The organism is Caulobacter sp. FV2ps19, assembly GCF_058681035.1.
Genome location: NZ_CM178729.1, coordinates 1,908,080 through 1,961,217 on the forward strand (window position 1 = coordinate 1,908,080; position 53,138 = coordinate 1,961,217).

The 53,138-nt window shown below is 65.7% G+C and carries 62 protein-coding genes and 1 pseudogene (2 of these 63 running past the window's edge); 32 read left to right on the forward strand and 31 right to left on the reverse strand.

The genetic code is table 11. The features are described 5' to 3' along the window. The 14 genes from map to ACW18B_RS09110 all read left to right on the forward strand — a co-directional run. Positions 1-26, forward strand: the final stretch of a protein-coding gene (gene map, locus ACW18B_RS09045) for a type I methionyl aminopeptidase (protein ID WP_492051255.1). It extends 721 nt beyond the left edge of the window; only the last 26 of its 747 coding nucleotides appear in the window; its start codon lies beyond the left edge, outside the window; the stop codon is at positions 24-26. A 250-nt stretch (positions 27-276) separates the two neighbouring features. Next, entirely contained in the window at positions 277-1,554 is a 1,278-nt protein-coding gene (locus ACW18B_RS09050; RefSeq protein WP_492051256.1) for a DUF1254 domain-containing protein, read from the forward strand. A gap of 69 nt (positions 1,555-1,623) precedes the next feature. Further along, positions 1,624-2,733 carry an S-(hydroxymethyl)glutathione dehydrogenase/class III alcohol dehydrogenase gene (locus ACW18B_RS09055; protein WP_492051257.1) on the forward strand — a complete coding sequence of 370 codons (1,110 nt, stop codon included), beginning with the start codon at positions 1,624-1,626 and terminating at the stop codon, positions 2,731-2,733. A 153-nt stretch (positions 2,734-2,886) separates the two neighbouring features. Further along, complete coding sequence (fghA, locus tag ACW18B_RS09060) at positions 2,887-3,720, forward strand: S-formylglutathione hydrolase (RefSeq protein WP_492051258.1); 834 nt, start codon at positions 2,887-2,889, stop codon at positions 3,718-3,720. A gap of 51 nt (positions 3,721-3,771) precedes the next feature. Next, complete coding sequence (locus ACW18B_RS09065) at positions 3,772-3,951, forward strand: antitoxin (RefSeq protein WP_492051259.1); 180 nt, start codon at positions 3,772-3,774, stop codon at positions 3,949-3,951. Between the two features lie 79 nt (positions 3,952-4,030). Next, complete coding sequence (locus ACW18B_RS09070; RefSeq protein WP_492051260.1) at positions 4,031-4,204, forward strand: type II toxin-antitoxin system RelE/ParE family toxin; 174 nt, start codon at positions 4,031-4,033, stop codon at positions 4,202-4,204. 84 nt (positions 4,205-4,288) lie between these two features. Further along, positions 4,289-4,663 carry a hypothetical protein gene (locus ACW18B_RS09075; protein WP_492051261.1) on the forward strand — a complete coding sequence of 125 codons (375 nt, stop codon included), beginning with the start codon at positions 4,289-4,291 and terminating at the stop codon, positions 4,661-4,663. Positions 4,664-4,766: 103 nt separating this feature from the next. Then, positions 4,767-5,009 carry a hypothetical protein gene (locus tag ACW18B_RS09080; RefSeq protein ID WP_492051262.1) on the forward strand — a complete coding sequence of 81 codons (243 nt, stop codon included), beginning with the start codon at positions 4,767-4,769 and terminating at the stop codon, positions 5,007-5,009. Continuing rightward, positions 5,002-5,307, forward strand: coding sequence for a hypothetical protein (locus ACW18B_RS09085; RefSeq protein ID WP_492051263.1), 306 nt, complete (start codon positions 5,002-5,004; stop codon positions 5,305-5,307). The genes ACW18B_RS09080 and ACW18B_RS09085 overlap by 8 nt, the downstream gene beginning before the upstream one ends. A gap of 151 nt (positions 5,308-5,458) precedes the next feature. Beyond that, positions 5,459-6,076 (forward strand): 30S ribosomal protein S4, encoded by a 618-nt coding sequence (gene rpsD, locus ACW18B_RS09090; protein WP_492051264.1) that lies wholly within the window; start codon positions 5,459-5,461, stop codon positions 6,074-6,076. A 531-nt stretch (positions 6,077-6,607) separates the two neighbouring features. Further along, on the forward strand, positions 6,608-6,913 hold the full coding sequence (locus ACW18B_RS09095; RefSeq protein WP_492051265.1) for a TFIIB-type zinc ribbon-containing protein: 306 nt from the start codon (positions 6,608-6,610) through the stop codon (positions 6,911-6,913). Between the two features lie 10 nt (positions 6,914-6,923). Continuing rightward, complete coding sequence (gene htpX / locus ACW18B_RS09100; protein WP_492051266.1) at positions 6,924-7,853, forward strand: zinc metalloprotease HtpX; 930 nt, start codon at positions 6,924-6,926, stop codon at positions 7,851-7,853. Positions 7,854-7,935: 82 nt separating this feature from the next. After that, positions 7,936-8,292 (forward strand): hypothetical protein, encoded by a 357-nt coding sequence (locus tag ACW18B_RS09105; RefSeq protein ID WP_492051267.1) that lies wholly within the window; start codon positions 7,936-7,938, stop codon positions 8,290-8,292. Positions 8,293-8,307: 15 nt separating this feature from the next. Beyond that, complete coding sequence (locus tag ACW18B_RS09110) at positions 8,308-8,547, forward strand: hypothetical protein (protein WP_492051268.1); 240 nt, start codon at positions 8,308-8,310, stop codon at positions 8,545-8,547. On the opposite strand, the gene ACW18B_RS09115 is transcribed toward ACW18B_RS09110, so the two are convergent. The 4 genes from ACW18B_RS09115 to ACW18B_RS09130 form a co-directional block, all read right to left on the reverse strand. Then, positions 8,531-8,950 carry an acyl-CoA thioesterase gene (locus ACW18B_RS09115; RefSeq protein WP_492051269.1) on the reverse strand — a complete coding sequence of 140 codons (420 nt, stop codon included), beginning with the start codon at positions 8,948-8,950 and terminating at the stop codon, positions 8,531-8,533. The genes ACW18B_RS09110 and ACW18B_RS09115 overlap by 17 nt on opposite strands. Beyond that, a complete protein-coding gene (grxD, locus tag ACW18B_RS09120) occupies positions 8,947-9,288 on the reverse strand; it encodes a Grx4 family monothiol glutaredoxin (RefSeq protein ID WP_492051270.1) in 342 nt (113 codons plus the stop codon). The genes ACW18B_RS09115 and grxD overlap by 4 nt, the downstream gene beginning before the upstream one ends. Positions 9,289-9,359: 71 nt before the next feature. Continuing rightward, complete coding sequence (locus tag ACW18B_RS09125; RefSeq protein ID WP_492051271.1) at positions 9,360-10,253, reverse strand: hypothetical protein; 894 nt, start codon at positions 10,251-10,253, stop codon at positions 9,360-9,362. Positions 10,254-10,256: 3 nt separating this feature from the next. Then, positions 10,257-10,505, reverse strand: a complete 249-nt coding sequence (locus tag ACW18B_RS09130) for a BolA family protein (RefSeq protein WP_492051272.1) — start codon at positions 10,503-10,505, stop codon at positions 10,257-10,259. 149 nt (positions 10,506-10,654) lie between these two features. Here ACW18B_RS09130 and ACW18B_RS09135 point away from each other — a divergent pair, with 149 nt between their 5' ends. The 3 genes from ACW18B_RS09135 to ACW18B_RS09145 all read left to right on the forward strand — a co-directional run bounded on the left by ACW18B_RS09135 (position 10,655) and on the right by ACW18B_RS09145 (position 14,271). Then, positions 10,655-11,596, forward strand: coding sequence for a M20/M25/M40 family metallo-hydrolase (locus tag ACW18B_RS09135; protein ID WP_492051273.1), 942 nt, complete (start codon positions 10,655-10,657; stop codon positions 11,594-11,596). A 131-nt stretch (positions 11,597-11,727) separates the two neighbouring features. Next, the gene (locus ACW18B_RS09140) at positions 11,728-13,560 is read left to right on the forward strand and encodes a hybrid sensor histidine kinase/response regulator (RefSeq protein WP_492051274.1); all 1,833 of its coding nucleotides are present in this window, start codon (positions 11,728-11,730) and stop codon (positions 13,558-13,560) included. 132 nt (positions 13,561-13,692) lie between these two features. Continuing rightward, positions 13,693-14,271, forward strand: coding sequence for a fasciclin domain-containing protein (locus ACW18B_RS09145; RefSeq protein ID WP_492051275.1), 579 nt, complete (start codon positions 13,693-13,695; stop codon positions 14,269-14,271). A gap of 49 nt (positions 14,272-14,320) precedes the next feature. Here the strand turns inward: ACW18B_RS09145 and ACW18B_RS09150 are convergent, their stop codons facing one another. The 4 genes from ACW18B_RS09150 to ACW18B_RS09165 all read right to left on the reverse strand — a co-directional run bounded on the left by ACW18B_RS09150 (position 14,321) and on the right by ACW18B_RS09165 (position 18,248). Continuing rightward, positions 14,321-15,124, reverse strand: a complete 804-nt coding sequence (locus tag ACW18B_RS09150) for a DUF3313 family protein (protein ID WP_492051276.1) — start codon at positions 15,122-15,124, stop codon at positions 14,321-14,323. A gap of 143 nt (positions 15,125-15,267) precedes the next feature. Further along, on the reverse strand, positions 15,268-15,624 hold the full coding sequence (locus tag ACW18B_RS09155; protein ID WP_492051277.1) for a hypothetical protein: 357 nt from the start codon (positions 15,622-15,624) through the stop codon (positions 15,268-15,270). Between the two features lie 9 nt (positions 15,625-15,633). Beyond that, entirely contained in the window at positions 15,634-17,850 is a 2,217-nt protein-coding gene (gene purL, locus ACW18B_RS09160) for a phosphoribosylformylglycinamidine synthase subunit PurL (protein WP_492051278.1), read from the reverse strand. A gap of 50 nt (positions 17,851-17,900) precedes the next feature. After that, positions 17,901-18,248 (reverse strand): hypothetical protein, encoded by a 348-nt coding sequence (locus tag ACW18B_RS09165; protein WP_492051279.1) that lies wholly within the window; start codon positions 18,246-18,248, stop codon positions 17,901-17,903. Between the two features lie 256 nt (positions 18,249-18,504). On the opposite strand from ACW18B_RS09165, the gene ACW18B_RS09170 reads away from it, so the two are divergent. Together ACW18B_RS09170 and ACW18B_RS09175 are read left to right on the forward strand one after the other, a co-directional pair. Further along, on the forward strand, positions 18,505-19,131 hold the full coding sequence (locus ACW18B_RS09170; RefSeq protein WP_492051280.1) for a peptidylprolyl isomerase: 627 nt from the start codon (positions 18,505-18,507) through the stop codon (positions 19,129-19,131). Positions 19,132-19,216: 85 nt separating this feature from the next. Then, positions 19,217-19,420, forward strand: coding sequence for a hypothetical protein (locus ACW18B_RS09175; protein ID WP_492051281.1), 204 nt, complete (start codon positions 19,217-19,219; stop codon positions 19,418-19,420). A 57-nt stretch (positions 19,421-19,477) separates the two neighbouring features. Here ACW18B_RS09175 and ACW18B_RS09180 read toward each other — a convergent pair whose 3' ends face one another. The 5 genes from ACW18B_RS09180 to ACW18B_RS09200 all read right to left on the reverse strand — a co-directional run bounded on the left by ACW18B_RS09180 (position 19,478) and on the right by ACW18B_RS09200 (position 24,641). Next, the gene (locus ACW18B_RS09180; RefSeq protein WP_492051282.1) at positions 19,478-21,421 is read right to left on the reverse strand and encodes a CocE/NonD family hydrolase; all 1,944 of its coding nucleotides are present in this window, start codon (positions 21,419-21,421) and stop codon (positions 19,478-19,480) included. Positions 21,422-21,587: 166 nt separating this feature from the next. Further along, the gene (gene purQ / locus ACW18B_RS09185) at positions 21,588-22,250 is read right to left on the reverse strand and encodes a phosphoribosylformylglycinamidine synthase subunit PurQ (protein ID WP_492051283.1); all 663 of its coding nucleotides are present in this window, start codon (positions 22,248-22,250) and stop codon (positions 21,588-21,590) included. A gap of 375 nt (positions 22,251-22,625) precedes the next feature. Continuing rightward, positions 22,626-23,117 (reverse strand): DUF3291 domain-containing protein, encoded by a 492-nt coding sequence (locus ACW18B_RS09190; protein ID WP_492051284.1) that lies wholly within the window; start codon positions 23,115-23,117, stop codon positions 22,626-22,628. Between the two features lie 65 nt (positions 23,118-23,182). Further along, positions 23,183-23,359, reverse strand: a complete 177-nt coding sequence (locus ACW18B_RS09195) for a rubredoxin (RefSeq protein WP_492051285.1) — start codon at positions 23,357-23,359, stop codon at positions 23,183-23,185. Between the two features lie 7 nt (positions 23,360-23,366). Beyond that, positions 23,367-24,641, reverse strand: coding sequence for a cytochrome P450 (locus ACW18B_RS09200; protein WP_492051286.1), 1,275 nt, complete (start codon positions 24,639-24,641; stop codon positions 23,367-23,369). An 85-nt stretch (positions 24,642-24,726) separates the two neighbouring features. Here ACW18B_RS09200 and ACW18B_RS09205 point away from each other — a divergent pair, with 85 nt between their 5' ends. Beyond that, positions 24,727-25,353, forward strand: a complete 627-nt coding sequence (locus ACW18B_RS09205; RefSeq protein WP_492051287.1) for a TetR/AcrR family transcriptional regulator — start codon at positions 24,727-24,729, stop codon at positions 25,351-25,353. A gap of 9 nt (positions 25,354-25,362) precedes the next feature. On the opposite strand, the gene ACW18B_RS09210 is transcribed toward ACW18B_RS09205, so the two are convergent. After that, the gene (locus ACW18B_RS09210) at positions 25,363-25,593 is read right to left on the reverse strand and encodes a hypothetical protein (protein WP_492051288.1); all 231 of its coding nucleotides are present in this window, start codon (positions 25,591-25,593) and stop codon (positions 25,363-25,365) included. A gap of 12 nt (positions 25,594-25,605) precedes the next feature. Continuing rightward, complete coding sequence (purS, locus tag ACW18B_RS09215) at positions 25,606-25,845, reverse strand: phosphoribosylformylglycinamidine synthase subunit PurS (protein ID WP_492051289.1); 240 nt, start codon at positions 25,843-25,845, stop codon at positions 25,606-25,608. Between purS and ACW18B_RS09220 the strand changes: the two are divergent. After that, positions 25,828-26,002, forward strand: a pseudogene (locus ACW18B_RS09220) (hypothetical protein). The gene purS and the pseudogene ACW18B_RS09220 sit on opposite strands and share 18 nt — an antisense overlap. On the opposite strand, the gene purC reads toward ACW18B_RS09220, so the two are convergent. Next, positions 25,999-26,757: a phosphoribosylaminoimidazolesuccinocarboxamide synthase gene (gene purC, locus ACW18B_RS09225; protein ID WP_492051290.1), complete on the reverse strand. Its 759-nt coding sequence runs from the start codon at positions 26,755-26,757 to the stop codon at positions 25,999-26,001. The pseudogene ACW18B_RS09220 and the gene purC overlap by 4 nt on opposite strands. A 370-nt stretch (positions 26,758-27,127) precedes the next feature. Here purC and ACW18B_RS09230 point away from each other — a divergent pair, with 370 nt between their 5' ends. After that, entirely contained in the window at positions 27,128-27,445 is a 318-nt protein-coding gene (locus tag ACW18B_RS09230) for a DUF1476 domain-containing protein (RefSeq protein WP_492051291.1), read from the forward strand. 69 nt (positions 27,446-27,514) lie between these two features. Here ACW18B_RS09230 and ACW18B_RS09235 read toward each other — a convergent pair whose 3' ends face one another. The 4 genes from ACW18B_RS09235 to ACW18B_RS09250 all read right to left on the reverse strand — a co-directional run bounded on the left by ACW18B_RS09235 (position 27,515) and on the right by ACW18B_RS09250 (position 32,089). Further along, positions 27,515-27,637, reverse strand: coding sequence for a hypothetical protein (locus ACW18B_RS09235; protein WP_492051292.1), 123 nt, complete (start codon positions 27,635-27,637; stop codon positions 27,515-27,517). Positions 27,638-27,816: 179 nt separating this feature from the next. Further along, positions 27,817-28,614: an ethanolamine ammonia-lyase subunit EutC gene (gene eutC / locus ACW18B_RS09240; protein WP_492051293.1), complete on the reverse strand. Its 798-nt coding sequence runs from the start codon at positions 28,612-28,614 to the stop codon at positions 27,817-27,819. Further along, on the reverse strand, positions 28,611-30,047 hold the full coding sequence (locus ACW18B_RS09245; RefSeq protein WP_492051294.1) for an ethanolamine ammonia-lyase subunit EutB: 1,437 nt from the start codon (positions 30,045-30,047) through the stop codon (positions 28,611-28,613). Before ACW18B_RS09245 ends, eutC begins: the two co-directional genes overlap by 4 nt. A gap of 35 nt (positions 30,048-30,082) precedes the next feature. After that, entirely contained in the window at positions 30,083-32,089 is a 2,007-nt protein-coding gene (locus ACW18B_RS09250) for a M13 family metallopeptidase (protein ID WP_492051295.1), read from the reverse strand. Positions 32,090-32,233: 144 nt separating this feature from the next. Between ACW18B_RS09250 and ACW18B_RS09255 the strand changes: the two genes are divergently transcribed. Further along, the gene (locus tag ACW18B_RS09255) at positions 32,234-32,476 is read left to right on the forward strand and encodes a type II toxin-antitoxin system Phd/YefM family antitoxin (protein ID WP_492051296.1); all 243 of its coding nucleotides are present in this window, start codon (positions 32,234-32,236) and stop codon (positions 32,474-32,476) included. Continuing rightward, entirely contained in the window at positions 32,473-32,859 is a 387-nt protein-coding gene (locus ACW18B_RS09260) for a type II toxin-antitoxin system VapC family toxin (RefSeq protein WP_492051297.1), read from the forward strand. The genes ACW18B_RS09255 and ACW18B_RS09260 overlap by 4 nt, the downstream gene beginning before the upstream one ends. Positions 32,860-32,865: 6 nt before the next feature. On the opposite strand, the gene ACW18B_RS09265 is transcribed toward ACW18B_RS09260, so the two are convergent. The 6 genes from ACW18B_RS09265 to ACW18B_RS09290 form a co-directional block, all read right to left on the reverse strand. Further along, complete coding sequence (locus ACW18B_RS09265; protein ID WP_492051298.1) at positions 32,866-33,369, reverse strand: DNA-deoxyinosine glycosylase; 504 nt, start codon at positions 33,367-33,369, stop codon at positions 32,866-32,868. Beyond that, complete coding sequence (locus ACW18B_RS09270; RefSeq protein WP_492051299.1) at positions 33,359-34,099, reverse strand: 2OG-Fe(II) oxygenase family protein; 741 nt, start codon at positions 34,097-34,099, stop codon at positions 33,359-33,361. The genes ACW18B_RS09265 and ACW18B_RS09270 overlap by 11 nt, the downstream gene beginning before the upstream one ends. A gap of 2 nt (positions 34,100-34,101) precedes the next feature. Then, a complete protein-coding gene (gene purB, locus ACW18B_RS09275) occupies positions 34,102-35,412 on the reverse strand; it encodes an adenylosuccinate lyase (RefSeq protein WP_492051300.1) in 1,311 nt (436 codons plus the stop codon). 283 nt (positions 35,413-35,695) lie between these two features. Continuing rightward, positions 35,696-36,190, reverse strand: coding sequence for a RidA family protein (locus ACW18B_RS09280; RefSeq protein WP_492051301.1), 495 nt, complete (start codon positions 36,188-36,190; stop codon positions 35,696-35,698). Between the two features lie 23 nt (positions 36,191-36,213). Continuing rightward, positions 36,214-36,603 carry a c-type cytochrome gene (locus ACW18B_RS09285; protein ID WP_492051302.1) on the reverse strand — a complete coding sequence of 130 codons (390 nt, stop codon included), beginning with the start codon at positions 36,601-36,603 and terminating at the stop codon, positions 36,214-36,216. Between the two features lie 14 nt (positions 36,604-36,617). After that, positions 36,618-38,222 carry a flavin monoamine oxidase family protein gene (locus ACW18B_RS09290; protein ID WP_492051303.1) on the reverse strand — a complete coding sequence of 535 codons (1,605 nt, stop codon included), beginning with the start codon at positions 38,220-38,222 and terminating at the stop codon, positions 36,618-36,620. Between the two features lie 317 nt (positions 38,223-38,539). Between ACW18B_RS09290 and ACW18B_RS09295 the strand changes: the two genes are divergently transcribed. Next, entirely contained in the window at positions 38,540-39,085 is a 546-nt protein-coding gene (locus ACW18B_RS09295) for a GNAT family N-acetyltransferase (RefSeq protein WP_492051304.1), read from the forward strand. Between the two features lie 98 nt (positions 39,086-39,183). Here the strand turns inward: ACW18B_RS09295 and ACW18B_RS09300 are convergent, their stop codons facing one another. Further along, positions 39,184-41,835 carry a TonB-dependent receptor plug domain-containing protein gene (locus ACW18B_RS09300; RefSeq protein ID WP_492051661.1) on the reverse strand — a complete coding sequence of 884 codons (2,652 nt, stop codon included), beginning with the start codon at positions 41,833-41,835 and terminating at the stop codon, positions 39,184-39,186. Positions 41,836-42,120: 285 nt separating this feature from the next. Further along, positions 42,121-42,465, reverse strand: coding sequence for a hypothetical protein (locus ACW18B_RS09305; RefSeq protein WP_492051305.1), 345 nt, complete (start codon positions 42,463-42,465; stop codon positions 42,121-42,123). Positions 42,466-42,536: 71 nt separating this feature from the next. Between ACW18B_RS09305 and ACW18B_RS09310 the strand changes: the two genes are divergently transcribed. From ACW18B_RS09310 to phaH, 3 genes are all read left to right on the forward strand, one after another. After that, on the forward strand, positions 42,537-43,550 hold the full coding sequence (locus ACW18B_RS09310; RefSeq protein ID WP_492051306.1) for a helix-turn-helix transcriptional regulator: 1,014 nt from the start codon (positions 42,537-42,539) through the stop codon (positions 43,548-43,550). Beyond that, positions 43,547-44,374 (forward strand): 23S rRNA (adenine(2030)-N(6))-methyltransferase RlmJ, encoded by an 828-nt coding sequence (gene rlmJ, locus ACW18B_RS09315; protein ID WP_492051307.1) that lies wholly within the window; start codon positions 43,547-43,549, stop codon positions 44,372-44,374. Before ACW18B_RS09310 ends, rlmJ begins: the two co-directional genes overlap by 4 nt. Before the next feature lie 129 nt (positions 44,375-44,503). Continuing rightward, positions 44,504-45,265, forward strand: a complete 762-nt coding sequence (phaH, locus tag ACW18B_RS09320) for a phasin PhaH (RefSeq protein ID WP_492051308.1) — start codon at positions 44,504-44,506, stop codon at positions 45,263-45,265. 153 nt (positions 45,266-45,418) lie between these two features. Here phaH and ACW18B_RS09325 read toward each other — a convergent pair whose 3' ends face one another. Beyond that, the gene (locus ACW18B_RS09325) at positions 45,419-47,458 is read right to left on the reverse strand and encodes an alpha/beta hydrolase family protein (protein WP_492051309.1); all 2,040 of its coding nucleotides are present in this window, start codon (positions 47,456-47,458) and stop codon (positions 45,419-45,421) included. Between the two features lie 322 nt (positions 47,459-47,780). Between ACW18B_RS09325 and ACW18B_RS09330 the strand changes: the two genes are divergently transcribed. Both ACW18B_RS09330 and ACW18B_RS09335 read left to right on the forward strand, forming a co-directional pair. Continuing rightward, on the forward strand, positions 47,781-50,747 hold the full coding sequence (locus tag ACW18B_RS09330) for a TonB-dependent receptor plug domain-containing protein (RefSeq protein WP_492051310.1): 2,967 nt from the start codon (positions 47,781-47,783) through the stop codon (positions 50,745-50,747). 86 nt (positions 50,748-50,833) lie between these two features. Further along, positions 50,834-51,622 (forward strand): hypothetical protein, encoded by a 789-nt coding sequence (locus tag ACW18B_RS09335; RefSeq protein WP_492051311.1) that lies wholly within the window; start codon positions 50,834-50,836, stop codon positions 51,620-51,622. Here the strand turns inward: ACW18B_RS09335 and ACW18B_RS09340 are convergent. Further along, positions 51,619-51,936, reverse strand: coding sequence for a heavy metal-binding domain-containing protein (locus ACW18B_RS09340; RefSeq protein WP_492051312.1), 318 nt, complete (start codon positions 51,934-51,936; stop codon positions 51,619-51,621). The genes ACW18B_RS09335 and ACW18B_RS09340 overlap by 4 nt on opposite strands. Positions 51,937-52,128: 192 nt before the next feature. Between ACW18B_RS09340 and ACW18B_RS09345 the strand changes: the two genes are divergently transcribed. Together ACW18B_RS09345 and ACW18B_RS09350 are read left to right on the forward strand one after the other, a co-directional pair. Then, a complete protein-coding gene (locus ACW18B_RS09345; RefSeq protein WP_492051663.1) occupies positions 52,129-52,593 on the forward strand; it encodes a DUF4112 domain-containing protein in 465 nt (154 codons plus the stop codon). A gap of 45 nt (positions 52,594-52,638) precedes the next feature. Next, complete coding sequence (locus tag ACW18B_RS09350; protein ID WP_492051313.1) at positions 52,639-53,082, forward strand: DUF4112 domain-containing protein; 444 nt, start codon at positions 52,639-52,641, stop codon at positions 53,080-53,082. 6 nt (positions 53,083-53,088) lie between these two features. Here ACW18B_RS09350 and ACW18B_RS09355 read toward each other — a convergent pair whose 3' ends face one another. Next, on the reverse strand, positions 53,089-53,138 hold the 3' end of the coding sequence (locus ACW18B_RS09355) for a Uma2 family endonuclease (RefSeq protein ID WP_492051314.1). It continues 640 nt past the right edge of the window; only the last 50 of its 690 coding nucleotides appear in the window; the start codon falls outside the window, past its right edge; its stop codon occupies positions 53,089-53,091.

Genomic DNA, 53,138 nt, shown 5'->3' on the forward strand with positions numbered 1-53,138 from the left:
GGCCGCTGATCCTGACGCTGGCTTAGGAGCATCGTGCGGAAAAGTGGACGCCGGTTTTCCGCAAAAACGATGCGAAACCAAAAACCTGGAGCAAGGCGCGTGAATCCGATTTCACGCGTCTTGCTCTAGGAGCATCGTGCGAACAGGTTGGCGGCGTCAGCCGGCGACGACATCCGGCGTTGCTCTAAACAGGTGGCACTCTTCGTGTCGCAAATTGCGAGACAGGGCGGGCTCGCGAGGTTAGTCTTTCTCAAACGAGCGTTTGGGAGACACGCCATGAACCGTCGCGAACTGCTGGCCCTGGCCGGCGTCCTGGGCCTGGCCCCCGGCCTGGCGCACGCTGAGGGCGGCGACGCCGCCGCGGCGCGCGACGCCTGGCTCTACGCCCTGCCGATGATCGAGATGGCGACCGCGCGGACCCGGATGCTCAAGGCGCCGGGCGCGGCGATCAATCGGCTGGATCACAACCGGGTGCTGGCGGATCACACCAGCCGCCGGGTGACGACGCCCAACAATGACACCCTCTATTCGATCGCCTTCCTCGACCTGACCCAGGGCCCGGCCACCCTGACCATCCCCCCCATCGGGACGCGTTACTACTCGGTGGCGGTGATGGACATGTTCACCAACAACAGCGTGGTTCTGGGCACGCGGACGATCGGCGGGCAGGGCGGAACCTTCACCCTGGTCGGGCCCGGCCAGGCCGCGACGGGTCCCAATCCGACGCGGATCGCCACCGCCCACGCCTGGCTGCTGATCCGGGTTCTTGTGGCCGATGAGGCGGACCTGCCGGCCGTGCACAAGGTGCAGGACGGCTTTGGGCTGAAGGGCCCGGCCGCGCCGCCGCCGGCGGTCTATGCCGGCCGGGACGCCGCCCCGGCGGAATACTTCGCCGCCGCCCGTCAGCTGCTCGCCGCTGATCCGGCCCCGCCCACCGACCAGCGAATCCTGCGCCGCACCTCGGCCTTCCTGGGTGCGGGGCCGTTCGACGCCGCCGCCGCCGCCGACGGCGTCGACACCGCCAGGATGATCACGACCTTCGCCAAGGGCCAGCAGACCTTCACCGACGGCTGGGCCTATCCGCGCGCCAATCTGGGCGACTTTGGCCAGGACTATATCTATCGCGCCATCGTGGCCCTGATGGGCCTGGGCGCCCTGCCGGTGGCCGAGGCCATGTACATGAAGGCGGCGGGCGATGACGGGGCGGGGACGTTCACCGGCGATGGCCTGTATCGGCTGACCTTGCCGGCCGAGATGCCGCTGGATGGGTTCTGGTCGCTGTCGATGTACGAGGCCATGCCGGACGGGCAGTTTTTCTTCACCGAAAACCCGCTGGGCCGCTATGCGATCGGCGACCGTACGGCGGGGTTGAAGCGCAAGGGCGACGGCTCGGTGGACCTGTGGATCGGCCGCACCGATCCCGGCGGCGAGCGCAGCGCCAACTGGCTGCCCGCGCCCAAGAGCGGTCCGTTCGCGATGTATCTGCGGACCTACCTGCCCAAGTCGGAGCTGATCAACGGCCCGTTCCGCTTCGCGCCGATCGAGAAGGTCTAGAGGGGGGCTCGACCCGGACGGCGGTCGGCGGCAGATTGGCCGCCGACTCAAGAACCGGAGAACCCCCCGATGAAAACCCGCGCCGCCGTCGCCTTCGCCGCCAAGCAGCCGCTGGAGATCGTCGAGGTCGATCTGGAAGGCCCCAAGGCCGGCGAGGTGATGATCGAGATCAAGGCCACCGGCGTCTGCCATACCGACGCCTATACGCTGGACGGTCTGGACTCAGAGGGCCTGTTCCCCTCGATCCTGGGTCATGAGGGCGCGGGCGTAGTGGTCGAGGTCGGACCCGGCGTCACCAGCCTGGCCGTGGGCGATCACGTGATCCCGCTCTACACGCCCGAATGTCGCCAGTGCAAAAGCTGCCTCAGCGGCAAGACCAACCTGTGCACGGCCATTCGCGCCACCCAGGGCAAGGGTCTGATGCCCGATGGCACCAGCCGCTTCTCCTACAAGGGCCAGACCATCCACCACTATATGGGCTGCTCGACCTTCTCGAACTACACCGTGCTGCCCGAGATCGCGGTGGCCCGGATCCGCAAGGACGCGCCGTTCAAGTCGGCTTGCTACTGCGGCTGCGGCGTCACCACCGGGGTCGGGGCGGTGGTCAATACGGCCAAGGTGAAGCCCGGCGACAATGTCATCGTCTTTGGCCTGGGCGGCATTGGCCTGAACGTGCTGCAGGGCGCTCGCCTGGCCGGCGCCAACATGATCGTCGGCGTCGACATCAATCCCGACCGTGAAGCGTGGGGCCGGCAGTTCGGCATGACCCATTTCGTCAATCCCAAGACCCTCGACGGCGACATCGTGGCCCATCTGGTGGCCCTGACCGACGGCGGCGCCGACTACACCTTCGACGCCACCGGCAACACCACGGTCATGCGCCAGGCGCTGGAAGCCTGCCATCGCGGCTGGGGGACAAGCATCATCATCGGCGTGGCCGAGGCGGGGAAAGAGATCTCGACCCGTCCGTTCCAGCTGGTCACCGGCCGGGTCTGGAAAGGCACGGCCTTCGGCGGCGCCCGCGGTCGCACCGACACGCCCAAGATCGTCGACTGGTACATGGACGGCAAGATCCAGATCGACCCGATGATCACCCACGTCCTGCCGCTGGAAGACATCAACAAGGCGTTCGACCTGATGCATGCCGGGGAGAGCATCCGGACGGTGGTGACGTTCTAGTCTACCTTCTCCCTCCCCCTTTGATGGGGGAGGGGTAGGGGTGGGGGGGACCCCCGCTTCAGGATAGAGCGCTGCCGCGGTGACGCCCGCCAACGCTGTTCACCCCCATCCCCGACCCTTCCCCCATCCAGGGGGAAGGGAGGAGAGCAAGCCATGACCGTCGAAATCACCGCCACCCACCGCCTGCACGACGGCGCCCTGCGCTACTGCAGGCACGCCAGCGCCAGCACCGGCACGCCGATGAAGTTCACGGTGTGGACGCCGGACGGGGAGGGGCCGTTTCCCTATCTGGTCTGGCTGTCGGGCCTGACCTGCACGGAAGACAACTTCACCACCAAGTCGGGCGTCTATGAGCACGCCGCCCGGTTCGGGATCGCCATCGTCGCGCCCGACACCTCGCCGCGCGGTGAAGGCGTGGCCGACGATCCGGCCTATGATCTGGGGCAGGGGGCGGGCTTCTATGTCGACGCCACTGAAGCGCCCTGGGTTCCGCACTTCCAGATGTATTCCTACGTGACGAAAGACCTGCTGGAGGCCGTCGACGGCGCCTTCCCGCTCGACGCAGGCCGGCGCGGGATTTTTGGCCACTCGATGGGCGGGCATGGCGCCCTGACGATCGCCCTGCGCAACCCCGACCTTTTCAGGTCGGTCAGCGCCTTTTCGCCCATCGTCTCGCCGCTGAACTGCCCGTGGGGCGACAAGGCGATGACCGCCTATCTCGGCGAGGATCGCGGTCTGTGGCGGGCGCACGACGCCTGCGCCTTGATCGAGGACGGGGCAGGGGACGCCTTCGACGATATCCTGATCGAACAGGGCCTCGCCGACAGCTTCCTGGAGAACCAGCTGAAGCCGCAACTGATCGAAGCCGCCGCCGCGAAAGCCGGCCGCAAGGTCACGGTGCGGCGGCAGGAGGGTTACGACCACAGCTACTTCTTCATCACTTCGTTCATCGGCGAGCACCTCGCCTGGCACGCGCAAAAATTGTAATTTTTTGCGGCGTCCGTTGTCACTGACGTGGATTGTGTTAGCCATGACACCATGGTTCCCGAGCCTTCCATCTTCGATGAAATAGATATCGCGTCCGAAGATGCCGCGGACGCCGAAGGTTTGGCGGACATCGCTGCAGGCCGGGTCGTACCCCATGCCGAGGTCTCGGCCTGGCTTGAGACCTGGGGTACGCCAGACGAAAAGCCCATGCCCGCGTCGTGGCTGAAGTAGTCTGGTCGCGCCGGGCGCTTTCCGACTTTTTGCGATCCGGGCCTATATCGGCCAGTTCAGCCCTCTCGCCGCGCAGCGCATGGCTCGCAGGCTTCGGGTGGCCGGGGACAGTCTTGTGACCCCCCCTGATCGGAGTCGTCTGGTCACAGCGACGATACGGGAGCTGGTGATTATTTCGCCCTACATCATCCGCTATCAGGTCATGGGCGATAGGGTGACCATCATCCGTATCCGGCACGCGGCCCAGTTGTGAACTTTCGGTAATTCATCCACGGTTCAGGCGGCGACCGCTCATCTGGCTCCACGGTCAAGTTTCGACCGGTGGGGACTTATCACCATGAAATTCGCACCACTCGCCGCCGTCATCGCGCTGGCTTTCACCACCTCGGCCTGCGTGATCATCGACGCCGACGACCATCCCGACATGTCGGTCAATGTCAGCAAGTCCGATCTGGAGCCGATTCACGGCGCGATGATCGACAAGGACGCCCTGGTGATCCGGGTCTCCTCCAATGGCTGCACCAACGCCGCCGACTTCGCGGTCGACAGCAGCCACCGCGACGGCGCGGCCACCTTCACCTTCACCCGCAAACGTCCCGACAATTGCCGCGCCCTGATCGCCGAGGGCGTCGACCTGCGCTTCCCGCTAGACGCCTACGGCGTCGAACGCGGCGCCAAGGTGCGGGTGCGCAACCCGCTGGTGCGGCCTTAGGGGCTGTCGTCGAACGCGGCGACTCGGGGCGCCCTCCGAAAGGCGGTTCGCGTTGATCTCGCGTGGCCTTTCAGTGTTTCATGGCCAAGAGGCAAGACAGGTCATGTCCGTGTTGCAAAACGATATCGTCGCGTTCGACGCCATGAAGGCCGATCTGGAAGCCGAGCATTTCGGCGAATGGGTCGTCTTTCATTCCGGCGCGCTTGCCGCTGTCTGCAAGACGTTCGAGGACGCCGCGACCCAGGCCGTGGAGCGGTTCGAGCGCGGGCCGTATCTGATCCGCCAGGTGGGGGCCGCGATGGTCAATCTGCCGGCTTCGGTGATGTACCGCCCGGCCCATGGCTGAGACGCAGGCGGGCTTCAAGGACGGGAAGAGCGAACTCGCGCAGGATCTGCTGGTTCGTTTCGGCCCGACTGCCGGTCATCGACCAGCGAATCGCAAGTGGCATCGGCGGGGCGACGCGCGTGAACATCCATATGGCGCGGCTCTCTTGAAGCAGATGCTGTTTCAGCCGTTCGCTGGCGTCGAACTGGAAATAGGCGGCCAATGGCATCAGGCTCTGTTGGGGCGAACCTTTCTGCGTCCCTACACGCTGCGTTATGTCGGTCCCACTGGAGAGGTCGTGATCTCTCACGCCGATTGACTCCCCGCCGCCCCTCCGTCATAAACCGCGCCTTCCCGTCGCCGGCTCGCCGTGTGGCGCGGAAATATATGACGGACTGATGCGACGCCGCCGTTGAGATCGCGCCTCTACTTCTTGAGGCGCCGGCCCGGATCGAACTGAAGAGCTACACATGTCCAAGCGCCATAGCGCCAAGTACAAGATCGATCGCCGTATGGGCGAAAACCTCTGGGGTCGGCCCAAGTCGCCGGTCAACCAGCGGTCCTACGGCCCCGGCCAGCACGGCCAGCGCCGCAAGCAAAAGGTTTCCGACTTCGGTCTGCAGCTGCGCGCCAAGCAAAAGCTGAAGGGCTACTACGGTAACCTGACCGAGAAGCAATTCTCGCGCACCTACGAAGAAGCCGCCCGTCGCAAGGGCAACACCGCCGAGAACCTGATCTCGCTGCTCGAGTCGCGCCTGGACGCCATCGTCTATCGCGCCAAGTTCGTGCCGACCGTGTTCGCCGCCCGCCAGTTCGTGAACCACGGCCACGTGACCGTGAACGGCAAGCGCGTCAACATCGCCTCCTACCGCTGCAAGGCCGGCGACGTCATCGCCGTCCGTGAGCGTTCGCGCAACATGGCCCTGGTGCTGGAAGCCGTTGTCTCGGCCGAACGCGACTTCGCCGAATATGTCACCGTCGACGTCAAGGGCCTGTCGGCCACCTTCGTGCGCGCTCCGGAACTGTCGGAAGTGCCGTACCCGGTGAAGATGGAACCCAACCTGGTTATCGAATTCTACGCTTCGTAAGCGTCGAACCTCGAACGACTTTCGGAAAGGCCCCGGGGAAACCCGGGGCCTTTTTCGTTGGGATGCTCCCCATGGGGGGCTATCGCAAATGGATTAGGCGCCAGAAAGATTTAGCCTTCCTGGGCCTTGCGCCCAGGACCCATGGCGCCGCTAACGCGAGTTTGAGTCTGTGTTCTGGGCTGTTCAGCCGCGCATGCGCCCCAATTCACGACCTGCCTCAAACATGGATCCTGGGCACAAGGCCCAGGAAGGCAAGATTTTTTGAGCCCCATCCCAGCTTGAAGCGGCCAATCTCCCATGTGCGATGGCCGCTGCCCAGCGGCGCCATCTTTTTTCAACGCCTCCCCTTGAACCCCCATGCCGCCTGCCTAGCTTTAGGGAGCGGGCCGGGCCCCTCTGGCGAGTGATGCAAGCACTCGTGATGTCGGACCGCATCGGGTGTTCTCGATGTCTGGGTCCGGTTGTTCTCCCCCCCCCCCCGGTCTGGATCTAGAGTCGAGAGCACCCGTCCCAACGGACAGGAGCCCGAACATGCCGCTATTGATGTGCCCTAACTGCGATGGATCCATGCAGGCCGTGCAACGCGCCGGCGTCGAGTTCGACATGTGCCCCAAGTGCCGGGGTGTCTGGCTGGATCGCGGCGAGCTGGAAAAGCTGATGGCTCTCGAACATGCGGACGGCGCACAGGCCCAGCGTTCCCAGGAGCGCGCGCCCCAGCCGCAATACGCCCAGCAGCGCTACGACGAGCCGCGCCGCTACAAGGACGACCCAGGCCGCTATGGCCACCCGGGTCACCACAAGAAAAAACGCTTTGACCTGTTCGACATCTTCGATTGACGTGAAAGCCATGAACCATCTCAAGACCTACATCCTGCTGGCCGGCCTGACCGCCCTGTTCATGGGCGCGGGCTTCATGATCGGCGGACCCACCGGCATGCTGATCGCCCTGGTCTTCGCCGTGGGTCTGAACGCCTTTTCGTACTGGAACGCCGACAAGATCGTGCTCAAGACCTATGGCGCGGTCGAGGTCGATCCCAGCCATGCCGACCGCCGCATCCGCGACTATGTGATCGACGTACACGCCATGGCCGACAAGGCCGGCCTGCCGCGGCCGCGCGTCTGCGTGATGGAGAACGATCAGCCCAACGCCTTCGCCACCGGGCGCGACCCGCAGCACGCCGCCGTGGCCGCTACGACGGGCCTGCTGGCCATGCTGGACCGCGACGAGATCGCCGGGGTCATGGCCCACGAGCTGGCCCATGTGAAGAACCGCGACACCCTGACCATGACCGTGACGGCCACCATCGCCGGCGCGATCTCGGCCCTGGCCAATTTCGCCTTCTTCTTCGGCGGCCGCGATGACGAGGATCGTCCCGGCGGCATGATCGGCGCGATCGCCATCGCCATCCTGGCCCCGATCGCGGCGATGCTGGTGCAGATGGCCATCAGCCGTTCGCGCGAATATGAGGCCGACCGTATCGGCGCGCAGATCGGTGGCGATCCGGCCGCCCTGGCCCGGGCGCTGTCGAAGATCGAGGCCTATGCCCGCGGCGGCTATGAGAACCATCAGGCCGAGCGCAATCCGGCCACGGCCCACATGTTCATCATCAACCCGCTGAACGGCCACGGCGCCGACAACCTGTTCTCGACCCACCCGGCCACCCATAATCGCATCGAGGCGCTCATGGCCCTGGGCGTGGGGCAGGGCGTGCGCGGTCGCCGCGCCGGCACGGCCGTGCCGGTCAGCGGTGGCAAGCCGGCGGGGCCGTGGAGCTGATCGGCTCGGAGTAAGAACGCCATTGCGCGCGGGCGGTCTGTCGCCAAGGATCACCCTGCACCAGGGGATCCTTCAGCCGTCCATGCCGTTCTCGCGTCGAACCTTTCTGGTCTCTGGCCTGGCCCTGATGGCGGCCGGCTGCGCCACGCGGCCCAGTCTTGTGGCGGCAGAAGATATCTGGCCGGAGCTTGAAGCCGTCGGGGTGACGTCGGGGCGTCAGGGGCTGATCGTGCGGCTGGCCTCGCGGGGCTGCACCGACAGGGCCGATATCGTGTTCTACCTCGACCGGACCCCGGGGCGGGCAGTGCTGGCCTTCGCGCGCCGACGGCTGGAGACCTGTCGATCTGGCGCGGTCGGGACGACGGATGTGGCGTTCACCTATCGGGAGCTGGGCCTGAGGCGCGGCGAGCGGTTCGCAGTGGCCAATCCGGCGCTGTAATAGCATCCTCGAGCCATGTTCAAGGCGATCAAGCGAGCCGTCCAGAATCTGTGTACCGACATCGCGCGCGAGTCTGCTGAATGGAAGATTCGCTGCACCACCTGCGGCCGCCAAAAGTCGTTATTGGCGGCGGGCGGCATTCGCTACAAGGCGTTCGGCGAGACGCACACGCTGGGCTTCTGTTCGAAGTGCAACGGCTTGCGGCGATTGAAGATCTACCGGCCGTCGAAGTCGCCGACTACCCCTTCGGCGTGAACCGCTCGACCATCCAGTCCAGCACCCGGGCCGGGCGTTTGGCGGCGACGTCGATCAGCACCCAGTCGGTGCGGCTCTGGGCGCACATTTCGCCGTCGGGGCCGTCGATGCGGACATAGCGCTCGAAGCGCGGGCCCTTCAGTTCGCCCACCCAGGTATAGCCGGTGGCGATCTCGTCCTGGCGCAGCTCGCGGCGATAGTCGATCTCGTGCCGACGGGCGACCCAGCTCCACGGCGCCCGCTGCTCAGGTGCGGTCCAGGCTTCCCAGTGGGCGATCGCCAGGTCCTGGGCCCAGGCCAGATAGACCACGTTATTGACGTGATCATTGCCATCGATGTTCGCCGCCGTGGGCGTGAAGGTCATGGAGAAGGCGTCGCCCGGCGGGACGAACAGGCGGCTCAAGACGCGATCAGGCCCTGTTCGGTCATCAGGGTCTTCAGTTCGCCCGACTGGAACATCTCGCGGATGATGTCGCTGCCGCCGATGAATTCGCCCTTCACATACAGCTGGGGGATGGTGGGCCAGTCGGTGAAGGTCTTGATCCCCTGGCGCAGGTCGTCGTCCTGCAGCACGTCGACGCCGATGAACTCGACGCCCAGATGGTCGAGGATCTGGACGCTGACCGCCGAGAAGCCGCAGCGCGGCTGATCGGGAACGCCCTTCATGAACAGCACCACGGCGTGATCGGCCACGGTCTTGGCGATGAAGTCGAGGGCGGGGGAAGAGGCGACGTCGGTCATGGCGGGCGGATCCTTGCAAGTCCCTTCAGCTAGGCGCCGCGTGGGGCCCGGTCAAGGGTTCGGGGCGTCGTTCAGGCCCGGCGGCCCGCCTTCTGGGCTTCCTGGGCCGAGAAACGCGCCATTTCGATCTGGGCGCTGGCGCCGGTGGGCAGGTCGCGCTCTGCGACCTGGGCCAGGCGTTCGACCTCGGCGCGGCTGTGCGGCGCGATCTGAACCGTCGCCAGGGACGGCTCGGTCAGGGCGTAGGCCAAACAGATCTCGTCGGCCTTCCAGCCGGGGGTGTCGGTCAGAAACTCGTAGCCGCCGGCCCCGGCCAGGGGGTCGGTGCGGCGCTTCCACAGCGAGGGCTTGGGCAGGAAGGCGCGCTTTTCCTCGCGCAGGGCTTCTGGCCAATAGTCTTCGCCGATCACCACCAGCTCGTTGCGGACCGCTGCGCGGACCCGGTTGCGCTCCACCCAGCCCGAGGAGAGGTTGAAGGCGGTGCTGATGGCGGCGAAGGCGCCGGTGGCGGCCATGGCGTCGAACTTCGAGCCTGAGCCGCGAACGCCCAGGCGATGGGTCAGGCCCTCGCCCTCGAACCGCTCCAGCTGCGCCACGACGGAGGCGTCGAACGGGTTGGCGTCGGGGTCGTCGAGCGTCAGCAGGTCCAGATGGTCCAGACCCAGCCGCTCCAGGGTCTGAACCAGGGTCAGGCGGGCGACCTCGGTGTTGAGCGCGCGCTCGCCATTGGCGCCCAGCCGCCAGCCGATAAACAGCAACCGTCGCTCGACCGCGGCGAAGGCCTCGGCCGCGCCATCCAGCAGGGCGGGCGAGCGGCCATTGATCTCGAAGCCGTTGACGCCGTTTTCCAGCGCCGCGAAGATCAGGTCGCGCCAGTCGCCGGCCTTCAGGCGCGGCTCATCTTCCAGCCGCAGCGAGATCGCCGAAACCGTCACACCCTTGGCTCCGAAGGGGCGGTAACGCATGGACTAGTCCGCCGCGTCCGAGGGCGGCGCCAGGGTCTCGAGGGCCAGGGCGTGCAGGGTTCCGCCCAGCACATCGGCCAGGGCGCGGTTGACCATCTGGTGCTGCTTGACCCGGTTCAGGCCGCGAAAGGCGGGCGAAACGATGCGGGCCTTGTAGTGGTCGCCGTCGCCGGCCAGATCGGTCAGGACGATCTCGGCGTCGGGAAAAGCCGCGTGCAGACGCGCTTCGAGGTCGGCGGGGGACATGGGCACGGGAAGCAGACTCCAATCCTTGAAGAGGTTGTATCGCCCTTAATCCTTAAGAACGGGCATACGGCGGTGACATCGGTCTGTCTTTCGCCGCTGTCCGGGCTTAAGTCGAGGGAACGCCACGTGTTGTCTCAAAGCGAACCAGGGCCTCCATGATCTCGCGCTGTATTCATCGTTTCGCCCCGATCCTTGCCGCCTTCGCGCTCGCCGCCACAGCCTCCGCCTGCGCCGCCGCACCGGGCGACAGGGCCCTGGAGGATGTCCGCATCCTGTCGGCCGACGCCATGCAAGGGCGGGCCCCGGGCACGCCGGGATCGGCCCTGGCCCGGGCCCATATCCTCAAGCGCTTCGGCGAGATCGGCCTGTCGCCCATCGGGGCCGGCTTCGAGCAGCCGTTCGTCTTCAAAAAGCGGGACGGAATCCAGGTCGACGGGATCAACCTGATCGCCCGCATTCCCGGAACCGTCCCGGGCGGCAAGGCCATGGTGGTCTCGGCCCATTACGACCACCTGGGTGTCCGGGGCGGCGAGATCTACAATGGCGCTGATGACAACGCCTCGGGCGTGGCGGGGCTGCTGGCCGTGGCCGAGGCCTTCAAGGCCCACCCGCCCAGGCACGACGTGATCCTGGCGGTGGTCGACGCCGAGGAGAGCGGCCTGCGCGGCGCCCGCGCCTTCGTCGCCAATCCGCCCGTGCCCCTGTCGAGCATCGCCCTGGACGTCAATTTCGACATGCTGAGCAAGAACCCCAGGAACGAGCTCTATGTCAGCGGCGCGGCGGCGTTTCCGGCGCTGAAGCCGATCCTCGACGCGGTGGCGGCCAGCGCCCCGGTCAGCCTCAAGCTGGGCCATGACACCGACGCCGACGGCAAACAGAACAACTGGACCGACCAGTCCGATCACTACGCCTTCGCGGAAAAGGGCGTGCCGTGGGTTTATTTCGGGGTCGAGGACCATCCGGAATATCACAAGCCCACCGACGACTTCGCCACGATCCCGCAGGACTTTTTCAGGCGTTCGGTGACGACCGTGATCCAGGCCAGTCTCGCCCTGGAGGATCATCTGGACCAGATCGTCGCGGAAGAGGGCCGCTAGGCGCCTTTAAACGCTGTCAGATCACCTGCGGCGGATCGTCGCGCGGGTTGGCGGCGCGGGCCAGCGAGCGTTATACCTCAGCTTGATCAAACCGCGTTCGATCAGTCAGGATACATCCGATCACCCGCGTCATGTTGCGAGACAAGATCATCAGATCCGCCCCCCTGGTCGGTTTGGTTGTCGCGATCGCCATGCTGTCGGACTATGTGCTCAACATCCTGATCCTGGATGCGCCGGCCGCCTATTCGCCGCTGGCCACCCTGGTGGTCTCAGGCGTGATCGTCTTGCCCCTGTCCTATTGGCTCGAGAGCCAGAAGATGGACCTGCAGCGCCTGCGCGATGACCTGTCGGGCAGCCTCGCGGCCAAGGACGCGGCGGTGTCCGAGGCGCAGTGTCGCCGCGCCGAGGCCGAGGACGCCCTGGCGAAGTTGGAGGAAAGCGATCGGCTGTACCGCCTTCTGGCCGAGAACCTGACGGACAATCTGAGCCTGTGGCAGAAGTCGGGGAAGCCCGTCTATCTCTCGCCTTCGATTGAGGCGATGACCGGCTACACGGTCGCGGAGTATCTGCAGATGCGGGGCGGCTCCAATGTCGAGCCTGCGGATTACGCCAAGGTCGTCGAGGTTGTGGCGGGGCTGGAGCCGGGAGGGCTGCCCGGCACGGCGGAATATCGGGTCACACGCAAGGACGGCTCTGTCTTCTGGATGGAGAGCAAATACGCCCTGGTCGATGACGAACCCGACATGCTGATCGTGGCGTCGCGCGACATTACCGAGCGCAAGATGCTGGCGCTGGAATTGACCGCTGCGCTCGAAGCCGCCCAGGCGGCGACGGCGGCCAAGTCCGAGTTTCTGGCCAACATGACGCACGAACTGCGCACGCCGCTGACGGCGATCATCGGCTTCGCCGAGGTGCTCAAGGACTCTAGGAGCCTCACGCGGCGAGACGCGCGGCAGGTCGGTTTCATTCGCGACGCCAGCGGCGCTTTGCTGAGCGTGATCAATGATGTTCTGGACTTTTCCCGGCTGGAGGCGGGGGCGCTGGAGATTGAGGCCCGCCCCTTCGATCCGGGCTTGATGGCCGAGACCTGCGCGACCCTGGTCGAGGCCCAGGCCCAGGCGCGAGGCCTGACCCTGACCGTCTGTGCGCCCAAGACCCTGGAGCCGATGAACGCCGACGCCAGCCGTCTCAGTCAGGTGCTGCTGAATTTTCTCTCCAACGCGGTCAAGTTCACGGACCAAGGGGAGATCACCCTGTCGCTGAAGCAGACGATCGAGGGCGATTCGGCGCGACTGCGGGTCGAGGTGGCCGATACCGGCATCGGCATCGCGCCGCACCAGCTGAATGGCGTGTTCGAGCGCTTCTCCCAGGCCGACGCTACGGTGTCGCGGCGGTATGGCGGCACTGGCCTGGGCCTGGCCATTTCGCGCCGCATCATCGACCGCATGGACGGCGGCATCGGCGTCGAGAGCAAGGTGGGCAAGGGCTCGCGCTTCTGGTTCGAGGTCGTCGCGCCCCTGAGCCGGCTGGACCCGGTCGCGTCGCGCCCGGCGCCCGAAACGCCGGAAGCGGGCGTGCGCCTGCTGATCGTCGAGGACAACGCGATCAATCGCGAACTGCTGCTGGCCATCCTCGAGCCCTTCGACATCGATATCCAGACCGCCAATGACGGCGAGGCCGGCGTCGAGGCGATCCGCAAGGCGCGCTATGATCTGGTGTTGATGGACGTGCAGATGCCGGTGATGGATGGCCTCACCGCGACCCGACAGATCCGCAGCTTCGACGCGTCGGCCGGCGGTCGCACTCCGATTGTGGCCCTGACCGCTAATGTCCTGCCCGAACAGATCGCGACGTGCCTGGCGGCGGGCATGGACGATCACCTTGGCAAGCCGATCAATCCGACCAAGCTGCTGGAGACCCTGGCGCGGTGGTCGGGGCGTGACCACGAAGCGGTGGCGACCTGAGGGCGCGGTCGCCACCACGTCTGAAAAACGGCGTTCTCCAATTTTTTTCCAGGTCGCGCATCCGGATGCGTCGGGCCGTCGTAGCTTCGACTGTCCCAGCAACGGACCAGTAAAAACCCCGGAGACAATCCCATGAAGAAGTCCCTGCTGCTCGCCAGCCTTGGCGTGCTGTCGATGTCGTGCGCCGGTACGGCCATGGCGCAAATGGATCACGCGACGATGAACCATGACAAGACTGTCATGGTCGGTGGCGCGGCCATGTATCCATCAAAGAATATTATTCAGAACGCGGTCAATTCAAAGGATCACACGACTCTGGTCGCCGCCGTGAAGGCCGCCGGCCTGGTCGAGACCTTGTCTGGGCCCGGGCCGTTCACGATGTTCGCCCCCACCAACGCCGCCTTCGCCAAGCTGCCCGCCGGCACGGTCGACACCCTGGTCAAGCCTGAGAACAAGGCCACCCTGACCAAGATCCTGACCTATCACGTGGTGGCGGGGCGCATGACAGCCGGCGATATCGCGGCCAAGGCCATGGCCAATGGCGGCAAGGCCGTGCTGACCACCGTGCAGGGCGAAACCCTGACCGTGTCGAAATCCGGCATGGGCTGGGCGATCACCGACGCCAAGGGCGGCAAGTCGATGATCACCATCGCCGACGTGATGCAGTCCAACGGCGTGATCCACGTCGTCGACACCGTCCTGATGCCCTGACCCCATAGCGGCGCTACTCCCGGGACGCGAGCGATCTCGTCCCGGGGAATTAGCGGTCGGGCTGCGCCGGGGGTGGGGCGGTCTCGCCGCGCGCGTCGGGAATATAGAGGTTGGTGATCATTCCGGCCGCCCGGACGCCAAGCTGAAAGCGGTCGCCATAGGCGCGGCAAGGATCGGTCTTGGCGTCGATCTTGCGCGACTTGAGCCCCTTGGGCGTCATGACGGCCGCGGCCGCATCGGCGAAGGGCTCGGCAAATTGCAGGGCGTCGCCCAAGCGCGACAGGGAGGGATCGTCCGTGCCGACCGCCATGGCGCGACGCGCCCAGGCGATGGCGGCGATCTGGCGCTGGTCGGGGATCGCGCGCATCTCCGCTTCGACGCCCAAGCCGCCCAGCGTGCCGGGCGCCCGCAGGCCGATCGGACCCGGGATCAGAAATCCCGACGCCGCCGAAGCGGCCGATGCAAACCGACCGGTAGGCTCGAACCAGGTGACGGCGGCGCGCACATGGGCGTCGGCCTGATCGGCGGCGACGATGTCGAACCGCTCGGACAGCTCAAAACACAGCTGGGCGTCAACCTCGCGCAGCATGGTGAGCCGCTCTTCCGGCGTCAGGGGGGAGCGGCTATCGGCGCCTTCGGACAGCACCGCCGGGGTCAGGGCGACGCGGCGCACCGTGTCCAGCGCCGCCGGGTCTCTGAACTGACGAACCTTGGCTCGGCCGCCGCTTTTCCGCGCCTCCAGGCCTTCATAGCCGCTCAGGAAGCCCGACCGGTCGGGCGCGGCTGTGGCGCAGGCTCCTAGACCGAGAGTGAGGCCAATGAGGACCAGCGAGCGCAGCGGACTTGGGGGCATGGGCTTGGTGCTCTCAGGAGAGATGGCCGCATTATGGCGCGTGTCAAACCGCCACAAACCCAGCCTCCTGACGGCAGGCTAAGGGAAGTGGCATGCGAAACAACCGGCAATTTCGATCCGCTTGAGATCAAGCCCGACCGGCTCTAGTCGACGCAGATCGTTCCGGTGGCCTTGCCGGCCACGACCTTGGCGTAGCAGCCGAACTGTACGCTGGTCTTCTGGCACTGGCCGGTGACCGGACCTGCGGCCTCGATATTGCCTTCGAGGATACAGGCGCCTTGGCACTGGGCCTTGTCGGTGCAGGCCTTGCCGGCGTCGGCATAGGGCGTGACGCAGGTGGGCATTTGCAGCTTGCCGCCCCTCTGGATCACCCCGCCGTGCGCGACGCAGGCCGGTTCCGAAGCCTCCGCGGTGGGCGCCGGCGCCGGCGCTGTCGGCGCGCAGGCCGTCAGCAGCGACAGGGTCAGGGCGGCGGTCGCGAGGATCAAGGTCTTCATCATTGACGTCCTTTAGGCCGGAACCGCCATGAAGCCCGGCATCCAGGCCTCGTGGGCCGTGCGCAGGGCGTCCAGCGAGATGCTGAAAAGGTCCGTCGAGGCGAAATCGTTCCCGCCGGCCACGCCCGCCAGGCTGGCGTGAACACCGGCCACCTTGGCCGCCGCCAGTACGGCGTCTGGGTCGGGCGTGGCGATCAGGTAGCGGGCCTGGTCTTCGCCGAACAGGTAGGGGTGGGCGTTCAGGGCGCTGGAAGCGTTCAGGGTGATGCCGACCTTGCTGGCCAGGGCGATGTCGGCCGCAGCGATCAGCAGGCCGCCGTCCGACAGGTCGTGCAGGCCCGCCACCAGGCCGGTGGGGATCAGGTCGCGGACGAAGTCGCCATGCTTGCGCTCGGCGGCCAGATCGACCGGCGGCGGCGCGCCGTCTTCGCGGCCCAGGATTTCGCGCAGATAGATCGAGGCGCCCAGTTCGCCATGGGTGTCGCCGATCAGCACCAGGGTGTCGCCCTCGGCGACATTGCCGAAGCCCATGCGCAGGTCATAGTCTTCCAGCAGGCCCACGGCCCCAACGGTCGGGGTGGGGGGAATGGCGACGCCGTTGGTCTCGTTATAGAGGCTGACATTGCCGCTCACGACCGGGAAGTCCAGCACGCGGCAGGCCTCGGCCATGCCGTCGGTGGCGCGGACGATCTGGCCCATGGTCTCGGGCTTTTCGGGGCTGCCGAAATTGAGATTGTCGGTGATTGCGATCGGCAGCGAGCCGGCGGCGGTCAGGTTGCGCCACGCCTCGGCCACGGCCTGCTTGCCGCCTTCATAGGGGTCGTTCTGGACATAGCGCGGGGTGACGTCGCTGGTCACGGCGATCGCCTTGCCCTTGCCGTGGATGCGCACGATGCCGGCGTCGCAGCCGGTGGCGCTGTCTTCCAGGGTGTCGGCCATGACGTGGCGGTCATATTGCTCCCACAGCCAGCGCTTGGAGGCCATGTCGGGGCAGCCGACCACCTTGAGCACCGCGGCGGTCCAGTCGGTCGGGGCGGGGACCTGACCCGGGTCGAGGCGCGGATGCAGGGCGGGCTGCACCCAGGGGCGATCATACAGCGGCGCGTCGTCGAACAGCGGGGCCAGCGGCACGTCGCAGACGATCTGGCCGTGATGCTCCAGCACCAGGCGGCCGGTGTCGGTGGTGACGCCGATCACGGCGGCGTCCAGGCCCCACTTTTCGAAGATGGCGTGGCCTTCGTGCTCGCGGCCGGGCTTGAGCACCGCCAGCATGCGCTCCTGGCTTTCCGACAGCATCATCTCATAGGCGCTCATGCCGGTTTCGCGCTGCGGGACCATGTCCATGTTCAGCGCGATGCCGACCCCGCCCTTGCCGGCCATTTCGACCGACGAAGAAGTCAGGCCCGCCGCGCCCATGTCCTGGATGGCGGCGACAGCGCCGGTGGCCATCAGCTCCAGCGTCGCCTCGATCAGCAGCTTTTCGGCGAAGGGGTCGCCGACCTGGACGGTGGGGCGCTTCTCCTCGGAGTCTTCCGAGAATTCGGCCGACGACATCGTCGCGCCGTGGATGCCGTCGCGGCCGGTCTTTGAGCCGAAATAGACCACCGACAGGCCCGCGCCCGGCGCGGCCGAGTAGAAGATCTTGTCCGCTTCCGCCAGGCCCACGCACATGGCGTTGACCAGGATATTGCCGTTATAGCCGGCGTGGAAATTGGTCTCGCCGGCCACGGTGGGCACGCCGACGCAGTTGCCGTAACCGGCGATGCCCGCGACCACGCCGTCGACCAGGCGCTTGGTCTTGGGATGGCTGGGATCGCCGAAGCGCAGGGCGTTGAGCAGGGCGATCGGCCGCGCGCCCATCGTGAAGACGTCGCGCATGATGCCGCCGACGCCCGTCGCCGCGCCCTGATAGGGCTCGATATAGGAGGGGTGGTTGTGGCTCTCCATCTTGAAGATGATCGCGTCACCGTCGCCGATATCGATGACGCCGGCGTTCTCGCCCGGACCGCAGATGACGCGCGGGCCGTCGATGGGGAACTTCTTCAGCTGGTTCTTGGAAGACTTGTACGAGCAGTGCTCGCTCCACATCACCGAGAACACGCCCAGCTCGACCAGGTTGGGCTCGCGGCCCAGGCGGTCGAGAACGACGGCATATTCCTCGGCGTTGAGGCCGAACTCACGGGCCGTGTCGGCCATCGATTTGGTGGGGGCGGTGGAGGGGGTGCTCATGAGGGCGCCTTCTAGCGCGCCCTTGGGGATTCCGCCACCGCCAGAACGCCCTAGGCGGCGCGCTCGCCGCCCTTGCCGGTCATCGGCGGTTCGGGCGTTTCCGGCGCCTTGGGCTCGGCGACGGGCGCGGGAGCGGGTTTGGGTTTCGCCGGCTTGGCGGCGGCAGGCTTGCCGGACGATTGGTCAACGGCGCTTTCCAGCTTGGCGCGGCCCTCAGCCACCCAGCCGTCCATCCGCGCGCCGGCGGCCATGAAGGACTTTTCCTGGACGGCCAGACCCGCCGTCAGGACGCCAAGCAGGGCCAGGGGCGCCATCACCCAGTTGACCAGGGGATGGGCGGGTTTGCGGCGTTTGCGGGCCCAGACCGGCACGCCGCTCGTGGGTTCGGGAGTGCTCATCACAATCGTTCCATCAGCTTCGTCAGCGGGTTCCAGGACGCGCGCGCGATGCCGCGATCCGGATGTGTCGCTTGTCTTTGCGGGGCGATTAGCCGTGCGTGGGGCGCTTCCGGCCAGCACTCTCCCCTTCGGCGCGATCGTTAGGGTTACCGCACACGCCATGAGGCGACCGCCAAACCCTAAAACGGGCTTGGCTGCCGGGCCTGAACGCGGTCATCTTGATGAACGTCAACAGTCGTCATCGAGTGCAGTCGCCGTGCGCAAACCGCCCCAAGTCATTTTGCCGACCGCCGGACGCCGCGCCGTGGTGCTGGGCCTGCTGTCCGTCCCCCTGATCGCCGCCGCCCCGGGGGCTGTTCGGGTCCGCATGGAGACCGAGCTGGGGCCTATCGTCATCGCGCTCTATCCCGACAAGGCGCCGATCACCGTGGCCAATTTCCTGGCCTATGCCGACCGTGGTCTTCTGGACGGCGGCGCTTTCTATCGAACCGTCAGCCCGAAGAACGACAACAACCCGGCCACGATCAATGTCATCCAGGGCGGCCTGAACCGCGACGACAGCCCGCTGCCCGCCATCGCCCACGAAACGACGAAGGTCACCGGGATCTTGCATACCGACGGGGTTATCTCGATGGCCCGCGACGCGCCCGGTTCGGCGGGGTCGGAGTTCTTCATCTGCCTGGGCGACAATCCGGCCCTGGATTTCGGCGGCGCGCGCAACAGGGACGGCCAGGGCTTCGCGGCGTTCGGGCGCGTGGTCGAGGGCCTGGATGTGGTCCGCAAGATCCATGACGCCCCGACCGTGACCAAGGCGGACGATCCCTATATGAAGGGGCAGATCATCGAGAAACCCGTGAAGATTCAGAAGCTAAGCCGCAACTAAGGCAGCTGGGCCTTAGGAACGGCAGGGCGGATCGACCGTTCTTTCATCGTGCGCCATGAGCGCGCTGTGCAAAGGAGAAAAGTCGATGACCGATCAGAATCGCAAACCCGAGCAACAGCAGAACGCCGCCTCCAAGCCGGCCCCGGGGCAGCAAAACCAGCAGGGCCAACCCAAGGGCGACCAGCCGGGCCGGAACCCTGGCGGCCAGGACGATCAGGGCGATCCCGCCCACTGCGCGGATCGCGCCGGTCAGGCCGAGCCTGACAACGTCAAGCGCGGCGATCGCTGACACACCGCTGGAGGGCGGAAGGGCCGGCGATCATTCGCCGGCCCTTTTTCTTGGTCGCTACTTCTCAACCACCGGCAGCTCGATGAAGCTGGCCGTGTCGCCGGCGTGGAAGACGCGCTGGGTGGCCTTCACATAGTCGGCCGGCTTGGCGAAGAAGATGTTGGGCGTGAAGGTCTGCGGGTTGCGGTCATACAGCGGGAACCAGCTGGACTGGATCTGCACCATGATCCGGTGGCCCGGCTGGAAGGTGTAGTTCGCGGTCGGCAGGATGAACTGGTACTTCAGCGGCGTGTTGGGCTTGATCGCCTTGGGGTCGCTGAAGCTTTCGCGATAGCGGCCGCGGAAGATGTCCATGCCCACGGCCAGTTGATAGCCGCCCAGTTCAGGCTGGCTGGGGACCTCGTCGGGATAGACGTCGATCAGCTTGACCACCCAGTCGCTGTCAGTTCCGCTGGTCGAGGCCGTCAGATTGACCTTGGGCACGCCGGCGATCTTCAGCGGCGCGGTCAGGGGCTCGGTCGTATAGGTCAGGACGTCCGGACGGCTTTCGGCATGGCGCTGGTCGCTGACCAGCCAGGCCTTCCAGCGGTCGCCGTCGGCGAACTGCAGCGGGCGCGGGATGTACGGTACGGGCTTGGCGGGGTCGGAGACATATTCGTCATAGGCCGCCGCGCCCTTGGCCGCCGCCGGGGCCGTGAAGGAGAGGCCGCCCTTGGCGTCCAGATAGAGGTTCTTGCCCGGCTTGCTCTCGCTCCCGCCCTGGGGCCAGGACGCATAGCGGTTCCATTTGTTCTGGCCCGGGTCGTAGATCAGCACCGGCGGCGTCTCGGCCTTGGGCGCGCTGTCCTTCAGATACTGGTCGAAGAACGGCTTCATCACGTCGCGGCGGAACTGCAGGGCGGTGTCGCCGTCCCACTTGAACGGACCCAGGTTGTAGCCGTCGTAATTGACCTGGCTGTGGCGCCAGGGGCCCAGCACCAGATAGTTCTTGTCGTTGCCGGCGTCCTTCGACTCCAGCGCCGGATAGGCGTGCACCGCGCCCCAGATGTCCTCCTGGTCCCACAGCCCCTGGATCCACATGGTCGGCACCGTCAGCGGCGTCTTTTCCATGGTCTTGTCGAGGGCCTGCTCGCTCCAGAAGCTGTCATAGGCCGTGTGTTCGAACAGCTTCTTGATCCACGGCAGTTTGTCCAGGCCGTGGTTCCTGGCGTAGTCGCCGGCCGAGCCCTCGCGCAGGAAGTTGGCGTAGTCGTCATAGCCCTGGCGCGCGACGCCCTCGCCCGAGCCCCGCACCGTTGTCTGGCGCGCGAAATAGTCGAAATTGATCTGCCGGAAGGCGCCGTACTGGAACCAGTCGTCGCCCATCCAGCCGTCGACCATCGGGCTCATCGGCGCGGCCACCTTCAGGGCCGGGTGGGGATGGACCAGGGCCATCACCACGGTGAAGCCCTCATAGGAGCTGCCCAGCATGCCGACCTTGCCATTGGTCTCGGGCACGTTCTTCACCAGCCAGTCGATGGTGTCATAGGCGTCGGTGGAGTGATCGACCTCAGAGCCGTTCAGCGGGCCCTTCAGGGGCCGGGTCATCACATAGTCGCCTTCCGAGCCGTACTTGCCGCGGATGTCCTGGAACACGCGGATATAGCCGCCGTCGGCCACGAACGGCTCGTCGCCCTGCGGCATGGCTGCCAGCATGCGCGGGCTGTCGGCGCGGGCGGCGCGCTTGGCGGCGTTGTAGGGCGTGCGGGTCAGCATGATCGGCAGGCTGTTGCCGCCCTTGGGCACCACGATGACCGTGTAGAGCTTGGTCCCGTCGCGCATCGGGATCATCACCACGCGCTTGTCGTAGTCATAGCCGACCTTGGCGGCGACATATTTGCCGTCGATGTCCGGCGTCATGGCGGCGGTCTGGGCGGCGGTCTGGGCGTGAGAGACCGAAGCGATGGCGGTCAGGGCGACGGCGGCCAGCAGGCCGGCGCGCAGGGTGGTAACGAGACTCATGGGGGCCCTCCGATACGAGGCGCGCACCTTAGGAGCGGTTTTGGCTTAGTGCTATAGTGTAACGTTAGTTGCCTATGGCCGGTGTAGCTGCGGCGGCCGGCTGGCCCTGCGTCCTCTGCCGCCAGCTTTCGGTCGCCAGGGTCTCCCGCAGGGGAGACGGTCCATATCAGGCGCTGGCGAAGATGCTGCGGAACAGGATCGCGCCGTCTTCGGAGCCCAGATCGGCGTCGAACGACCGGTCGGGGTGGGGCATCAGGCCCAGGACGTTGCCCTTGGGATTGACGATTCCGGCGATGTCGCGGGCCGAGCCGTTGGGGTTGTTCTTGTAGCGGAACACCACCTGGCCTTCGCCCTCGAGGCGGTCCAGGGTCTCTTCATCGGCGAAGAAGTTGCCTTCGCCGTTGCCGACGGTCATCACCGCGTCGCGTTGCTCGCCGAACTCGGCGGTGAAGCGGGTCTGGCCGTTGACGATGTCCAGCTCGACCGGCTTGCAGATATATTTCAGCTTCTCGTTGCGCAGCAGGGCGCCGGGCAGCAGGCCCGCTTCGCACAGCACCTGGAAGCCGTTGCAGATGCCGACCACGGCCATGCCGTCGTTGGCCGCCTTGACGACCTCCTTCATGACGGGGCTCTGGGCCGCCATGGCCCCGCAGCGCAAGTAGTCGCCATAGGAGAAGCCGCCGGGCAGGACGACCAGATCCAGGTCGTCGGGCAGGGCCGTTTCCTGGTGCCAGACCATCTCGACGCGGGCGCCGGCCGAGCGCTCGATGGCGACCTTGCAATCACGGTCGCAGTTGGACCCCGGGAAGACGATGACAGCGGCTTTCATGGCGCGGGCCTGTAGCACCGTTCGCGCCGCGTGTCAGCGGGCGGGGCCGCCAAAAGCGCCGGACGCCCCCTCCGTCACGATGCGTCTTCGCATCGCGCCACTTCCTGCGAAGCGGGCAGGGCTATTGGATGCGGGGTGCTGGCGGACAAAGGCCTTTAACAAACTCAAAAATCTTGCCTTCCTGGGCCTTGTGCCCAGGACCCGTGGTCCAGGAGCCGCTGAATTGGGTCCGGGTTCTGGGCCTTTCAGCCTCAAACAGCTGAAGAAATCAGAGCCTGCCGCTGGCATGGGTCCTGGGCACAAGGCCCAGGAAGGCGGGCCTTTTAGCGCCTGATCCATAGGCGATAGCCCCTGCGAAGCCGGGGGAGGGGGCGTCTAGGCTCCGCACGCATCCAGAACCGGCGCCACAGCCACAGCGTTCGGGGCCGGGAAGGGCGTCTTGAACGTGAAGGCCTGGGCCGTCGGGCCGAGCCTTTCCAGCAAAGCCAGCTTTTCCTTGGCCTCGTCGACCGTTGGGCGGTGGCCGGCCGGGATCCACCACAGGACCATGAAGACGTCCATGTGCTCGAACCACTCGCGGCGACGGCGCATGATCTTCACGTGGTCGCCGCGATAGACGAAGGCGCCCAGCGCGGCGATGTCGGTCCAGACCGACATGTTGATGGCGACCAGCGGGTCATCGGGATAGGGGGCCAGGTCGGTGGCGTCGTCGCCTTCGCCCGTCAGTCGCCAGACGAAGCCGGGCGAGGCCTCGGCGATGGCGTTGACCGGGGCGAGGTTGTCGACGAAGTCCCTGATCATTGGATGGTCGACCGGCGCGCGGAGGCGGCCGATGTTGACCTGGGCGAGGTGGAACGTCGCGCTCATGGCTTTCCCCTGGAGATCGTCCAGCGAACATTGTGTGGCGAAGCTTCGAGGGCAAGGGGGCGCCGCTATAGCTCGATCATGTCGAAGTCCGACTTGGGCGTGCCGCACAGGGGGCACACCCAGTGGGCGGGGATGTCCGCCCACCGGGTTCCGGGCGCCAGGCCTTCGCCCGGATCGCCCTCGGCCTCGTCATAGAGGTAGCCGCAGGTTCGGCACTGCCAGACCGTGAAGGGCGCGCTCATGGTCGCCTCAGTGCATCTTGAAGCGGATCGGCACCGCCTTGGGGCCACAGACGAAATTGGCGGTCATGCGGGTGGGCTGGCCGTCCAGCTCGACACTGTCGAGGCGAGCGAACAGCTCCTCCCACAGCACCCGCATCTCCATGCGCGCCAGGTGCTGGCCCAGGCACACATGGGCGCCATAGCCGAAGGCCACGTGCTTGTTGGGCGTGCGGTCGATGCGGAAGCTGAACGGGTCCTCGAACACCGTCTCGTCGCGATTGCCTGACGGGTAGGACAGCATCAGCCAGTCGCCCTTGGCGATCTTGCGGCCGGCCAGTTCGGCGTCGGCGGTGGCGGTGCGCATGAAGTGCTTCACCGGCGTCACCCAGCGGATCGATTCCTCGACCAGGCCGGGGATCAGGCCGGGATCGGCCTTGACGCGGGCGAACTGGTCGGGGTTCTCGGCCAGGGCCCACAGGGCGCCGGCGGTGGTCGAGGAGGTGGTGTCATGGCCGGCCGTGGCGGCGATGATGTAGTAGCTCATCGCTTCCAGGTGCCCCATCGGCTGGCCGTCGATCTTGCCATTGGCGATGATGCTGGCCAGGTCCTCGCGCGGATTGGCCCGGCGATCCTCGGTCATGGCGTTGAAATACATCATGAAGTCCATGATCACCGACTGCAGGCTGTCGATGCCTTCATTGACGTCCGTCGCGACCTTGCCGTCGCGGTTGAGATCCGGGTCGGCGCTGCCGAACAGCTCCTGGGTCAGTTTCAGCATGCGCGGCTCGTCGGCCTCGGGCACGCCCAGAACCTCCATGATCACGTGCAGCGGATAGAGGAAGGCCACGTCGCGGGCGAAGTCGCAGCGATCACCCTGGGCGGCCATGCGGTCGATGAAGCCGCGGGCGATTTCGCGGATCCGGGCCTCCAGCGTCCGCAGGTTCTGCGGCAATAGCGCGCCCTGGGTCACGCGGCGGTAGGCGAAGTGGTCGGGGTTGTCCATCTGGACCAGCGAGCGGACCAGGTGGGGCGAGCCGCCCATCATGGCGCGCACCTTCCGGTCGGCCTCGATATTGGTGACGATCGTGGCGCGGTCGCCGTTGTGGAACAGCTCGTTCTGGCGCTCGACCTCCAGGATGTCGGCATGGCGGGTGACCACCCAGAAGGGGTCGAAGCCGTCCGGCTGGGCCACCTCCAGCGGGCTTTCGCGGCGCAGCCGGGCGAAGGCCTGGTCGATCCGGTCGCCGTCGGCATAGGCCTTGGGGTCGACGATGGTATTGGCGATATCCACGGGAATGGTCATGGCGAACTCCTGGCTCCTCCGGGAGCGGCTCTGCGGCCGCCTTTGTTATTTGCTAGTTGTTCAACAAATAAGTACCCTGCGCAAGATGACATACGCCCTTAAGGTTCCGCCGGCCCGTCGCAGCCAGTCCGATCGCCGCCAGCAGTCGGAGAGCGAGCTGCTGCGCGCCGCCGCCGAACTGATCGTCGAGCGCGGCATGGCGGCCGCCACCTTCGAGAACATCGGCGCGCGGGCGGGCTACAGCCGGGGTCTGGTCACCCAGCGCTTCGGCTCCAAGCAGGGCTTGATCGAGGCCCTGATCGCCCGGTTGCAGGCGCGGCTGCATGAGTTGCTGGCCGATCGCGATCTGGAGTCGGCCAGCGGGCTGGAGGCGGTGCTGGGCTTCGTCGACATCTATCTGCGCAATCTGCAGCAGGACGGCGAGACGCGGGCCTATTTCGTGCTGATGGCCGGGGCGGTGGCCGAGGTGTCGGACCTGCGCGCGCCGTTCGCGGCGGCGCACACGGATGTCGAGCTGCGGTTGGAGGCCCTGTTCCTGCGCGGCCAGGCCGACGGCTCGGTCCGCGCGGGCCTCAACGCCGACGCGGCCGCCCTGATGGTGGGGGCGCTGCTGCTAGGGCTGAGCACACAGATGCTGGTCGATCCGGGCCTGGATCTGGAGCCGATCCGCGAGACCAGCCTGATGACCCTCAGGGTCAGTTTCAGCGCCTGAGGGCCGGGCTCAGACGGCGGGTTCGGCGAGCTCCAGCCGGCGTTCGATGCGATTGAGGCGGCCGTCCTGACGATCCAGGGCCAGATAGACATTGGCCACGTCCTGATGGGTCGCCAGCATATGTCCGCGCATGGCCTGCAGTTCGGCCTTGAGTTCGCGCACGTCCAAACGCACCTGAGCCACATCGTTCTGAATGGCTTTCAGGACCTCGAAGATCAGGTCGTTGGTCGCTTCGCCCATTGGCGCATTCCGTTAGCCCAAGCTGACAGAATAGCTTTCGATGACGGTATTGGCGAGCAGCTTGTCGCACATCGCCTTGACGTCGGCCTTGGCCTTTTCGGCGTCGCCGTCGGCCACGTCGAACTCGATGGTGCGGCCGACGCGGACATTGGCGACATCGCTCCAGCCCAGGCCGTGCAGGGCGGCTTCGACGGCCTTGCCCTGGACGTCGAGGACGCCGGGCTTGAGGAACACTTGGACGGTGGCTTTCAACTTCTTCTCCTCACCCGTGTAACGGGGGAGGGGGACCGCGAAGCGGTGGAGGGGGCTTCCCGTCCACGGCGTTCGGGCGACTGCGCCCCCTCCGTCACGGCGCGTATTCGCGCCGCGCCACCTCCCCCGTGGAACGGGGGAGGAGAATCCCAACTAGTGCACGCCGCCTTGGATGACGGTGGGCATTTCCTTCATGATCCCCAGGCGGCGGGCCACCTCGGTATAGCTCTCGATGACATTGCCCAGATCGCGGCGGAAGCGGTCCTTGTCCAGCTTTTCGTTGGTCAGGCTGTCCCACAGGCGGCAGCTGTCGGGGCTGATCTCGTCGGCCAGGATGATCCGCGAGAAGTCGCCTTCATAGATGCGGCCAAACTCGATCTTGAAGTCGACCAGGGTGATGCCGACGCCGCTGAACAGGCCCGACAGATAGTCGTTCACCCGCAGGGCCGTAGCCATCATGTCGTCGATTTCCTGGGTGGCGGCCCAGTTGAACGCCGTGATGTGCTCCTCGGAGACCATCGGGTCGTTCAGCTTGTCTTCCTTGTAGTAGAATTCGATGATCGAGCGCGGCAGAGCCTGGCCTTCGGGGAGGCCCAGGCGGGTGGCGATCGAGCCGGCGGCGATGTTGCGCACCACCACTTCAAGCGGAATGATCTCGACTTCCTTGATCAGCTGTTCGCGCAGGTTCAGCCGACGGATGAAGTGGTTCTGCACGCCGATGCCGGTCAGGCGAGTCATCACGTACTCGCTGATGCGGTTGTTGATCACGCCCTTGCCTTCCAGCTGAGCCTTCTTCTCGCCGTTGAACGCCGTGGCGTCGTCCTTGAAGTACTGGATCAGGGTGCCGGGCTCGGGGCCCTCGTACAGAATCTTCGCCTTGCCTTCGTAGATCTTCTTGCGGCGGGTGGTCATGGCTCTCGTCGAGGCCCTTCATGGATGCGAAGCGACGCCTCGTCGGAGAAACGAAAAGCGCGCGCGGCCGGATAGCTGCGCGCGGCGTTCGACTCAAGGGCCGCTCACGGAAAATGTCCGCCGGAACTTATCTGAATGAGGACGGGCGCGCAAACGTCCGGTCAGGTGGCGTTCAGGTTCGGGGCCCTAAAGCTTGACCTGCGACGTCTCCACGGATTGCCGGGCCCCCCGTCCCGGGATAGACAGCCGGGCAGAACGTGACGGCCGCTGGCGGATAACCCTTTCGGCGGCCCAAACGCGGCTTATATTTGAGATGGAGCCTGGGCCTTTTCGATGAAGGGGGCGGGCTTCACACGACATCGAGGCTTTGATGACCACCTTCGACGAACGCGAACAGGGTTTCGAACGCAAGTTCGTTCTGGACGAAGAACTTGAGTTCAAGGCGACCGCACGCCGCAACCGTTTGCTCGGTGAATGGGCCGCGGGCCTCATGGGTCTGGCGACGGTGGACGAATATGCCCGCGCGGTCGTCAAGGCCGACTTCGAGCAACCCGGCGACGAGGATGTGCTGCGCAAGATCGCCGGCGACCTCAAGGGGTCGGGCGTGGCGATGTCCGAGGGCGAAGTGCGTCGCAAGATGGACGAACTGCTGGCCCAGGCGCGCGAGCAGATCAAAACCGGCGTCTGATCAGGCTCTGGCGGCCAGACGCTGCTGATCGAAAAGGGCCGTCCTTCGGGGCGGCCCTTTTCTTTTCCATCAGTGCGTCTCGTAGCCGCTCTTGCCGCCGCTGATCGCGAAGGCTTCTTCCGGCGACGGCGCCAGCTTCTTGCGACCGAAGACCGCGAAATAGGCGATGCCGATCGCGAACCAGATCGCCACGCCGATGACCCCCGCCCGCTGTTGGTTCGCTCATTTCCGTTCCCCCAAGTGACAGAATGTGTCCTGGGGTTGCGCCGGGTGCGGCGGGCTCGCGACTCCCAGACAGGGCAAAATGATCTTTCGGAGACCGGTGTTCACGATTTCGGCGCCGTGCGGGGGTTTCCCGCCCTGGGCGACGATCAGATGCTGTCCAAGGCGGCGCCTGCGGCGTTCGCCAGCAAGCCTGTGTCGCTCTCATCCTTCAGGGCCACGCCGCTTTCGCCCAGGCGCAGGGCCTCGCGCGCCAGCCAGGCCAGCTTGAAGGCCGCCTGTTCATAGGACAGGCCTTCGCCGCGGATGTTGGAGACGCAATTGCGCGCCGCATCGGTCAGGCCGACCTTGGGGGCGAAGGTCAGATAGGCTCCCAGACTGTCGGGCGAGGACAGGCCCGGCCGCTCGCCGACCAGTAGCAGGACCAGTCGCGCGCCGAGGATCTGGCCGACCTCGTCGCCCAGGGCCACGCGCGCCTGGTTGGCGATGACGATCGGCGCCAGGCTCCAGCCCTCGGCGCGGATCTGCGGCAGCAGGGCGGCGATCAGCGGCGCGGCGTGGGCGTGGACGGCGGTGCTGGACAGGCCGTCGGCGACGATGATGGCCAGATCCGCCGGCTTGGTTGCTCGGGCTTCCAGCAGGGCGCGACTTTGGTCCGATAGTCGTCGGCCCAGATCGGGCCGGCGCAGATAGGTCGTCCGATCGGGCGCGGCGCTGTCGACCGACAGGTTGGCCAGGCCAAGGTCATTGAGCGCCCGGGCGATCGTCTCGCCGTCAAAAGTCGTGTGCACCGCATCGCGCGCCTGGGCGTGGGCCAGGGCGAAGGCCAGCACCTCGTGGGTGGGCAGGCTGGCGCCGCTGCGGCCCAGGGCGATGCGGGCCGGGGTATGGCGGCGCAGGGCGGTCCAGGGGTCTGGCGCGACATCGGGCGGCAGCGGCGCGCTCATGCGCTGGCCGTCAGCAGCGGATGGCGCGCCGAGGACGGGGCCAGGCGGCCATCGGGGCCGGTGATCCGCAGGCGCTCCAGCCAGGCCTCGAACTCCGGCGCGCGTTTCAGGCCCAGCAGGTCGCGCACATAGAGGGCGTCGTGGAACGAGGTCGACTGGTAGTTCAGCATCACGTCGTCGGCGCCCGGCACGCCCATGATGAAGGTGACGCCCGCCGTGGCCAGCAGGGTCAGCAGGCTGTCCATGTCGTCCTGGTCGGCCTCGGCGTGGTTGGTGTAGCAGACGTCGCAGCCCAGCGGCGCGCCCAGCAGCTTGCCGCAGAAGTGGTCCTCCAGCCCCGCCCGGATGATCTGTTTGCCGTCATACAGATATTCAGGGCCGATGAAGCCGACCACCGTATTGACCAGCAGGGGCTCGAACGCCCGGGCCACGCCGTAGGCTCTGGCCTCAAGCGTCTGCTGGTCGATCCCGTGATGGGCCCCGGCCGACAGGGCCGAGCCCTGGCCGGTCTCGAAATACATCACATTGTCGCCCACCGTGCCGCGCTTCAGCGACCGGCCCGCATCGAGGCCTTCCTGCAGCAGTGACAGGGTCACGCCGAAACTGGCGTTGGCCGCCTGCGTCCCTGCGATCGACTGGAACACCAGGTCCACCGGCGCGCCGCGCTCGATCAGGGCGATGGCGCTGGTGACATGGGTCAGGACGCAGGACTGGGTGGGAATCTCGAACCGCTGGATCACGTCGTCCATCAGCCGGGTCAGGTCGCCCAGCACCGAGAGGTTGTCGCTGGCCGGGTTGAGGCCGATCACCGCGTCGCCACAGCCATACAGCAGCCCGTCCAGCATCGAGGCGGTGACGCCGGCCGGATCGTCGGTGGGATGGTTGGGCTGAAGGCGTACGGCCATGGTTCCGGGCAGGCCGATGGTGTTGCGGAACTTCGTCGTCACCCGACACTTGCTGGCGGCCAGGATCAGGTCCTGGTTGCGCATGATCTTGCTGACGGCGGCGGCCATTTCCGGCGTCAGTCCGGGCGCCAGGCGGGCCAGGGCGGCGGGGGTGGCGACGTCCGACAGCAGCCAGTCGCGAAAGCCGCCGACCGTCAGGCTGGCGACCGGGGCGAAGGCCGCCGCGTCGTGGCCGTCGAGAATCAGGCGGGTGACCTCATCGGTCTCGTAGGGGACCAGGGCCTCGTTCAGGAAGGTCTTCAGCGGCGTGTCGGCCAGCACCATCTTGGCGGCGACGTTCTGCTGGGCGCAGGTGGCCGCGACGCCGGCCAGCACGTCGCCCGAGCGCAGCGGCGAGGCCTTGGCCATCACATCGCCCAGCCCGTCGAAGGCATAGGTGGTTCCGGCCACGGCGCGCGCATAGGTCATGGCCGGAACCTGCCCCTGAAAGCCGTTCCAGACAAACGAAAGCGGGGGCGTGATCGCCACGCCCCCGCCATTGCCGTCCGGATGATCAGCTGACGCTACCAGACCCGGGAGCGGGCGTCCGGCTTGAGGTAGTAGGTCTGGCCGGGCTTGACGTCGAAGGCGTCGTACCAGGCGTCGACATTGCGCGTCGGGCCGATGACCCGGAACGCCGACGGCGCGTGCGGGTCGGACGCCATCTGCTGCTTGAGCGAGTCGTCGCGCGACTTGTTGCGCCAGGCCTGGGCGAAGGCCAGGAACAGGCGCTGGTCGCCGGTCATGCCGTCGATCACGGGGGCGGGCTTGCCGCCCAGCGAGGCGTGATAGGCGTCGATCGCCACCTGCAGGCCGGCTAGGTCGGCGATGTTCTCGCCCATGGTCAGCTTGCCGTTGATGAACATGCCCGGCGCGGCTTCGTAGCCGTCATACTGCTTGCCCAGCACCTCGGCCTGGGCCTCGAACCGCTTGGCGTCCTCGGCGGTCCACCAGTCGCGCAGGGCGCCCTTGGCGTCGATCTTGCGACCCTGGTCGTCGAAGCCGTGGCTGATCTCGTGGCCGATCACCGCGCCGATGGCGCCGTAGTTCACGGCCGGATCGGCGGCCGGGTCGAAGAACGGCGCCTGCAGGATGCCGGCCGGGAAGACGATCTTGTTCTCCAGCCCGCCGTTGTAGGCGTTCACGGTCTGGGGGGTCATGCCCCACTTGCTGTGATCGACCGCCTTGCCCAGGTCGCTCAAGGCGTAGGTCCATTCGAAGGCCCGGCTGCGCTTGACGTTGCCGTAGAGGTCGTTGACGTCGATCTTCAGGCCCGAATAGTCACGCCACTTGTCGGGATAGCCGACCATGACCTGCATCTTGGACAGCTTGGTCTGGGCTTCTGCCTTGGTGGCGGCGGCCATCCAGGGCGCCGCGTCGATCCGCTGCGACATTGCGGTCTTCAGGTTGGCGATCAGCTCGACCATCTTGGCCTTGGATGCCGGCGGGAAATATTTGGCGACATAGGTCTGACCGACCACTTCGCCCAGGCTCTCATCCACCAGGCCGACACCGCGTTTCCAGCGGGGCCGCAGGGCCGTCTGGCCGCTGAGCACCTTCAGATAGTCAAAGCGGCTGTCGACGAAGCGCTTGGAGAGGTAGGGCGAGGTTTCCTCGATGGTGCGGGCGGTTTGCCAAGCCTTCAGCGTCTCCAGAGGCGTGTCGTCATAGACCTTGGCGATGTCGCGCACGGCGGTCTTTTCGCCCAGCACCACCTGGGTCAGGCCCGGCATGCCGGCGGCGGTCAGGTAGTTCGACCACGGGAAATGGGGCGCATAGGCGTTCAGTTCGGCCAGGCTGACCGGGTTGTAGATCTTGTCGATGTCGCGGCGGTCGGCCACGGCCCAGCTCACCTTGGCGATGGCGGTCTCGAAGGCGACGACGTCGGCGGCGGCCTTGGCCGGATCGGCATGGCCGGCCATCGTCAGGGCGCGCTCGACAAAGGCCGCATAGGCCGCCAGCTGTGGCTTGAAGCCGTCGGTCAGGTAGTAGTCGCGGTCGGGCAGGCCCAGGCCGGACTGGCCGATATAGAGGGTGTTGATCTCCGGGGTCTTGGCGTCCGCATAGATGTCCAGCGAGAAGACATCGGCGCCAAAGCCGCCGTGAGCGCGGCCCATGCCCAGCGCGAACTCGGCCTTGGTCTTGACGGCGGCGATCGCGGCCAGGTCGGCCTTCAGCGGCGTGTCGTCCACCGCCTCGACGCGGGCTTCGTCGGTGAAGCTCTTGTAAAGCCCGCCGATCTGGGTCGAGGCGTCGGCCGTTTCGATCAGGGTGCGCAGTTGGTCCTGTGAGCGGTTGAAGACGTCGTAACCGACGCTGGCCGAGGCTTGGTCGCCCGGGATCTCGGTCCGGGCCGACCAGGCGCCATTGGCGTATGTGTTGAAATCGTTTCCGGGTGTGACCGAGGTGTCGCGCGCCGTCAGATCGACGCCCCAGGCGCCATACATCGGCTTGGCGTCCGCAGCGAAAGCGGCCGGAGCGGCCAGGCAAAGGGCGGCGGCGGAGGTCGCCGCCAGCAGGATCAGGCGCATGATTGAAAGTCTCTCCCCAGGAAAGCGCGATGCTGCATCAAGCGCGGGCGGAACGCAGATGAAAAGCGCGTAATGTGCGGCTGAGCGGCGACCTTGCCTGAAATGGCGGTTTTAGCTAAGCTGCTTAGCTAAGCGAGGTGCGCTATGACCGTTGTCACCATCCACTACGCCAAGACCAACCTGTCTCGTTTGCTCGCCGAGGTCGAAGCCGGCGGTGAAGTCGTCATCGCGCGCGGCAAGACGCCGGTCGGGCGTCTTGTTCCCGTTTCGCCGACGCCGTCCAAGCGCGTGTTCGGGTCGATGAAAGGGGAGATTGCGGTCGATGAGGCGTTTTTTGAGCCTCTGCCCGATGACGAGCTGGCGCTCTGGCAAGGCGCCGACGCTTGAGGTTCCTGCTCGACACCCACGCCTTGCTTTGGTTTCTCGCGGGCTCTGACAGCCTGCCCATAGCGGTGCGCATCGCCCTGCAGGATGAGGCGCATGAGGTGTTCGTTAGCGCCGTGTCCGCCATGGAAGTGACCACGAAGTTTCGGCTGGGCAAGCTGCCGTCCGCCGAAATCCTCGCCAATCGTTTCGAAGCGACGGTGGCGGAGAAGGGCTTCCTGTCGCTGCCAATCACGATGGCGCATGCCGAGTGCGCCGGGTCTCTGCCCATTGCTCACAAGGATCCATTCGATCGGCTGCTGATCGCCCAGGGGCTGCTTGAGAAGATGACTCTTGTCTCCAACGAGGCTGTCTTTGACGGCTTCGGCATTGGCCGTTTCTGGTAGCGACGGTCAGGCCAGCCAGTCTTTCAGCACGCCCCACGCCGCCGCCTTCTCCGCGAAACTGCGCGCTGCGTGGGCGGGGCTGGAGGAGGGCAGGGCGATCAGCGCGATCCGCTCGGTCGCCGGCGCCAGCAGGCGTGAGCCCATCCTGGCCGCTGTACCGCCATTGAAGGCGACGGCGCGCAGGGCCGGCAGGGTTTCAATCAGGGCCAGCAGATCGTTGGCGTCCGGGTTGACGATGGCGGCGTCCAGGCTGCCTGGCCGCTCCGCTTCAGCGACCACGTCCCAAAGGCCCAGGTCATGCCGTTGCAGGGTGGCGAGGCGCGCCTCATAGGCCAGGGCGACCAGCGGCGTTTCCAGCACGCCCTCCAGCAAGCGCCAGAAGGCGTTGCGGGGATTGCCGTAGTATTGGCCGAGGGCCAGCGAGGCCTCGCCGGGCAGGCTGCCGAGGACCAGGACACGGGTGTTCTCATCGACGACAGGCGGAAAGCTGCGCTTTCGCTCAGCTTGCATGGGGCGGGTCGTTGCGCAGCCAGCCTGTGACGGTCAGGCGCGCCGCGCCGGCATAGGGCGCGACCGGGGCCACCGAGTGTTTGCGCGGCACCTTGAACAGCGTGAGCACGTTGAAGGCCGGCGCGAAGCCGCGCTCGATGTCGCCGGCTGCGTCGTGAAAGAGAAGTTGGCCGCCCCAGTCGGGTCGCCATTGGCGGGTCAGGCCCAGCGTGTAGGCGGCCAGGCGTTCGCCGGCGCCGGTGTCGTCGTGCACGGTCAGGAAATCGGCGGGGCGATAGAGCGTAGCCTGAGCGTTGACCTTGGTGATGGTGCTCTCGCCGGTCACCGCCGCGCCGAACGCGATCATTTCCGGACTGTTGAGGAAGGCGGTCAGGGCGTGGATCGGGTGACCGGGGTCGCGACCCTCGTTGAAGGCGTCGATCATCGGATAGCCGAGATAGACATAGGCGAAGCCCGTCCGGGCGCGCAGCGTGGCGGCGTGCAGTCGGCCGGCCACGGCGTCCGGGCCCAGGTCGGCGCGGCGTTGACGGCTCAGGACGTCCGCGCCGCCGGTCTCGGTGGAGCAGATCACATCCCAGTCGATCGTCTGTTCCAGGATCCCGGCCAGGCGATCGACGACCGGCGGCTCGAAGACGTCGGGGATCTGTACCAGACCGTCACGGGCATAGGCCGGCGCGAAGGCCGCCGGATCCAGCGCCGGGTTGAGGCGAAGGACCGGCGCGTCGTCCATGCCTAGGCTTGCTCGCCGAACACGCGCTTGAAGATCACGTCGACGTTCTTGGTGTGGTAGCCGTAGTCGAACAGCTCCTCGAGCACCGCGTCCGACAGGGCCTTGGAGACCACCGGGTCGGCCTTGAGGAAGTCGATAAACTTGCCCTCACCGCGCCACACCTTCATCGAATTGCCCTGCACGGCGGCATAGGCGTCTTCTCTGGAGACGCCTTCCTGGGTCAGGGCCAGCATGACGCGCTGCGAGAACACCAGGCCCCCCAGCTTGTCGAGGTTCCTGGCCATGTTCTCGGGATAGATGTTGAAGCGCTCGATGACGCTGGCCATGCGGCGCAGGGCGAAATCGAGGTGGACGGTGGCGTCCGGACCGATGCCGCGCTCGACCGACGAGTGGCTAATGTCGCGCTCGTGCCAGAGGGCGACGTTTTCCAGAGCCGGGGTCACGGCCGATCGGACCAGGCGGGCCAGGCCCGTCAGGTTCTCGGTCAGGATCGGGTTGCGCTTGTGGGGCATCGCGCTCGAGCCTTTTTGCCCGACCTCGAACGGCTCTTCGGCTTCCAGCACCTCGGTGCGCTGCAGGTGGCGGATCTCGGTGGCCAGGCGCTCGATCGACGAGGCGACCACGCCCAGGGCGCAGAAATAGGCCGCATGGCGATCGCGCGGGATGACCTGGGTCGAGACCGGCTCGACGGTCAGGCCCATCATCTTGGCGACATGTTCCTCGACGCGCGGATCGACATTGGCGAAGGTGCCGACGGCGCCGCTGATCGCGCAGGTGGCGATCTCGAACCTGGCCATCGCCAGGCGCTCCTTGGCGCGCTGGAACTCGGCATAGTAGCCGGCCAGCTTCAGACCAAAGGTGATCGGTTCGGCGTGGATGCCGTGGCTGCGGCCGACGCAGACGGTCATCTTGTGCTCAAGGGCCCGGCGCTTCAGGGCGGCCAGCAGCAGGTCGACGCCCTCGATCAGCAGATCGGTCGAGCGCGACAGCTGCACGGCGAAACAGGTGTCCAGCACGTCAGAAGACGTCATGCCCTGATGCAGGAAGCGGGCCTCGGGGCCGACGATTTCCGACACGTGGGTCAGGAAGGCGATGACGTCATGCTTGGTGACGCGCTCGATCTCGTCGATGCGGTCGCTGTCCCAGACCGCGTCACGGCCCTTTTCCCAGATCGTCTGGGCGGAAAGCTTGGGGATGACCCCCAGTTCGGCCATGGCGTCGGCGGCGTGGGCCTCGATCTCGAACCAGATCTTGTACTTGGTCTGGCTGGACCAGATGGCGGCGGCTTCGGGGCGGGCGTAGCGGCTGATCATGGACCGGGCGTTTCGGCCGGACCGTCCTCCGAGTCAAGCCCGTTGGCCGGCGCAAGCCGGACAAAAGAACGGCCGCCCTCCAGGAGGAGAAGGCGGCCGAGTCATTGGGAGGAAACGCCCTGGAAGGGCATGTTCTGTATAGCTTAGTCCAAAGCGCTTGACAACGTTGTCATTCAAAAATCGTTCACGAGTGGCTTCGTCGCTGAAAACAAGAAGGGAGGCCGGCGTGAGCCGACCTCCCTCTTTGAAAAATTCGAACCCGACATCCGCCGGGCGCGAGGTCTTACTTCGGCTTGATGGCGGCCTGAACCTCGATCTCCACCAGCATGCCGTCGGCCACCAGTGCGGCGACCTGGCTGGTGACCCGCGAAGGCTTGTTGGGCTGCTCGGCGGTGCCGAACAGGCTCTTGTAGGCCTCCATCATGCCCATGAAGTCCATCTTGCCGTCCTTGGCCGGGTCGCCGACCAGCAGGACGCGCATCATGACAACATCGCCCAGGGTCGCGCCTTGCGACTTCAGGGCGGCTTCAATGCGACCCAGGACGCCAAGGGTCTGGGTCTTGGTGTCGCCGAACTTGGCGACGCCGGTGGCCTTTTCGTCGATCACCGGCGGGGTCATGCCGCTGACATAGAGGGTGGTGAAGCCAGAGGGCACGCTGACGACGCTGGACAGCGGCGACTTGGGGTCGCCGCTGCGGACGATCTCCTGGGCCGAGGCGGCGCCGGCGAGACCGGCGGCGATGGCCAGGCCGGCGGCGAGGGTGGCAAAACGGGTCATGGTCTTCTCCTTGAGGGGGACGATCAGTGGGCTTGCAGGCCGCGCGCCTTGGGCGGGGCCTTGCGGGTCTTGGAGACAACAGCGGGCGTAATGGCTGCGGACTTGTTGCCCCAGGACGAGCGGATATAGGTCAGGATCGCGGCCAGATCGGCGTCGCTCAGGTCGTCCTTGAAGGCGGGCATGCCCGCCCGGCCGTTGAGGACGGTGCTGGTCACGACCGTGGGGTCGCCCAGGACGAGGGGGGATCCTGCCAGGGCCGGGAAGGCCCCCTTTATCCCTTTGCCGGTCGCCTGGTGGCAGGCCGAGCAGTTGTCCATGAACAGACTTTGCGGCGGTGGGCCCGCCAGCGCCGTGGCGGGCGCCGCGGCGGCGGCGAGCAGGGACAGCAGGGTGAAACGGGTAGCAAAGCTCATCGGGTCCTCTGGTCTCAGGCCTGTTGCACGCGGGCGTGGATCTTGCCGATCTGTTGCCAGGCGGACTCGATCGCCCCCGCCTGCCAGCCGCCAAGGTAGCTGAGATGTTCGCCCGCAAGATAGAGGCGACCATCGGGCTCGCACAGCACGGGATAGGAGTCCTTGCGACCGTCCTGGCTCCATTCGGCCCAGCCCCCCAGATTGTACTCGGCCAGGTGCCAGCAGAATGAGAAGGCGGTCTCGAAGCTGTCGGCATATTCCGGGAAGACCTTCTGGCCTGCGGCCACGGCGAAGGCCGCGCGTTCGGCCGGAGGCTTGGCGCTGATCCTGGCCGCTTCGCCGCCGAAGGCGTAGTAGCCCAGCAGCACGCCCTTCTGGCTCTGCCAGCCGGTGGAGGGCAGGGTGATCGTGCCGATCCCGGGCATGTCGTTATAGATGTGGCCGCCGTAGATGTGGTGTTTCTCTTCCCAGAAGCGGGTCTTCATCTGCAGGCCGATCTTGTTGACCGGCGCATAGGCGACGCCCTCCATCGCGGCCTTGAACGGCGCCGAGGCGTCGAGATCGATCTGCTTGAGCACGCTGAGCGGGATGGTGCAGATGCAGTAGTCGGCGGTGACCTCGCCGGTCTTGCCGTCGGCGTCCTTGAACGAGACCGTCACGCCCTTGTCCGACTGCTTGATCTTCTCGACCACGGTCGAGTAGCGGATCATCGAGCCGACCTGTTTTTCGAAGCCCTTGGCGATCTGGTCCATGCCGCCGATCGGTTGCAGCATGGTGCGCTGTTGCTCATAGCCGGTGACCGAGCTGAGAACCCGCCAGGCCTTGCTGTCGAGCACGTCCTTGAAGGCGAAGGGCTTCAGCTCCTTGCCGGGGCCCGGATCGACGCCGGCCCCGGGATGGACCGAGAAGCCGCGCCCTTCGGTGCCGGTATAGGCCAAGTCCTTGGGCGACAGGCGGCCTTCATTGATCATGTAGGCGATGAAGGTTTCGCGATCGGCCGGCGACAGGGCGGCGTCCAGGTCGCCCTTGCTGGCGGCCTTGGCGATCAGCTCGGCGGCGTAGCCGCGGGCGTCGGCGGCGATCTCGCCCTTGCGGATCGGCTTGCCGGCCAGCGGGCCCTTGCCCTTTTCGAAATAGACATAGGCCGCGTCGTTGTCGTTGACGAAGCTCTCCAGCAGCACGCCAAACAGCTTGGTGTAGTGCAGGGTCGAGCGGTGGTGATACGGGATCCGCCACGGGCCGTGGTTGATGTAGAGGCCTTCGTCGAACTCGCAGGTCTGCTTGAAGCCGATCAGGTCGGTGTGCTGGAAACCCTTGCGCGCCGTCTGGCAGCGGCCGCCGGCGAAGGACCGGGCTTCGAGGATCTGGACCTGATAGCCGGCCTTGCTCAGTTCGTAGGCAGCGGTCATGCCCGCGAGGCCCGCCCCGAGGATAACGATCTTGGTCCCCTTGCCGCCACCGGTCAGCTCGGGCGGCAGTTCGGTGGCCGAGGCCATGCCAAAGCCCAGGGCGTCCATGCCCGAAAGCGCCAGGGAAATGCCGCCGACGGCCGCGAGGCCCTCGAAAAACCGTCGCCGGGTCAGAACGCCACCCGTCGCCGCGCCTGCATACGTATCCATGAAAACTTGCCCGCCTTTTATAGACCCCGACGCTTTTTGAACGCCCGCATCGCCGACGACGATACACGCATGTCGCCCCGGTCGAACGCGTCCCCGCCGAGGCCGACTGCATCACGAAATTTCATGGCCGGAGGCGCAACCGATTTCGGACGGGGTTTGATCTGACATGTTAGATCCTCGCCGGATGCTCTCCGCTTGGGCGCCATAAGCGCGCCCTGTGCGAACCGTGAGCGGGCGGTGAAAAGGCGAAAAGTGATCAGCCTGCCGTGGCGGAAATGGCTCTTGCTGTTCGTCGTCACTTAATCGAAGGAAGCCTCATGAGTTCGACTCCGCCCGCCCTGAGCTTGCGCCTCGCACGTCACGATGACATGCCGGTGCTGTCAGCCCTTATGGATAGGGCGATCGGCGAACTGCTGCAGGCCTTCCTGCCGCCGGAGGGGGTGAAGGCCTCGTATGAGGTCATGGGGCTGGACACCCAGCTGATCACCGACGGCACCTATTTCGTCGTCGAGGACGGCGACCAGATCGCCGGCTGCGGCGGCTGGAGTCGGCGCGCGACCCTGTTCGGCGGCGATCACTCGGCCGGACGCGACGCGGCCCTGCTGGATCCGGCCACGGACGCGGCCAGGGTTCGGGCGATGTACACTCACCCCGATCACACCCGAAAGGGCGTGGGCCGCATGGTGCTGGACGCCTGCGAAGCCGCGGCGCGGGGCGAGGGTTTTTCCCGGGTGGAGATGGCCGCGACCCTGGGCGGCGAGCCGCTCTACCGGGCCTGCGGTTATCACGACATCGAACCGTTCACGGCCAAGACCTCGACGGGTTACGAGGTGCCGCTGATCCGGATGGGCAAGGCGCTTTAGGGCCTTCTGCTCTTTCCTTCGCCCTTGGTGGGGGGGGAAGAAGAACGCAAAAGGGCCAGGCTTTCGCCTGGCCCTTCCGTTTGGTCTGAAGCTCGATCCTAGAAGGTGGCCGAGACCTTGGCGTACCAGAAGCCGCCTTGCCAATCGACGATCGAGTCCGAGCGATAGAGGCGGCCGTTGGTGGCCGACTCGCCGGTCATGTCGATGTCGGGATAGTTGGCGAACAGGTTCCGCGCGCCGACCGAGACGGTGTAGGTGTCGGTGGCCTTGTACGAGATTTCCGTGTCGAACATCAGCTCCGGATCCCACTCTTGGATCACGGTCGGCTTGCTGACGCTGAACATGTTCTTGTAAGGGCCATAGATGTTGGCGCGGCCCAGGATCCTGAACTTGCCGACCTCGTGGGTGGCCGACAGCGTGCTTCTCCAGCGCGGCGCGGCGTGCTTGAAGTCATAGACGCTTTCATCGTCGAAGAAGGTGTAGGTCACGCCCGAAGCGTTCGGGGCGGGCTTGTTGACCTTGTCGATGACGAAGCTGTTCCAGTTGCCGCTGGCGGTGAAGCTGGTCGATTGACCATTTTCCCAGTTCTTCTTGTAGGTCGCCACGACGTCGACGCCGAAGGTCTTGGAGTCGAAGGCGTTCTGGAAGAACTGCACCTGGCCGATGGTGTCCGCGCCCGGGATGGACGCGGCGATCAGGGCGGCCTTGATCGACGGGGTCACCGTGATCGCGCTGGTGGCGTAGAACTGGTCCTCGATGGCGATGCTGTAGAGATCGACCGTCAGGTTCAGGCCGTCAAACAGCGAGGCGGTGAAGCCCGCCGCCAGGTTGAACGACTTTTCCGGCTTCAGTTCCTTGGCGCCCATGTACTGGGCGACCGGGTTGGTCGCCGGGAACAGGCCCGAGGCGATGATCGCGCCGTTCTCGACGCGGGTCGAGACGTTGGTCGTGAACTGCTGACCCGTGGTCGGCGCGCGGAAGCCCGAGCCGGCCGAGGCGCGAACGCCGAACCTGTCGTTGATCTGGTACTGGGTGGCGACCTTGCCGTTCCAGGTGCTGCCGAAGTCCGAGAACTTCTCGCCGCGCACGGCCACATCCAGGAACCAGGCCTCGGTGACATTGGCCGAGGCTTCGGCGTAGCCGGCATAGGAGTCGCGCGTCAGCTTGCCCGAATAGGCGGGCGTGTTGCCGGGGAAGCCGTTCGAGCCGACGGCGAGGGCGTTATAGACCGGGTCGATGCCGGCGAAGCCGTCCGTGGCGTCCGACTTGTAGTTGGCGCAGTTCAGGCCCGCCGTGGCGGACAGGGCTGCGCCCGTGGCCGTTGCCGTATGCGTGGTGGTGTCGCAGAACCCATAGGGATCGGGCACAGAATAGGTGCCGGCGGTGTAGGACGCCAGATCGCCCGGGGTGATCTCGTAGCCTTCCTTGCGGTACTCGGCGCCGAAATTGATCGTGATCGGGGTGTTCAAGCCGCCGAAAGCCCAGTCATAGGCGAAGTCGGCATTGGCGGCCGACTCGGTCGAGATCAGCGAGCCGTCATTGAACTTCTTGGGCGAGGCCGGGCCCATCGACGGGTTGACCGTGTCCCAGATCGAATAGGCGATCTCGTCATAGCCGTAGCGGCCGCTGAGGTCGTACGTGATGCCGTTGGCCAGCTTGCCCTTCAGGCCGCCGGCGAGGCTGTAATCGGTGACGTCGCCGCCGAACATCGGCGTGAAGCCGGCCGGGAAGATCGAGCTGAACTGGAAGAGGCTGCCGTCGGCCTGGCGGATCGGCGTGGCGTTGACCGCGTTGCTGACCGGCGGACGATAGTTGAAGTACTCAACCGCGCTGCTCTTGGAATAGTTGGCGAAAGCATAGACCGACATTGTGTCGGTGATGTCATAGCCGGCATTGATCACGCCGCGCAGGGCTTCGGCGTCGGGCTGACCCCACTTTTGCACATAGTCGTGGATCAGGGCGCCATAGGACGGGTTGGCGGCGGCGTAGCTGGTCACGCAGAAGCCGGCAGACTGGTTGGGAATGCCGACGTTGCAGTACTGCTTGCCGCGATTGACCTGGTTTTGGCTGGTATATTCGAACGTGCCGTTGACGAAGCCCTTGTCGCCGATCGGCAGGCCAAGGTTGCCGGTGATCATCACGTCTTCGCCGTCGCCCAGATAGAACTGGCCGTACTGGGCGGTCAGCGAGCCGCCGCTGGGGCTGTCCTTCAGCTGGAAGTCGATGACGCCGGCGATGGCGTCCGAGCCGTATTGCGCGCCGGCGCCGTCGCGGGTGACGACCACGTTCTTCAGGGCCGAGGCGGGGATGGTGGCGGCGTCAGGCGCCTGCGAGCCGGTGCCGCCGATGCTGACCAGGGCCGAGCGGTGGCGGCGCTTGCCGTTGACCATGAACAGGGTCTTGTCAGTGGGCAGGCCGCGTAGGCTGGCGGGGCGGATGAAGGTCGCGCCGTCCGAGATCGGCTCACGGGCCAGGGTGTAGGACGGGACAAGCGACTTCAGAATATCGTTGGTGTCGGTGAAGGCCGCAGACTTCAGGTCGCTTTCGCTGAAGGAGTCGACGGGGACCGCCGAGTCCAGAACAGTGCGGGGCTTGCCGCGCGCCGTAACGACCAGGACGTCAAGTTCGGAAGCAGTTTCGGCTGCGGGATCCGCTGCCGCATCTGCGGCATAGGCCGTCGCTGAATATCCAAGAGTAACGCACATCGCAGAAATGCCTGCGAGCAGAGTCGTTTTAAAGTGCCGATTCATAAAAAGCCCCCTCGTGTTGTTCTTCAATTCAAGATTGATTCACCCTCCATGGCGTTCATCTCCCGGCCTTTTATTGTTTTTGCTACTGACGCGATTTTATTCCGGACATTGCCGGCCATTTCAGCGTGAAGCGAAGGTTGCGACTTCGGCAATGGGGAGGGGGGCAAGAAGTCGTCACAACGGCGCGCGACGGCGTCGGCGCCCCTTTGGGGAGCGCCGAAACCGCATTTTTAGGCAGAACGGAGTTCTCGGTCGGCTTGGTCGGTGTGGTCTGACGTGGCGTAATTAGGCCACAAGCCGATGCGCGACGGGCTGTGCCCCTTCGGATTCAAAGAGGTCGTAGGCGTCTTCCCAGGCGGCGAGGCGCGAGTCGCGGCGTTCGGCGTCGTCGATGATTCGGATGATCTGATCCTCGCGGTCATTCCACACCACACCCAGATCGACCACGCGCTCGGCGTCGCGGCCGAGCAGCAGGATGACATCGGCGCGCGCCGCGCGCTCGAGGCTGATGCGCATCAGGGTCCGTCCGGCGCCCAGATCCCGGTGAATGTCCGCGAAGGCCAGGACCGCCGAGATCATCGGGGCGTTGACGGGGGCGATGGCCCAGGCGGGGCAGGCGAAACGGGACATGAGCGTCTCCTTGGTGTGGACAGATCCTTTTTGCGCGTGCTCTGCGCCAAAATCGGTCGTATGGAGAACGTATGAGGCACGAAAAAGCTGCACGGCTCCTGGATCTGGCGCGCATGCTGGCCGGCTCGGCCGAGGGCATGACCCTGGACGAGATGGCGCGGGCGCTGGAGGTCGGCCGGCGGACGGCCGAGCGCATGCGCGACGCGGTCTGGGCCGCCTTTCCCCAGATGGAGGTGGTCGAGGACCCGCCGACCCGGCGTTTTCGCATCCCCGCGGGCCTGGACGGCCTGTTCCAGACGCCCACCGCCGAGGAACTGGCGGCCCTGCGCACGGCGGCGGATTCCTACAGGGCCTCGGGCGCCGAGGGGCGGGCCTCGTCGCTGTATGCGCTGGAGCGCAAGCTGCTGTCGGCCCTGCGCGGCGCGGCGCGGCGCAAGGTGGCCCCGGATGTCGAGGCCCTGGTCCAGGCCGAGACCATCGCCGTCCATGCCGGGCCCCGGCCTTATGAGGACGAAACCGCCCTGGCCGCCATCCGCACGGCGATCAAGGGGCTCAGCGCCCTGGCGTTCCGCTATGACGGCGGCAGCACGCCGGGCCGCACCCGCGAGGTGACGCCGCTGGGCATCCTGTTCGCGCGCAGCAACTATCTGGTGGCGCTGGAAGGCGACGACCCGCGTCCCCGCTCGTGGCGACTGGACAAGATGACGGACCTCCGTGTCCTGGACCGGCCGGCTCCGCCGCCGGAGGACTTTTCGCTGCAGGCCTTCGCCGATGAGAGCTTCGGCATCTATCACGGCGCTGTCGAGGATGTGGTTCTGCGCATCCGCCCGGACCGCGCCGAGGACGCGTTGCGCTGGCGCTTCCACGCCACTCAAACGGTTCGACCCGAGCCGGATGGTTCGGTGATCGTCGCCTTTCGCGCCGCCGGCATGCTGGAACTGGCCTGGCACCTGTTCACTTGGGGCGACGGGGTCGAGATCGTCTCGCCGGCCAGCCTGCGCCAGATCATGGTCGACGAACTGCGACGGGCCCTGGCGGCGCATGATAGAGCAGGCGCCGGTTCCGGGAGCCCGCGCCAGACATGAACTATCGCCACGCCTATCACGCGGGAAACTTCGCCGACCTGCAGAAGCACGCCATCCTTCTGGCCTTGCTGGAGGGGCTTAAGGCCGGCTCGCCCAGTCTTTCGGTGATCGACACCCATGCCGGGGCCGGCGGCTATGACCTGAGCGGCGAGATGGCCCGGCGGTCGGGCGAGGCCGAGGCGGGGATCTTCCGGCTTCTGCAGCAGGCCGATACGCCGTCCATCTTCGCCCCGCTGGTCGCTGCGGTGCGCGCCATGAACCGGGGCGCGGACGGGCCGCTCTATCCCGGATCGCCGCTGCTGATCGCCGGCGCCCTGCGCCGCGAGGATCGCTACGTCGCCTGCGAACTGCGCGAAGATGATTTCGAGCTTCTGCGGCGGTCCCTGGCGCCCTACGCCTTCGCCCAGGCCTTGCGGGTCGACGGCTACGAAACGGTTCTGGCGAAGGCCGGACGGGGAGGGCGACCCTTCATCCTGATCGACCCGCCCTTCGAGCGCCCCGATGACTATGCTCGCATTGTCGAGGTCACCCGTCAGGCCGTTCAGCGTGACCCCGCCGCCGTGCTGGCGATCTGGACGCCCTTGAAGGATCTGGAGACCTTTGACGCCTTTATCCGCGCGTTGGAGAACGTCACGGATGACGCGCTGGTCGCCGAGGTCAGGCTTCGCCCCTTGCTGGACCCGATGAAGATGAACGGCAGCGCCATGATCCTGGTCGGCGCCCCGCCCGAGGTCGAACCCGCCGTGCGGGCGGCCACGGAGTGGATTGTCGAGCATTTGGGGCAGAAGGGCGGCGCGGCGCGGGTGTGGCGCGCCGGGACGTGACACGGGCAGTGGTCAGTCCCGCTCGCCCGGCCCGTGAACGGGGTTAACCCCGCGGCAACTTTTTGCACTTGCGAGCCCGAGAACTGTGTTATGCTGCATTGCACAATCTCGGTTAGCGGAGCGAGCGCCATGGCTTCCACCCAGCCTGTCCTGTCTGATGCGAAAACCCCACCGGTCACCCCCGAAACGGCGCCCTACCTGATGGTCGGCGCCGCCTCGCCGCTGTGGATGATGTTTGGCGGCGCGGCCGCCGCCGGCGCCACCTGGTGGTGGTTGGCCTCGCGCTGGCGCCAGGCGGTCAATCTCGAGGCGATCAGCGTCCTGGCCCCGGAGCCCGTCGCACCGCCGGCCGAAGCGTGGGTCGAGCCCGCGCCCGAATGGGTCGCTGAACCGGCCGAGGACCTCGCCGCCGAGGTTCTGGCCCTGCCGCTCGAGATCACCGTCGAGGCCGCCGTCGAGACGCTCCAGGCTATTGAAGCCGCGGGTGAGGTTGTGGCCGATGCGCTGATCGAGAGCGTGGAAGCTGTCGAGCCGGTGCTTGAGCCCGTCGCGTTTGCCGCGGCGCCTGAACCGGTTCCGCCTGAGCCCACCGCGCCCGAGCCCGCTACGCCTGAGCCCGCTGTGGTCGCCGACGCGGCTTCGGCGCCCGAACCCGCGACAGAGCTTGAAGACCAGGTCGAGGCCGGTGTCGACGACCTGACCCGCATCGTGGGGATTGGTCCCAAGCTGGCCGCTTCGCTGGGGGAGCTGGGCGTGACCCGCTTCAGTCAGATCGCCGCCTGGACCGCCGAGGACCTGCAGCCGATCGATCAGCTTCTAAGCCTGAAGGGCCGCGCTGATCGCGACGCCTGGGTGGCCCAGGCCAAACGCTTCGCCGCTCCGAAAGCCTAAAGCATCGTGCGGAAAAATGGACGCCGGTTTTCCGCAAAAACGATGCGAAAACAAAAACCTGGAGCAAGGCGCGTGAGTCCGATTTCACGCGCCTTGCTCCAGTTCCTCTGAGACCGGACACCGCATACGGCGTCCGGTCCTGGCCACCAGGGTCTAGGGAGCGGCGTTGATGCCGCCCGGACCGCACTCGGTGTTGAGGTAGGTCTCGATCTCGACCAGTTGGGTCTCCATCATGGCCGGTTCCATGGTTGGCAGCGTGTGGCCCATGTCCTTGATCTCCAGATAGCGATAGGGCTTTCCGGCCGCCTTGAGGGCGTCGGAGAACTTACGCGATTCCTTGATGTCGACGATCTGGTCCCGGTCACCGTGATAGATGAGCAGCGGGATCTGCGCCTCCTTGGCATGATCCAGGGCGTCGAGGCCCTTGATCGTCGGGTTCTGGAACTCACGACCAATGCGGTTTTCAAAGGTCGCCCGCTTCATGGTGTCTAGGTCGCCGACCCCGGCTCCCGAAATCGCGCAGCGATAGAGGCCATTGGGGCGGATCGCGGCGACTAGGGCGGCATAGCCGCCATAGGAATAGCCGAACATCGCGATCTTGCCCGGTGCGGCGATCTTCTGGTCGATCAGCCATCGTGCGCCGTCGTCCTTGTCGTCCTGCATCTTCTGGCCCCACTCGCCGTCGCCGGCCCGCCAGAGCTTTTGTCCCCAACCTTCGGACCCGCGGAACTGCGGTTGCAGCACCGCATAGCCGCGGCTGGCGAAATACTGAATCCAGCCCGCCGGATCCCAGTCCAGGTTGTCGCGCGCCCAAGGGCCGCCATGCGGTTCGATCAGGGTGGGGTAGGGGCCGGGGCCAAATTGGTCGGCCGGCGGGGTCGTCAGAAAGGCGGGAATCAGCAGGCCGTCGCGCGCCGGATATTGCACAAGACGCATGGTTCCCAAGGCGGAGGCGTCCATCTCCGGTCGGGCCTTGCCCAGCAACATCAGCGACCCGGTGGCGTCGAGAAGGTAGTATTCGCCCGGATTGCCAGGACCTTGCTTTGTGACGATGAAGTGCTTGAGGTCTTCTGACCAGTCGCTGATATGGGCGTCAGCGCCATCCGGGACGGGAAGCCGCGCCGTTGCGCCCGTCGCCGGGTCGGTCCAGTTGGCGGTGCTGGTCTTCACGTCCAGGGCGGTGCGCAGGTTCTTGTTCAAGGCTGCAAAGGCCGGGTCCGTCCAATAGATCGTGTTGGTCGGTCCCTCATAGGCAAAGCCCAGGATCCGGCCATAGTCCGCCTGCGCAGTGGAGGTCAGGACACCATTGGCGTTGAAGAGCTTGTGCTCGAAGAGCGGCTCCACGACCTTGCGCGCTTTGATGTCATAGACATAGAGGCCCGTCTTATCCTGGCCCTGGGGCGACGCGATGTAGATGAGGTTTGGATCTTCCGAGAAGCCGACGATCGACATCGGCTCGCGGTCCTTGGCGTACCAGCGAAAGTGCTGGACCCATTCGTCCGTTTCGGGATCGCGGATCCATTGGGCGATATAGACGGCGCCGTCTTCATAGCCCAGTTCCTGCCGCGCCCGGATCTGGCCTTTCAGGTCCAACTGGAAACCGCCGAAGCGATCAGAGCCGCGCATCAGCCGCTCAGAGGTTCCCGAATAGATGTCGACTTTCAGAATATCGCCCGAGGTGTCCAGGCGGTTGTCCTGCACGACGACATTGCGGGGATCAGTCGGCAGGAAGCTGATGAGGGTCGAGTCATCAAACTTGTTGGCGTAGTCCTCATAGCTCGACCGCGATCGGGTGTCGGGAAGCATCGTCTTCCACGACTTGCCTTCCAGGTCTGAAATATACTGTCGGAAAAGGTGCCCCTTCCTGCTGCCATCAGTGAAGGTCTGCACCGTCTGGACCAGCAGACGATCGTTCTTCAGGAAGCTGACACCCAGAATTCGCACCCGGTTTGCCGAAATCACCGCCGGCGACTGATTGAGCGCATCGGTGCGCCACACCGAGATGGTCGGGCTCTGACCATTGAGTGAGGTGAGGGCGACGAGGTGCTTGCCGTCACGCGAGATCTGGACGTCGCTGATGGCGGGCGGATCAGAGAACATCTTGGCGGGCAGAGGCGCGGCGTGAAGCGCAGTGCCGGATAGACCCAGCACCAGAAGAACGGTCGCCAAGAAGGGTGTTGGGGTGAGTCTCATGGGCGGCTCCGCAGCTAGCGTCGCGAGGCGCTACGCACCGCATCTCGCAATCCTGGCGCCACCATAGCGATCATGTCGAAACCGCCAAGCCGTCACATGTGCGTCGCAGCAGCGTTGCAATCTGAGAAACAAACGCCCGGCCAATGTGCAACTGCGTGCCGAATGTCACACCGTTGCGGAATTGCGTCAGAAAAACGACGGGGACGTTGCGGCATACGCTCAGAACGGGTCATTTGATGCAAACGGCTGTTCTTCGCACGCTTGCCTGGGCGTTGCGGTTGAGTTTGCCGGTCTATGCGAAAACACAGGGGCGTTATCTGCAATGTCGAACCATCGTAAACACCTTCTAGCCTCCACGGTCATCGCCGGGTTGGCTGCCGGCGTTCTGGCACCGGCTGTGGCGCTCGCTCAAGCGGCTGCGCCCCTGACAACGACGGACGAAAAGCCGGCGGCCGAAGCGACCGAGGTCGAGGCCCTGGTGGTTACCGGTTCACGCATCAAGCGCAGCGAATTCAACAGCCCTGATCCGATCCAGGTGATCACCGCAGAGCAGGGCAAGCTGAAGGGCATCTCGTCGACGTCAGGCCTGCTGATGAGCTCGACGATCGCGTCCGGTTCGCCGCAGATCACATCTACCATTTCGAGCGCCTTCAACACTGACGGCGGTCCTGGCTCCGAAACCATTTCGCTGCGGGGCCTGGGCGCAAACCGCACCTTGGTCCTGATCAATGGTCGCCGTACCGGTCCCGCCGGCGTGCGCGGCGGCGTGTCGGCCGTTGATCTCAATGTCATTCCGGTGTCCGCGATTGACCGCGTCGATATCCTGAAGGACGGCGCCTCATCGATCTATGGCTCTGACGCCGTCGCCGGCGTCGTGAACATCATCACGAAGCGCAACACTGACGGTGTGGAGCTGGACGCCTTCATCAGCCAGCCGCAGAAACACGGTGGCCAGCAGTCCCGCGGCAGCATCACCTGGGGCAAGACCTTTGAACGCGGCTACTTCAACGCCTCGTACGACTACGCCAAGAGCGCCGAGCAGACGAACGGACAGCGCAGCTACACGAACTGTGGTCGCCAGTACATCACCGACGCCAGCGGCAGTCGCAAGGACACCATTGATCCTCGCACGGGTAGCGTTCAGTGCCGCGATGTCCTGTACGATCAAATCTGGCTGTACGATTTCAGTTTCGCGGGCTTGGACGGCAAGCTGCAATATGACTACAGCGGCAAGTTGGGCGGCCTGATCCCGCAACTGCCCCCGGGCCAGGAGGCCGACTATCCTGGCATGCCGGCAGGGTTCTACACCGTGGGCTACACTCGGGATAACCCGCAGGCGGCCGACAACGGCGTGCTGGACTACAACAGTCCGTTCAACCTGGCCGCGTCGCTGAGCCCGCGGACCGAGCGCTCGACGGTTTTCGCTCAGGGGGCGTTCGACATCAATGGTAGCGTCGAAGCCTATGGCGAGATGCTGTTGAACCGCCGCGCGACCAAGACCAACAACTACCGCCAGTTCTGGAGCTACTTCTATACTGGCGATTACGACCCCTTCTCGGCCGGCTTCACCGGCGACTTCATCCTCTCACCGACCCCTGTCACCAACCGCTACCGTTCGGCCCAGCGCGTTGATTACCAACGCTATGTCGGCGGCCTGCGCGGCGACTTCGGCCAGATTGATTTCCTGAAGGGATGGGACTGGGATGTCTTCACGCAGTACAGCCATTCCAAGGGGACCTATTCGCAGGACGTGATCCTGAAGGACGCTGTCGACATCGGCGCATTCCGCACCGGTTCCTGCGTGGGCCAGGTTACCCCCGTCAGCAACAAGCCCTGCGTTGACGTCAGCTGGGTCACGCCGGACTTCCTGGCCGGAAAGTACACCGCCGCCGAGGAAGCCTTCCTGTTCGACAGCGAAGAGGGGCAGACCACCTACAACCAACTGGTGTTGGAGGGATCGGTCTCGGGCAATCTGTTCACACTGCCGGCTGGTCCTGTGGGCGCCGCGCTCGGCTTCCACTATCGCAAGGACGAGATCAACGACGTTCCAGGCGCCGTTACCCTGGCCGGTAACGTTTGGGGCCTGTCCACCGCCGGCATTACCAAGGGTGACGATCTGGCGCGCGAGTTTTTCGGCGAGTTGAGCGTTCCGCTGCTGAAGGGGCTGCCTTTCGCCGAAGACGTCAGTCTGTCGCTGTCGGGCCGCCACACGAAGGTCAACAGCTATGGCAAGGACGACACCTACAAGATCGGCCTGAACTGGCAGATCGTGCCGTCGCTACGCCTGCGCGCGACCAAAGGCACCTCGTTCCGCGCTCCGGCCCTGTTCGAGCTGTACAAGAACGCAGAGACGGCTTTCGCCTCGCAGCGCACGGTCGACCCCTGCATCCGCTGGCAGCAGAACCTGGATCAGGGCAACCTGGATCAATACGTCGCCGATAACTGTGCGGCAGCCGGCGTTCCTGGAGACTACTCCGGTAATGGCGCAACCGCAGTGGTCACCTCGGCTGGCGGCAAGGGGATGCTGGAGGCCGAAACCTCAAAGGCCGTCACCTATGGCCTGATCTGGACGCCCAGCTTCGCCAACCTCAATGTGGCGGTCGATTACTTCGAGATCGACGTCAACAACGAGATCCGTCAGCTTGGTGCTGGCAACATCGTCAAGGGTTGCTATCGTTCGCTGACCTTCGCGACGGAGCCGTTGTGTAATCTGTTCGAGCGCAATCCCGGCTCGCACCTGATCACCGCCATCACCAATAACTACCTCAACGTTGCCGAGCAGGCGAACCGCGGCATCGACCTGACCGTTCGCTATGGCCAGGAGCTGCCATGGGACACCAAGCTGACCGTCGATCTGCAATCGACATGGCAGTTGGAGGACACCACCGCCCTGTTCGCGGACACAGTCGTGGACGACAACGGTTTCGTGGGCGACCCCGATTGGTCGGGGCAGCTCAGCTTCCGCTTTGAGCGTGGCGACTGGACCGGCTACTGGGGCATCGACATGATCGGCAAGGCGTCTGACGCCGAGGACTATGCCGATGTCAGCGCGGATGGCACGACGTTCTACAAGATCCACACTGAGTTCACGGCGTATCACAGCGTTTCGCTTCAGAAGAAGTTTGATGACTGGACCCTGTTGGGTGGTGTGGCCAACCTGTTCAACGAAGCGCCCCCGGCTGTTTCGCAGGGCCGTGGCAACTACAACACCGTCGGCTCGTCGGTCCTGGCGTCGCAATACGACTATCTCGGCCGTCGCGTGTTCATGAACATCACGGCGCGCTTCTAGTCTCAGACTGATGCGCTAACATGGACGGCGGCGGGGTGACCCGCCGCCGTTTTTGTATCGAGTGTTGTCTTGGGGAGCGCCGTCGCGTGAACGCCATCATCCGGGGCAAGCCCGACAATCTGGACGAGATCGGCCAACGCTTCGACCGCGCGGCCCTGACCACCCCGGTCTATCTCAACAGTGTGCCCAAGGCCGGCACCCACCTGATGCGCAACATCATGCGGATGTTCGTCGCGCCCGATCAGCACTGGCGGCGCGAATATATCCAGCACGCCATCCTGCGGCAGTACGGGCCGGAGGCGTTTTCAAAGTCCAGGCCGATGATCAGCTGGGGGCATATGCTGTTCTCGGACGAGTCGGCGGTGGCCCTGCGCGACGTGCGCCACATCGTGCTGGTGCGCGACCCTTATGACTGGGTCCTGGCCCGCGCCCGCTTCTATCTGTCCGATGAATTCCAGGGCAACCTGAACCACATCAAGAACGGCGGCGCCTCGGCCGAGGACGTGATCATGATGATGATCCTGGGCGCGCACGGCCGCGTGCCCGACCTGAAGGATATCTTCAGCATGAACGCCGTGGCCTGGATGGGCTCTGATGCGGTGCTGGTGCGCTATGAGGATATCGTCGACAGCCTCAAGGATCTGGGCTCCAGGCGCGCCGAGGGTTTCTTCGGCAAGCTGCTCGCCGATTGCGGCCTGGACCTGCCCGCCGACTGGCGCGATCGGGTCGAGACCGGCGCCGACCGTCGCGAAAGCCGCACGGCCAGCGAGAATCTCAGCGTCACGGCGGATCTGCCCAAGACGCTTTCGGACGTTCACAAGCGGGTGGTGGATTTCCACGCGCCCGGCCTGAGGGCGCTGTTGGGGTACAGCTAGAGAACGACCGCCGTGCCCGACACCGAGACCATCATCATCGAGCCGTTGGGGCCGACGGTGTTATAGTCGAGATCGACAGCCAGGATGGCGTTGGCGCCCAGCTTCTCGGCTTCCTTTTCCAGGTTCTTCATGGCGTCCTCGCGGGCCCGGGCCAGAACCCGCTCATAGGACTTGGAGTGACCGCCGACAAAGTCGCGGATCGCCGCCATCAGGTCCAACACCACGTTCGCGCCCAGGATCGACTGGGCGTAGATCGCACCCTTGTAGTCCTGAACCGGGCGACCTTCGATGAAGGGCGTGGTCGAGATCAGCATGGATAAACCTCTGTGCGCCGCGCGCGCCAACATCCCTAACTTAGGGGTAAACGGCGCGGTTCGCGAGGGGATCCCCTGAAACGAGAGCCTTTCTGACGGCGATTTCATCTGGCGGGGGAATCTGGCGTGACGCCACTTCCTGCAGGGGCGTGCTTAAGGCAGATTAACCACCCGTTCTCGCCTCGGAGTTTTCTGGTGATCTTCGCCAAGTCGCACCTCGACCTGCACAACATCCGAAACAATGTGGAACGGGTAAAGAAGCTGTCCGACAATGTCGTCGGGATCGGGCCGCTGGGCGTCGGTCTGGACGGTCTGCTGACCTGGATTCCGGGCGCCGGCGAACTCTACAGCCTGGGCGCAGGCGGCCTGATCATCATCGACGCCGTCCGCGCGCGCTCGTCCCCGATGATCGTGGTGCAGATCGTGGCCATCATCCTGATCGACACCGTCGCCGGCGCGCTGCCGGTGGCCGGCAAGATCGCCGACGTGCTGTTCACCGGCCACAAATGGTCGGCCGACATGCTGACCAAGCACATGGACGACACCATCTATTTCGAGAGCTCCCGCAAGGAGGCTCAGGGTACGGCCGAATATCGCGATCTTCTGGCCCGTATCCAGGCCGGCAAGGAGAAGCGCCGGGTCGTTTTCCTGGGCTGATCGCGACGACCGACAACCTTCTGCCAATCGAGGCGTTGAGCGACTATGACCCTGCAAGCTGCCCCATCGCTCTCGCAAGGCGACAGCGCCCGCGCCCGGGCGCACCGCGCCTGGAAGTCGGCGGACACCGTCAAGCGCCTGTCCGACCGCCTCATCGGCATCGGTCCGTTTGGGCTGGGTCTGGACGGCGTGCTGTCGTGGGTGCCGGTGGTGGGACCGCTGTACAGCATCGGCGCCGGCGGCTTGCTGCTGATCCACGGCCTGCAGGGCGGCGTTTCGATCTTCACCCTGATGCGGATGCTGGCCTATGTGGCCATGGACACCGCCACCGACGCCGTGCCGTTCGCCGGCTCGGTGGTCGACACCCTGTTCCCCGGTCACCTGATGGCCGCCAAGGCGCTGCAGAAGGATATCGAGGCGCGGCATGGCCTGCCCGACGATATCGTGGCGGCGCGGGTGAAGACGAAGCGCGGCAAGGCCAGGCGATAGAGCGGCTTAGTCGACGCTCGGCAGGTCGGCGACACGAACGGTCAGGTCGGGAAAGG

Excerpts from the sequence above, each read along its gene's own strand:
- ACW18B_RS09050 (WP_492051256.1), top strand. The coding sequence starts at position 277 with ATGAACCGTCGCGAACTGCTGGCCCTGGCCGGCGTCCTGGGCCTGGCC.
- ACW18B_RS09055 (WP_492051257.1), top strand. The coding sequence starts at position 1,624 with ATGAAAACCCGCGCCGCCGTCGCCTTCGCCGCCAAGCAGCCGCTGGAG.
- fghA (WP_492051258.1), top strand. The coding sequence starts at position 2,887 with ATGACCGTCGAAATCACCGCCACCCACCGCCTGCACGACGGCGCCCTG.
- ACW18B_RS09065 (WP_492051259.1), top strand. The coding sequence starts at position 3,772 with ATGGTTCCCGAGCCTTCCATCTTCGATGAAATAGATATCGCGTCCGAA.
- ACW18B_RS09070 (WP_492051260.1), top strand. The coding sequence starts at position 4,031 with ATGGCTCGCAGGCTTCGGGTGGCCGGGGACAGTCTTGTGACCCCCCCT.
- ACW18B_RS09075 (WP_492051261.1), top strand. The coding sequence starts at position 4,289 with ATGAAATTCGCACCACTCGCCGCCGTCATCGCGCTGGCTTTCACCACC.
- ACW18B_RS09080 (WP_492051262.1), top strand. The coding sequence starts at position 4,767 with ATGTCCGTGTTGCAAAACGATATCGTCGCGTTCGACGCCATGAAGGCC.
- ACW18B_RS09085 (WP_492051263.1), top strand. The coding sequence starts at position 5,002 with ATGGCTGAGACGCAGGCGGGCTTCAAGGACGGGAAGAGCGAACTCGCG.
- rpsD (WP_492051264.1), top strand. The coding sequence starts at position 5,459 with ATGTCCAAGCGCCATAGCGCCAAGTACAAGATCGATCGCCGTATGGGC.
- ACW18B_RS09095 (WP_492051265.1), top strand. The coding sequence starts at position 6,608 with ATGCCGCTATTGATGTGCCCTAACTGCGATGGATCCATGCAGGCCGTG.
- htpX (WP_492051266.1), top strand. The coding sequence starts at position 6,924 with ATGAACCATCTCAAGACCTACATCCTGCTGGCCGGCCTGACCGCCCTG.
- ACW18B_RS09105 (WP_492051267.1), top strand. The coding sequence starts at position 7,936 with ATGCCGTTCTCGCGTCGAACCTTTCTGGTCTCTGGCCTGGCCCTGATG.
- ACW18B_RS09110 (WP_492051268.1), top strand. The coding sequence starts at position 8,308 with ATGTTCAAGGCGATCAAGCGAGCCGTCCAGAATCTGTGTACCGACATC.
- grxD (WP_492051270.1), bottom strand. The coding sequence starts at position 9,288 with ATGACCGACGTCGCCTCTTCCCCCGCCCTCGACTTCATCGCCAAGACC.
- ACW18B_RS09125 (WP_492051271.1), bottom strand. The coding sequence starts at position 10,253 with ATGCGTTACCGCCCCTTCGGAGCCAAGGGTGTGACGGTTTCGGCGATC.
- ACW18B_RS09135 (WP_492051273.1), top strand. The coding sequence starts at position 10,655 with ATGATCTCGCGCTGTATTCATCGTTTCGCCCCGATCCTTGCCGCCTTC.
- ACW18B_RS09140 (WP_492051274.1), top strand. The coding sequence starts at position 11,728 with ATGTTGCGAGACAAGATCATCAGATCCGCCCCCCTGGTCGGTTTGGTT.
- ACW18B_RS09145 (WP_492051275.1), top strand. The coding sequence starts at position 13,693 with ATGAAGAAGTCCCTGCTGCTCGCCAGCCTTGGCGTGCTGTCGATGTCG.
- ACW18B_RS09150 (WP_492051276.1), bottom strand. The coding sequence starts at position 15,124 with ATGCCCCCAAGTCCGCTGCGCTCGCTGGTCCTCATTGGCCTCACTCTC.
- ACW18B_RS09155 (WP_492051277.1), bottom strand. The coding sequence starts at position 15,624 with ATGATGAAGACCTTGATCCTCGCGACCGCCGCCCTGACCCTGTCGCTG.
- purL (WP_492051278.1), bottom strand. The coding sequence starts at position 17,850 with ATGAGCACCCCCTCCACCGCCCCCACCAAATCGATGGCCGACACGGCC.
- ACW18B_RS09165 (WP_492051279.1), bottom strand. The coding sequence starts at position 18,248 with ATGAGCACTCCCGAACCCACGAGCGGCGTGCCGGTCTGGGCCCGCAAA.
- ACW18B_RS09175 (WP_492051281.1), top strand. The coding sequence starts at position 19,217 with ATGACCGATCAGAATCGCAAACCCGAGCAACAGCAGAACGCCGCCTCC.
- ACW18B_RS09180 (WP_492051282.1), bottom strand. The coding sequence starts at position 21,421 with ATGAGTCTCGTTACCACCCTGCGCGCCGGCCTGCTGGCCGCCGTCGCC.
- purQ (WP_492051283.1), bottom strand. The coding sequence starts at position 22,250 with ATGAAAGCCGCTGTCATCGTCTTCCCGGGGTCCAACTGCGACCGTGAT.
- ACW18B_RS09190 (WP_492051284.1), bottom strand. The coding sequence starts at position 23,117 with ATGAGCGCGACGTTCCACCTCGCCCAGGTCAACATCGGCCGCCTCCGC.
- ACW18B_RS09195 (WP_492051285.1), bottom strand. The coding sequence starts at position 23,359 with ATGAGCGCGCCCTTCACGGTCTGGCAGTGCCGAACCTGCGGCTACCTC.
- ACW18B_RS09200 (WP_492051286.1), bottom strand. The coding sequence starts at position 24,641 with ATGACCATTCCCGTGGATATCGCCAATACCATCGTCGACCCCAAGGCC.
- ACW18B_RS09205 (WP_492051287.1), top strand. The coding sequence starts at position 24,727 with ATGACATACGCCCTTAAGGTTCCGCCGGCCCGTCGCAGCCAGTCCGAT.
- ACW18B_RS09210 (WP_492051288.1), bottom strand. The coding sequence starts at position 25,593 with ATGGGCGAAGCGACCAACGACCTGATCTTCGAGGTCCTGAAAGCCATT.
- purC (WP_492051290.1), bottom strand. The coding sequence starts at position 26,757 with ATGACCACCCGCCGCAAGAAGATCTACGAAGGCAAGGCGAAGATTCTG.
- ACW18B_RS09230 (WP_492051291.1), top strand. The coding sequence starts at position 27,128 with ATGACCACCTTCGACGAACGCGAACAGGGTTTCGAACGCAAGTTCGTT.
- eutC (WP_492051293.1), bottom strand. The coding sequence starts at position 28,614 with ATGAGCGCGCCGCTGCCGCCCGATGTCGCGCCAGACCCCTGGACCGCC.
- ACW18B_RS09250 (WP_492051295.1), bottom strand. The coding sequence starts at position 32,089 with ATGCGCCTGATCCTGCTGGCGGCGACCTCCGCCGCCGCCCTTTGCCTG.
- ACW18B_RS09255 (WP_492051296.1), top strand. The coding sequence starts at position 32,234 with ATGACCGTTGTCACCATCCACTACGCCAAGACCAACCTGTCTCGTTTG.
- ACW18B_RS09265 (WP_492051298.1), bottom strand. The coding sequence starts at position 33,369 with ATGCAAGCTGAGCGAAAGCGCAGCTTTCCGCCTGTCGTCGATGAGAAC.
- ACW18B_RS09270 (WP_492051299.1), bottom strand. The coding sequence starts at position 34,099 with ATGGACGACGCGCCGGTCCTTCGCCTCAACCCGGCGCTGGATCCGGCG.
- purB (WP_492051300.1), bottom strand. The coding sequence starts at position 35,412 with ATGATCAGCCGCTACGCCCGCCCCGAAGCCGCCGCCATCTGGTCCAGC.
- ACW18B_RS09280 (WP_492051301.1), bottom strand. The coding sequence starts at position 36,190 with ATGACCCGTTTTGCCACCCTCGCCGCCGGCCTGGCCATCGCCGCCGGT.
- ACW18B_RS09285 (WP_492051302.1), bottom strand. The coding sequence starts at position 36,603 with ATGAGCTTTGCTACCCGTTTCACCCTGCTGTCCCTGCTCGCCGCCGCC.
- ACW18B_RS09290 (WP_492051303.1), bottom strand. The coding sequence starts at position 38,222 with ATGGATACGTATGCAGGCGCGGCGACGGGTGGCGTTCTGACCCGGCGA.
- ACW18B_RS09295 (WP_492051304.1), top strand. The coding sequence starts at position 38,540 with ATGAGTTCGACTCCGCCCGCCCTGAGCTTGCGCCTCGCACGTCACGAT.
- ACW18B_RS09300 (WP_492051661.1), bottom strand. The coding sequence starts at position 41,835 with ATGAATCGGCACTTTAAAACGACTCTGCTCGCAGGCATTTCTGCGATG.
- ACW18B_RS09305 (WP_492051305.1), bottom strand. The coding sequence starts at position 42,465 with ATGTCCCGTTTCGCCTGCCCCGCCTGGGCCATCGCCCCCGTCAACGCC.
- ACW18B_RS09310 (WP_492051306.1), top strand. The coding sequence starts at position 42,537 with ATGAGGCACGAAAAAGCTGCACGGCTCCTGGATCTGGCGCGCATGCTG.
- rlmJ (WP_492051307.1), top strand. The coding sequence starts at position 43,547 with ATGAACTATCGCCACGCCTATCACGCGGGAAACTTCGCCGACCTGCAG.
- phaH (WP_492051308.1), top strand. The coding sequence starts at position 44,504 with ATGGCTTCCACCCAGCCTGTCCTGTCTGATGCGAAAACCCCACCGGTC.
- ACW18B_RS09325 (WP_492051309.1), bottom strand. The coding sequence starts at position 47,458 with ATGAGACTCACCCCAACACCCTTCTTGGCGACCGTTCTTCTGGTGCTG.
- ACW18B_RS09330 (WP_492051310.1), top strand. The coding sequence starts at position 47,781 with ATGTCGAACCATCGTAAACACCTTCTAGCCTCCACGGTCATCGCCGGG.
- ACW18B_RS09340 (WP_492051312.1), bottom strand. The coding sequence starts at position 51,936 with ATGCTGATCTCGACCACGCCCTTCATCGAAGGTCGCCCGGTTCAGGAC.
- ACW18B_RS09350 (WP_492051313.1), top strand. The coding sequence starts at position 52,639 with ATGACCCTGCAAGCTGCCCCATCGCTCTCGCAAGGCGACAGCGCCCGC.